The sequence below is a fragment of the Streptomyces pseudovenezuelae genome, assembly GCF_029892565.1.
Classification (GTDB): Bacteria; Actinomycetota; Actinomycetes; order Streptomycetales; family Streptomycetaceae; genus Streptomyces; species Streptomyces pseudovenezuelae_A.
This window is the reverse complement of the sequence record NZ_JARXVH010000036.1, coordinates 1-44,981: the sequence shown is the minus strand read 5'-3', so window position 1 is coordinate 44,981 and position 44,981 is coordinate 1. Positions and strand designations below refer to the sequence as shown.

At 68.5% G+C, this 44,981-nt stretch carries 33 protein-coding genes and 4 pseudogenes; 27 read left to right on the top strand and 10 right to left on the bottom strand.

What is annotated here, in order from left to right; all coding sequences use genetic code 11:
* Positions 1-137 precede the first annotated feature (137 nt).
* The gene (locus tag M2283_RS49310) at positions 138-1,166 is read right to left on the bottom strand and encodes a LacI family DNA-binding transcriptional regulator (RefSeq protein WP_280883177.1); all 1,029 of its coding nucleotides are present in this window, start codon (positions 1,164-1,166) and stop codon (positions 138-140) included.
* 259 nt (positions 1,167-1,425) lie between these two features.
* Here M2283_RS49310 and M2283_RS49305 point away from each other — a divergent pair, with 259 nt between their 5' ends.
* The 4 genes from M2283_RS49305 (at position 1,426) to M2283_RS49290 (ending at position 5,661) form a co-directional block, all read left to right on the top strand.
* Positions 1,426-2,805 (top strand): ABC transporter substrate-binding protein, encoded by a 1,380-nt coding sequence (locus M2283_RS49305; RefSeq protein WP_280883176.1) that lies wholly within the window; start codon positions 1,426-1,428, stop codon positions 2,803-2,805.
* Entirely contained in the window at positions 2,802-3,788 is a 987-nt protein-coding gene (locus M2283_RS49300; protein ID WP_280883175.1) for a carbohydrate ABC transporter permease, read from the top strand. The genes M2283_RS49305 and M2283_RS49300 overlap by 4 nt, the downstream gene beginning before the upstream one ends.
* On the top strand, positions 3,788-4,612 hold the full coding sequence (locus M2283_RS49295; protein ID WP_280883174.1) for a carbohydrate ABC transporter permease: 825 nt from the start codon (positions 3,788-3,790) through the stop codon (positions 4,610-4,612). The genes M2283_RS49300 and M2283_RS49295 overlap by 1 nt, the downstream gene beginning before the upstream one ends.
* Before the next feature lie 71 nt (positions 4,613-4,683).
* Positions 4,684-5,661, top strand: a complete 978-nt coding sequence (locus M2283_RS49290; RefSeq protein ID WP_280883173.1) for a glycosyl hydrolase family 32 — start codon at positions 4,684-4,686, stop codon at positions 5,659-5,661.
* Positions 5,662-5,722: 61 nt separating this feature from the next.
* On the opposite strand, the pseudogene M2283_RS49285 reads toward M2283_RS49290, so the two are convergent.
* Positions 5,723-5,881, bottom strand: a pseudogene (locus M2283_RS49285) (zinc ribbon domain-containing protein); the annotation flags it as partial.
* Between the two features lie 164 nt (positions 5,882-6,045).
* On the opposite strand from M2283_RS49285, the gene M2283_RS49280 reads away from it, so the two are divergent.
* Positions 6,046-7,239, top strand: a complete 1,194-nt coding sequence (locus M2283_RS49280) for an RNA-guided endonuclease InsQ/TnpB family protein (RefSeq protein WP_280883172.1) — start codon at positions 6,046-6,048, stop codon at positions 7,237-7,239.
* 109 nt (positions 7,240-7,348) lie between these two features.
* Here the strand turns inward: M2283_RS49280 and M2283_RS49275 are convergent, their stop codons facing one another.
* From M2283_RS49275 to M2283_RS49255, 5 genes are all read right to left on the bottom strand, one after another.
* On the bottom strand, positions 7,349-8,011 hold the full coding sequence (locus M2283_RS49275) for a response regulator transcription factor (RefSeq protein WP_280883171.1): 663 nt from the start codon (positions 8,009-8,011) through the stop codon (positions 7,349-7,351).
* Positions 8,012-8,037: 26 nt separating this feature from the next.
* Entirely contained in the window at positions 8,038-9,204 is a 1,167-nt protein-coding gene (locus M2283_RS49270; protein WP_280883170.1) for a sensor histidine kinase, read from the bottom strand.
* On the bottom strand, positions 9,201-10,037 hold the full coding sequence (locus M2283_RS49265; RefSeq protein ID WP_280883169.1) for a CPBP family intramembrane glutamic endopeptidase: 837 nt from the start codon (positions 10,035-10,037) through the stop codon (positions 9,201-9,203). The genes M2283_RS49270 and M2283_RS49265 overlap by 4 nt, the downstream gene beginning before the upstream one ends.
* 435 nt (positions 10,038-10,472) lie before the next feature.
* Positions 10,473-10,811: a hypothetical protein gene (locus M2283_RS49260; protein WP_280883168.1), complete on the bottom strand. Its 339-nt coding sequence runs from the start codon at positions 10,809-10,811 to the stop codon at positions 10,473-10,475.
* Positions 10,808-11,623: a phytanoyl-CoA dioxygenase family protein gene (locus tag M2283_RS49255; RefSeq protein WP_280883167.1), complete on the bottom strand. Its 816-nt coding sequence runs from the start codon at positions 11,621-11,623 to the stop codon at positions 10,808-10,810. Before M2283_RS49255 ends, M2283_RS49260 begins: the two co-directional genes overlap by 4 nt.
* A 145-nt stretch (positions 11,624-11,768) precedes the next feature.
* Here M2283_RS49255 and M2283_RS49250 point away from each other — a divergent pair, with 145 nt between their 5' ends.
* Together M2283_RS49250 and M2283_RS49245 are read left to right on the top strand one after the other, a co-directional pair.
* Complete coding sequence (locus tag M2283_RS49250; protein ID WP_280883179.1) at positions 11,769-12,623, top strand: helix-turn-helix transcriptional regulator; 855 nt, start codon at positions 11,769-11,771, stop codon at positions 12,621-12,623.
* A complete protein-coding gene (locus M2283_RS49245; RefSeq protein WP_280883166.1) occupies positions 12,598-13,254 on the top strand; it encodes a TerD family protein in 657 nt (218 codons plus the stop codon). The genes M2283_RS49250 and M2283_RS49245 overlap by 26 nt, the downstream gene beginning before the upstream one ends.
* Positions 13,255-13,289: 35 nt before the next feature.
* Here the strand turns inward: M2283_RS49245 and M2283_RS49240 are convergent, their stop codons facing one another.
* Positions 13,290-13,622, bottom strand: coding sequence for a TfoX/Sxy family protein (locus M2283_RS49240; RefSeq protein WP_280883165.1), 333 nt, complete (start codon positions 13,620-13,622; stop codon positions 13,290-13,292).
* Between the two features lie 161 nt (positions 13,623-13,783).
* On the opposite strand from M2283_RS49240, the pseudogene M2283_RS49235 reads away from it, so the two are divergent.
* From M2283_RS49235 to M2283_RS49180, 12 genes and pseudogenes are all read left to right on the top strand, one after another.
* A pseudogene (locus M2283_RS49235) lies at positions 13,784-14,417 on the top strand (RNA-guided endonuclease InsQ/TnpB family protein); the annotation flags it as partial.
* A gap of 1,274 nt (positions 14,418-15,691) precedes the next feature.
* On the top strand, positions 15,692-17,287 hold the full coding sequence (locus M2283_RS49230) for an arabinofuranosidase catalytic domain-containing protein (RefSeq protein ID WP_280883164.1): 1,596 nt from the start codon (positions 15,692-15,694) through the stop codon (positions 17,285-17,287).
* 167 nt (positions 17,288-17,454) lie between these two features.
* Positions 17,455-19,920: an RICIN domain-containing protein gene (locus M2283_RS49225; RefSeq protein WP_280883162.1), complete on the top strand. Its 2,466-nt coding sequence runs from the start codon at positions 17,455-17,457 to the stop codon at positions 19,918-19,920.
* 56 nt (positions 19,921-19,976) lie between these two features.
* Positions 19,977-21,116 (top strand): SGNH/GDSL hydrolase family protein, encoded by a 1,140-nt coding sequence (locus M2283_RS49220; protein ID WP_280883161.1) that lies wholly within the window; start codon positions 19,977-19,979, stop codon positions 21,114-21,116.
* A 78-nt stretch (positions 21,117-21,194) separates the two neighbouring features.
* A pseudogene (locus M2283_RS49215) lies at positions 21,195-22,667 on the top strand (endo-1,4-beta-xylanase); the annotation flags it as partial.
* Between the two features lie 456 nt (positions 22,668-23,123).
* The gene (locus tag M2283_RS49210) at positions 23,124-24,566 is read left to right on the top strand and encodes a lectin (protein WP_280883178.1); all 1,443 of its coding nucleotides are present in this window, start codon (positions 23,124-23,126) and stop codon (positions 24,564-24,566) included.
* A 94-nt stretch (positions 24,567-24,660) separates the two neighbouring features.
* Positions 24,661-26,334 carry a glycoside hydrolase family 27 protein gene (locus M2283_RS49205; RefSeq protein ID WP_280883160.1) on the top strand — a complete coding sequence of 558 codons (1,674 nt, stop codon included), beginning with the start codon at positions 24,661-24,663 and terminating at the stop codon, positions 26,332-26,334.
* 136 nt (positions 26,335-26,470) lie between these two features.
* Positions 26,471-28,000 (top strand): arabinofuranosidase catalytic domain-containing protein, encoded by a 1,530-nt coding sequence (locus M2283_RS49200; RefSeq protein WP_280883159.1) that lies wholly within the window; start codon positions 26,471-26,473, stop codon positions 27,998-28,000.
* Positions 28,001-28,108: 108 nt separating this feature from the next.
* A complete protein-coding gene (locus M2283_RS49195) occupies positions 28,109-29,938 on the top strand; it encodes an RICIN domain-containing protein (protein WP_280883158.1) in 1,830 nt (609 codons plus the stop codon).
* A 47-nt stretch (positions 29,939-29,985) separates the two neighbouring features.
* The gene (locus tag M2283_RS49190; RefSeq protein ID WP_280883157.1) at positions 29,986-32,394 is read left to right on the top strand and encodes a ricin-type beta-trefoil lectin domain protein; all 2,409 of its coding nucleotides are present in this window, start codon (positions 29,986-29,988) and stop codon (positions 32,392-32,394) included.
* A 66-nt stretch (positions 32,395-32,460) separates the two neighbouring features.
* Positions 32,461-34,443, top strand: coding sequence for an alpha-L-fucosidase (locus M2283_RS49185; RefSeq protein ID WP_280883156.1), 1,983 nt, complete (start codon positions 32,461-32,463; stop codon positions 34,441-34,443).
* Positions 34,444-34,498: 55 nt separating this feature from the next.
* Complete coding sequence (locus M2283_RS49180) at positions 34,499-35,833, top strand: RICIN domain-containing protein (protein WP_280883155.1); 1,335 nt, start codon at positions 34,499-34,501, stop codon at positions 35,831-35,833.
* 264 nt (positions 35,834-36,097) lie between these two features.
* On the opposite strand, the gene M2283_RS49175 is transcribed toward M2283_RS49180, so the two are convergent.
* Positions 36,098-36,487, bottom strand: coding sequence for a hypothetical protein (locus M2283_RS49175; RefSeq protein ID WP_280883154.1), 390 nt, complete (start codon positions 36,485-36,487; stop codon positions 36,098-36,100).
* A 70-nt stretch (positions 36,488-36,557) separates the two neighbouring features.
* Between M2283_RS49175 and M2283_RS52265 the strand changes: the two are divergent.
* Positions 36,558-36,687: pseudogene (locus M2283_RS52265) on the top strand (IS982 family transposase); the annotation flags it as partial.
* A gap of 63 nt (positions 36,688-36,750) precedes the next feature.
* Here M2283_RS52265 and M2283_RS49170 read toward each other — a convergent pair.
* Entirely contained in the window at positions 36,751-37,482 is a 732-nt protein-coding gene (locus M2283_RS49170; RefSeq protein WP_280883153.1) for a TetR/AcrR family transcriptional regulator, read from the bottom strand.
* Between the two features lie 99 nt (positions 37,483-37,581).
* On the opposite strand from M2283_RS49170, the gene M2283_RS49165 reads away from it, so the two are divergent.
* From M2283_RS49165 to M2283_RS49130, 7 genes are all read left to right on the top strand, one after another.
* Positions 37,582-38,235: a CatB-related O-acetyltransferase gene (locus tag M2283_RS49165; protein ID WP_280883152.1), complete on the top strand. Its 654-nt coding sequence runs from the start codon at positions 37,582-37,584 to the stop codon at positions 38,233-38,235.
* Positions 38,236-38,808: 573 nt separating this feature from the next.
* Positions 38,809-39,240 (top strand): hypothetical protein, encoded by a 432-nt coding sequence (locus M2283_RS49155; RefSeq protein WP_280883151.1) that lies wholly within the window; start codon positions 38,809-38,811, stop codon positions 39,238-39,240.
* A 702-nt stretch (positions 39,241-39,942) separates the two neighbouring features.
* A complete protein-coding gene (locus M2283_RS49150) occupies positions 39,943-41,298 on the top strand; it encodes a YcaO-like family protein (RefSeq protein ID WP_280883150.1) in 1,356 nt (451 codons plus the stop codon).
* 62 nt (positions 41,299-41,360) lie between these two features.
* Positions 41,361-42,059, top strand: a complete 699-nt coding sequence (locus M2283_RS49145) for a hypothetical protein (protein ID WP_280883149.1) — start codon at positions 41,361-41,363, stop codon at positions 42,057-42,059.
* Positions 42,056-43,819, top strand: coding sequence for a hypothetical protein (locus tag M2283_RS49140; RefSeq protein ID WP_280883148.1), 1,764 nt, complete (start codon positions 42,056-42,058; stop codon positions 43,817-43,819). Before M2283_RS49145 ends, M2283_RS49140 begins: the two co-directional genes overlap by 4 nt.
* Positions 43,819-44,694 carry a nitroreductase family protein gene (locus tag M2283_RS49135; RefSeq protein ID WP_280883147.1) on the top strand — a complete coding sequence of 292 codons (876 nt, stop codon included), beginning with the start codon at positions 43,819-43,821 and terminating at the stop codon, positions 44,692-44,694. The genes M2283_RS49140 and M2283_RS49135 overlap by 1 nt, the downstream gene beginning before the upstream one ends.
* Positions 44,687-44,809: a hypothetical protein gene (locus tag M2283_RS49130; protein WP_280883146.1), complete on the top strand. Its 123-nt coding sequence runs from the start codon at positions 44,687-44,689 to the stop codon at positions 44,807-44,809. The genes M2283_RS49135 and M2283_RS49130 overlap by 8 nt, the downstream gene beginning before the upstream one ends.
* The last annotated feature ends 172 nt before the right edge of the window (positions 44,810-44,981 follow it).

Here is a 44,981-nt window from a genome sequence, read left to right as displayed (position 1 = left end):
CCACGTCACCCGATCAGTGGCCGATCTGAAGAAGCTCAGTGGCCATTCTGAACAAGCTCACTACACGGCGCTACCACCGATTACGGGACAGAGCCAGTGAGCGTACAGACCCCTGCAGGTGCCTCCCGCCGTCCGGGTCAGTCGGCGGGAGGATGTATCGAGCCTCGCTCGATGATCGGCATGGGGATCAGGTGCTGGTCGGGGCGCCGGTTGTGGTCGAGGAGGAGCTCGATGGAGGCGCGGCCCATGGCCTCGTGGGGGAGTGCGACGGTTGTCAGGCCGGGTCTGAGGTAGGAGGCGAGTTCGTCGTTGTCGAAGGACACGACCGACACGTCGTGGGGGACGGAGAGGCCGCGGTCGGCCAGTGCCTGGTACGCGCCGAAGGCGAGGCGGTCGTTCATGCAGAGCAGGGCGCGGATGTCGCGGCGCTCTTTCAGGAGGGAGAGGGTCACGTCGTAGCCGTGCTGGGGTTCCCAGTCCCAGCATGATTCCTCGGCGGCGAACCGCAGTCCGCGCTCGGCCATCTCGGTGCGGATCCCGGCGATGCGTTGCCCGACGGTTGCCGAGCGGAAGAGGTTCTTCTCAACCTCTTTGTTGTGACCGATGAGGGCGATGCCGTTGCGGTGGCCGGCATCAGCCAGGAGCCGGACCGCGGCCCTGCCGCCGCTGAGCTCGTCGGGAAGAACTGACACAGGGTGTTTCTTGTTGCTGGCATTGAGCATGACCACGTTGGTCGCCGGCGGGATGTCGGGGACGAAGAGCTCCCGGGCTCGCATCACACCGAAGATGATGCCGTCGACTTGGCGGTCGAGGACGGCTTCGATCGCTTCGGACTCGCGTGCCGGCTCGCCGCCGGTCTCCAGCACGAGCAGGACGTGCCCGGCCTTGCGGGCGGCGTCCAGTGCCCCTTGGATCAGGCCGCTGGCGAAGCGGGTGGTGGCCACCACGTCGGAAATGAATCCGATGGTGAGGGTCTTGCGGGTCCGCAGACCGCGGGCAGCCACGTTCGGCCGGTAGCCCAGTTCTGCGGCGGCGTCGTTGACCCGGGCATGCGCTTCTGCTGACAGACGAGTGTCGGTCCTGCCGTTCAGAATCATCGAAGCGGCCGCCGTGGACAGCCCTGCGCGCCGGGCGACATCGGCGAGTGTGACGCGCTTGTTCGGCATGGCCTCTCTCCTCCGGTGGCCGGCGCGGCCATGGTTCTCAAGCCAATCACGCCGCCCAACCCGTTGAGAACAATTCCTTGACAGCTCCCACCCTCAGGCTGACTATGGCCTTGCTAAAAGGGTTTAGCAAGCGGTTTGGCTCGTTTCGGGGAGGGACACCCCAGCGCGCCGGGTGACCGCCGAGGCGCGGAAGATGCCGGTCCGCGCCATGCCAGATCCCCCTGCCATGGACCCGCGCACGGACAACGGAGTCTTGTAAATGTCGAACAAGCAGGAGCGTTCCCGTCATGGACGCAGTACCCCGTCGCGCACGGCGTGGGCGGCCCTCATGGCCACCCTCACCTCCGTTGCGCTCGCCCTGGCCGGGTGTGCGCCGGGGTCACCCGCCGCGGCCCCGACCGGATCCGGCGACGTGAGCCTGAAGCTCACCTCTGACAAGATCACGATCAAGATCCAGGACGAGACGGGGTTTCCCGTCTCTGACGACCTGGCCAAGGAGTTCACCAAGCAGCACCCGAACGTCACCTTCAAGGTCGTTCGTGACAGCTTCGCGAACCTCACCGCGAACGCACCGCGTCTGATGGCCAGTTCCAACGCTCCGGACCTGATCCGTCTGCCCACGCTGGGGGACACGGTCAAGGACGGACTCCTGACGAACCTCGATCCGTACTACAAAGGTTTCGGGTGGGACAAATTCTCAGCCGGGCAGCTGGCCGCGTCCCGGATGAGCAGTAAGGGCGTGCGGGGCGAGGGATCCCTCTATCAGCTGGGTCTGGGCTACAGCGTCACCGGTATCTACGTGAACCAGAAGTACGCCAAGCGCCTGGGACTGTCCGGGGTGCCTGCCACGATCGCCGAGCTGGAACAGTGGCTGGCCAAGGCCAAGGCTGCGAAGATCCTTCCGGTGCAGATCGGCATGCAGGACGGTGTGGGCACGTTCGCGCTGCAGGCGCTGATCAACCAGTACGGGAACAAGAGTGACCTGGTCGACTGGATGTTCAACAAGTCGGGCGCCACGTTCGACACGGCTGCCAGCCTGAAGGGCGCCACGGTGTTCAAGAAGTGGGCGGATGCCGGATACTTCCCCGCCGACGTCAACGCGATCAATTACACGACGATGGTCTCCAACTTCCAGGCGGGCAAGGGCCTGCTGATGTTCGACGGGAACTGGGACGCCGCAGGAACCGACAAGGCCATGGGCCAGGGCGCGGCGACCTTCGTTCCGGTGCCGCCCGCCGCAGCCGGCGGCAAGTATGTCGCCATGGGCGCCGCGAATTCGTTCTCCATCCCGGCCAAGGCGAAGCACGCCGACGCGGCGGCCTTCTTCCTGAATTGGATCCACACCAACGCCAAGGCCCGGCAGATCGTCGTGGATGTGACCGGTGCGTCGCCCGGCGGCGACCCCGCCCAGCAACTGCCGACAGCCAAGGCGGGTTCGTTGATCGACCAGGCGCTCAAGGTCTCCGCCGAGGTGGGTGCCGACAACGGGTTCGTGGACTTCATGGCCAACACCACATCGGGCATCTACGCCGGCGCGTTCCAGCCCTACGAGCAGCGTCTGCTGACCCGCCGCATGGAGCCCAAGGCATTCACCGGCGCCATCCAGCAGTACTACGAGAAGGAACTGGCCGGCTCATGAGCAGCGATGTCCGCAGGCACGGTGCCTCGGAGCCGACCGCAGCCGCAGCGCAGCGCCCCCGCCAGGGCGCTCGTACCGCGGGCCTGCGTCACCGGCTTGGTCGGCCCACCCGCAAGGTGGCCCGGGGTACGGCACTGGGCTGGATCTTCGTGCTGCCGGCTCTGGCCTTCTTCTCCACGTTCGTCATCTATCCGCTGATCACCGCAGTTCAGTACTCGTTCTACAACTGGAACGGCATCGGCGCCTCCACCTGGGTCGGCTTCGCCAACTACACCCGGGTGTTCACCGACCGGGAGCTGCTGATCTCAATCATCAACGCGCTGATCCTCATCGTGTTCTTCACGGTCATCCCGGTCAGCAGCGGTCTGGTCCTGGCCACCTTGATCCGTTCGATGAGGCCTGGCGCGTTCGCCACCACCGCGCGGACGATCCTGTTCCTTCCGCAGATCATCCCGCTGGTGGCCGCCGGTATCGCCTGGTCATGGATGTACGCGCAGACCGGCACCATCAACACCATCCTGGACTCCGTGGGCCTGGGGTCCCTGTCGCGGTCATGGCTGGCAGGCTTCGGCACGGCTCTTCCTGCCGTCGGCCTGATCGGTTCGTGGGTGCTGACAGGTCTGTGCACGATCCTGCTGCTTACCGGCATCGGGAAGATCGACGCATCTCTGTACGAGGCGGTGCGGCTGGACGGCGCCGGCTGGATGCGGGAATTCGTGACCGTCACCCTTCCTGGACTGCGGCAGGAGATCGCCGTACTGGTCACCATCACGGTCATCGCGGCGCTGAGCAGCTTCGACATCATCTACACCACCACCAAGGGCGGCCCGGGGACGAGCACGCTGGTTCCCGGCATTTCGATCTTCCGGCTCGCCTTCACGCAGAGCGAGGTCGGTCTGGCATCCGCCTTCGGTATCGTCCTCCTCGCGCTCGTCCTCGCAGTGGTGTTGCCCATCCAGCTGCTGGCAAAGGAAAAGTCCTGATGATCGTCAACAAGGCCGAGGTGGTCATCGGGCGTGTCGTCCTGGTCGTCGTCCTCGTTCTCACCGTGCTGCCGCTGGTCGGCATGCTCTCCGGCGCGCTGCAGCCCGCGGACCGGATTCCCAACGGGATCTCCTGGCCGAGCGATCCGCAGTGGGGCAACTTCGCCGAAGCCTTCAGAACGGCACACGTCTGGCAGTTGCTCGGCTCCAGCACCCTCATCGTCCTGGGCGTCGTCCCGCTCAGTCTCCTGATGGCGACCCTGGCCGGCTACGCGCTGGGAAACCTGCGCATCCGCGGCGGCAGAGTCGTGTTCCTCGTGTTCGTACTCGGTCTGACCATCCCGTTCGAGGCGATCATCATCCCGATCTACTACCAGATCACCGACATGGGGCTGCTCAACACCCGCTGGGCGATCATCCTCCCGCTGATCGGCCTCTACATGCCGTTCAGCGTCGTGTGGATGCGCGCGCACTTCGTCGGAGTGCCCGGCGAACTGTCCGAGGCGGCACGCATCGACGGGGCGAGCATCTTCCAGGAGATCCGCCGTATCCAGCTGCCCCTGGCGGCCCCCGCACTGTCCTCCCTGGCGATCCTGCTCTTCCTGTGGACCTGGAACCAGTTCCTGCTCCCGCTGGTCCTGGTCGACGATCCGGACCAGCGCACCATGGCCGGGGCCCTCGGCGCCTTCCAGGGGCAATACCTCAACCAGCTCCCCCTGATGTTCGCCGGCGCGCTGATCATCATGCTGCCCACGATCATCATCTTCGTCATCTTCCAGCGTCAGTTCATCAAGGCGCTGCTCCAAGGTGCCGTCAAGGGCTGACATCCCGCACCCCCGCCACCCCCTCACCCGGCTGCCTCTGCCACAAGACGGCCGACGCACAAGGACGCCCTATGACATTTCACCTTGACCATGCCTGGGTGTGGGACTTCTGGTTCGCCGACGACGGCGACACCTTCCACATGTACTACCTCCACGCCCCCAAGAGCCTCGGCGACCCCGAGCTGCGGCACCGCAACGCCCGTATCGGCCACGCGACCTCGACGAATCTGACCGACTGGCAGGACCACGGACCGGTACTGGGCCCCGGCGCGGCGGGCGGCTTCGACGAGACCGCTGTCTGGACCGGCAGCGTGCTCCGCGGGCCCGACGGACTCTGGCGGATGTTCTACACCGGCGCCCGCTTCGCCGACCCCGGCCACAACACCCAGGCGATCGGAGTGGCCACCTCCACGGATCTGCACACCTGGACCAAACAGCTTGGGCCCATCACCGAGGCGGACGACCGCTGGTACGAGAAGCTGGGCACTTCCAGCTGGCCCGAAGAGGCCTGGCGCGACCCGTGGGTCTTTCCCGACCCGGACGGGCAGGGCTGGCACATGCTCGTCACGGCCCGGGCCAACCACGGCGCTGTCGACGACCGCGGCGTCATCGCCCACGCCACCTCACCGGATCTGCGTGCCTGGACGGTTCAGCCTCCGCTCAGCTCCGTGGGCGCGGGTTTCTCCCACCTCGAAGTCCCCCAGCTGGCCACCATCCAGGGAGAGGGGACACTGCTCATCTCCTGTGACACGCAACGGCTGTCCGCAGCCAGACGCCAGGCGGGACAGAGCGGCGGGATCTGGAGCATTCCGGCACCCTTCGCGCTGGGCCCCTACCCAACGGAAGACGCCCGTCTCGTCGTCGCCGAATCCCTCTACAGCGGACGCGTCATCCAGGACCGGACCGGCCGAACGGTGATGCTCGCCTTCGACAACACGGACGTCGCCGGCGCGTTCCTGGGCGCTGTCTGTGACCCCTTCCCGGTGGGCCGCTCTCCTGCACACCCCGGCATCGTCCCTCTCAGCCCGAGCGAAGGAACGCCCCGTTGACTTCTTCCCCACCCGCCTGGAGGCGGGAGGATTCCAGCGATCGCCCGCTGGGTTTCCTGCTGTTGCGTGGCGCGTTGGCGTCGCGGTCATGGACGACACCGCAGTTGTCGCACATCCACTCACGGACCGTGCCGCTGTTCCCGCGCAGCTTGCCGCTGGGGAAGAAGCGGTCGATCAGGACGAGTTCGCGCCCGTACCTGGCGCACTTGTACTCCAGCATCATCGAGGCTCTCCTTTGTGGATACCCCCGGCTTCAGCCGGGGGAGGAAACGAAGCTCCTGCGAAGCAGGGCAGGGAAAGCCGGTTCGCCGCCCGGGCGGACCGGCGTGCGTCGTCCACCGGCCGAAACCTGTCGATCACACGGGAGCTGATAGAACGTGAGGTATGGCGCGGCAGGTCAAGCGGGCGTTCAAGTACCGCTTTTACCCCACAGGCGAGCAGGCGGCGGAGCTGTCGCGCACGTTCGGCTGCGTGCGCCTGGTCTACAACAAGGCGCTGGAAGAACGCACACGGGCCTGGTACACAGAGCAGCGCCGTCTGTCCTACGTGCAGTCCTCCGCCGCACTCACGCAGTGGAAGAAGACCGGGGAGCTCGCCTTCCTGACGGAGGTGTCCTCGGTCCCGCTGCAGCAGGCGCTGCGCCATCTGCAGACGGCGTTCGGGAACTTCTTCGCCCAGCGGGCGAAGTATCCGCGTTTCAAGTCCCGCAAGAAATCCCGTGCGTCGGCCGAGTACACCCGCTCGGCCTTTACGTGGCGTGAGGGACGGCTGACGCTGGCCAGGATGGCCGGTGCGCTGGACATCCGCTGGTCGCGTCCACTGCCCCAGGGCCAGGAGCCGACCACGGCGACCGTCTCCCGCGACGCGGCGGGACGTTGGTTTGTGTCCCTGCTGTGCCAGGACACCATCGCCCCGGCCGCCGTCACCACGGCGGCCGTCGGCCTGGACGCCGGGATCACCTCCCTGGTGACGCTGTCCACCGGTGAGAAGGTCGCCAACCCCCGGCACGAGCGGCGTGACCGCGCCAGGCTGGCCGGGGCGCAGCGTGAACTGTCGCGGAAGGCGAAGGGCTCGGCGAACCGGGAGAAGGCCCGCGAGCGGGTTGCCCGCGTGCATGCGCGGATCGCCGACCGGCGCCGCGACCACCTGCACAAACTGTCGACTCGGCTCGTCCGTGAGAACCAAACGGTCGTGATCGAGGACCTCACCGTCCGCAACCTGCTGAAGAATCACACGTTGGCGCGGGCGATCTCGGACGCGTCCTGGACGCAACTGCGGTCGATGCTGGAGTACAAGTGCGCCTGGTATGGGCGTGAACTCGTCGTGATCGACCGCTTCTTCCCCAGCAGCAAGCTGTGCGGGAACTGCGGCACTATCGCGGCGAAGCTGGCGCTGAATGTCCGCGCGTGGACGTGCGACACCTGCGGCGCCGTACACGACCGCGACATCAACGCGGCCCGCACCATCAAGGCGGCCGGGCTGGCCGTCTCGGCCTGTGGAGCCGGTGTAAGACCTCAAGGGAGCACTCCTGGCGGGCAGCCGGCGTTGAAGCAGGAACCCCTACAGCGCGAGCCGTAGGAACCCCCCTCCTCCAGGAGGGGGAGGAAGTCAAGTGCAGTTCCGAACAGGACGCGCGCGTCGGAGATGGTCTTGCCCACCCTCCCTAGGTGGGTCCGCCGGGTACGGGTCAGGTGACCAGGCCGTGGCGGTAGGCGTAGACGACCGCCTGGACACGGTCGCGGAGGCCGAGTTTGGCGAGGATGCGCGACACGAATGTCTTGACGGTCTCCTGGCTTATCACGAGGGCCCCGGCGATCTCGCTGTTGGACAGGCCGTCCGCGATGAGGCGGAGGACTTCCAGTTCGCGGGGGGTCAGTGGGATGTCGTGCGGGGTGCCTTCGACGGGGCGGATCCGGGCGGCGTACCTGCCGACGAGTTGGCGCGTCACCTCGGGGGCCAGAAGCGCCGCGCCCGTGGCCACGGTTCGGATGCCGTGCAGGAGTTGGGCCGGTGGAGCGTCCTTGAGGAGGAAGCCGCTGGCCCCCGCGCGCAGCGCCTCGTAGACGTACTCGTCCAGGTTGAAGGTCGTGACCACGAGTACCTTGACGGGCTGTGCGACCCCGGCGCCGGCCAGGAGCCGGGTCGCCTCGATGCCGTCGAGCACTGGCATGCGTATGTCCATCACCACGACGTCAGGGTGCAGTCGGCCTGCGAGGTCGACCGCGGTCTGTCCGTCACCGCACTCGGCTGCCACCTCGAGGTCGGGTTGGGCGTCGATGATGGTCACCAGTCCGGTGCGGACCAGTATCTGGTCGTCGCAGACCAGGACCCGGATCGGCGGTGTCCGCACGGTTCGGATGGAGTTCGCCTCGGATGTCACGACGGGCTGCCCGAGGGGATGCGCGCCTGGACGACGAAGCCTCCGTCCGGCTGTGCCTGTGCGCTGAAGTCGCCGCCGAGGACGTCGACCCGTTCGCGCAGGCTGACCAGGCCCCGCCCGCTGCCCCCGGGGAACACCGTCCGTGGGCCGGAACCCGCTGTGCTGACCGCCACGGTGATCTCCATCGTCCCGTGCTGCACCTGGACCGAAGTTCGGCTTCCGCGGGCGTACTTGAGAGCGTTGGTCAAAGCCTCCTGAACGACCCGGTAGGCGACGAGGTCGGCGCTGCCGGTCGACTCGGACGGCGTGCCCTGCTCGGTGAACTCCACCGGTTGCCCAGCCCGGCGGGTCTGCTCGACGAGCGTGAGCAGTCTGCCGACGGGTGGTGTCCTGGCGTCGTGGCCGGCCTCCGTTTTGTGGTCCGGGTTGAGCAGGTCGAGCAGGTGCCGCAGGTCCGTGATGGCCCGTCGGCCGGTGTCGCTGACGGCCGTCAGGGACTGGTCGAGGCGGTCGGGCGAGGAGGTCAGGTAGCGGGCCGCCTCGGCCTGCACGACCATCGCCGTCACATGGTGGGTCACCACGTCGTGCAACTCGCGGGCGATACGGGTCCGTTCGGCGGCGCGGGTGACCTCGGGGAGACGCTGGCCGCTCTCCGCCTCCGCGATGCGGGCGGAGCGCAGCCACGCCCCGGCGCCCCAGGCGAGGGTCAGTACCAGGTAGAACGTCACGAACTCGCTCGGCGGCTCGCCCGAGCCGAGGCGGGAGAGTGCGACCGCCAGCAAAACGTAGGCCGCCGTGAACAGCAGTGCGGTTGCGCGCCGCCTGCGCCGCAGATGCAGTCCCGTGCTCACCAGTGCGACCAGCAACGCGGTACCGGCGACCAGGTGGTAGCCGCGCAGTTGGTCGGTGGCGAAGCCGAGTGACACCAGGGCGAGACAGCAGGCCGGCCACCGTCGGCGCATGGCGAGCGGGAGGCATTCCAGGACCAGGACCGCTACGCCCCACGCGTCGAAGGCGCGCTCGGGCACGCCCCCGAGCCGCGTGCCGTGCCGTTGCCACACCGGCAGAAGTGCTACGGCGAGGAGAAGCAGAGCGAGCGGGAGGTCCCGGGCCGTGACGTCGAACCGTCGCCAGCCGTCCTGGAGTCGCCGAAGAGCGATCACCGGGAAACTGTAGCGGTCGCGTCCGCCCGGGCGCGCTGCCCGCGGCGGGGTAGCAGATGGCCGCGGCGACGCGCCAGCCACATGAACGCGATCATCGCCAGGAGCCCGAACAGCACCGCGTACACGCTTCCTTCCGGGCCGAAGTCGCCACCCGTGATCAGCTTCGGGCCGGACAATGTGGCGTCCAGCAGTCCCTGCTTGGTGTCGTTGCCCGAGACCCCGGTGCTGAAGATGCCGGACTCGGCGAAGTTCCAGCCGAAGTGCAGGCCGATCGGCACCCACAGGTTGCGGGTGGCCGCGTACGCGGCGGCGAGCATGCCGCCCGCCTCGATCGCGATGGCGAGGGCGCCCCAGAGGCTGGCGTGCGGGTTGGTCAGGTGCGACAGGCCGAACAGCGCACCGGTGAGGGTCAGTGCGAGCCACGTGCCGAGACGCTCTTCGACGATCCGGAACAGGACACCGCGGAACAGCAGTTCCTCTGTCACGGCGGCAGCGGCCATGAAACCGATCAGCCCCACTGCGCTCGACACCGAGCCCAGACCGTCGACCTTGTAGTCCCCGAGCAAGGCGAGGTTCACCACGACGGCACCGAACAACGCCACCCCGATCAGGACGCCTCGTCCTGTCGCGTTCGCGGCCTCTTCCCGGGCCACCTCCGTGGCTTCGCGGCGTTCGGTCCGCCGCACCACCCACCGGTAGACGAGCACCGCGAGCACGGCTGTCACCGCTCCGAGCAGCAGCGTGAGCACCGCGTTCCCCTCCACCGCGGCAACCGTCAGACTGCCGATGAAAGCGACCGCCGCGACCGCCGCCAGCTGCCAAACCAATCTCATGGACATCCCCTTCGCCAGATCCGCGGCAAGAGCGCCGCGACTGCTCCGAACGCTAGGGATTCGGTGACCCGAGATCGTCACCGCACAGTGGACACCTGCGCGTAGCTCGCTCGGGGGACAGGCCCGCGAGTATCGGCGAGGTGAGGTGAGGTGAGCGGAGAATCCCGTCCACCGGGTGGTCCGCCCGCACCGGGCACAGCGGGCCAAGGTGTCGCCGGGGGAGACGGTCGCGCACGAGAAGGGCGGCGCCCGCCTTCCTCGGCGGTGCGTCGGCGCAGGCGGACCACCGGGGCAGGTCGCCGTGCAACGATCAGCGACGCGGGAGTGCGTGTGCGGGATCAAGGCCGGCTGGGACGAGCTCGATCGGATCAGCGCCGAATTCGCTGCTGGGGGCGGAGAGTTGGCGCGGCCGCACATCGCGATGCCTGGGTGGGCCTACGGTCGCTCCGCCGTCATGTCGACGATCTGTTCGAAGAAGAACTCGTGCTTGAGGAAGGAGACGTCGTACTCGTGGCCCGGATACGGCGGGATCAGCTGGGCTGCCTGTATCAGCCGCCAGCCGTCCCGCAGCGCCGCCACTCCCGACTCGTAGGGCGGTTCGTCGCTGTCGCCCGTGGTGGGTGAGGTGCGGCCGGTGCCGTCGTACAGCGACCAGCCGACGACGTGGGAGTCCAGCGCGGAGTTGGCCAGGTACAGCACCAGCACCTGCTGCCGCGCCACTGGCGTGAATTCCGCCGGTGAGGACTCGGCGGGGGACATGGGTTCGCTCGTCATACCGCGGCCTCCTGCGGGCGGTTGGAGACCCTGGTCACCCAGTAGTCGATGTCGAAGGAGTCGTCGCCGGTCAGTGCCCGCCACAGCAGCACGCGGTTGTACCGTTCCAGGCGTCCGGTGGCCGGTTCGTACCAGGGGAACATCACGTCCAGTTCGCGGGTCACCTGCGGGTCGTTCAGGTCGGAGGTGTCCCACAAGCGCTGCTGGCGGACCGTCGGGTTGAAGCGGATCTTGAACATGTAGCGAACCGTGTCGCTGTCGTTGCGTCGGCCCGCGTGCCAGAGACCGTGGTGCAGAAACACCACCGTGCCGGCCGGGCAGACCAGTCGGCTCTGGCCGCGCAGGTTCTGGTAGCGGCCGGTGTCGGACTCGTTGATGCGGCGCAGATGGCTTCCCGGCACGCTGAGGGTGCCGCCCATCTCCAGCGTCACCGCCTGGGGGTAGTACATCAACTGCACGTCGAACGCGTCCGGCCGGACGTCGATCACGGCGTCCCCGTGCAGCGGCTGCGCGTCCCCGCCGTGGGGATCACGGACGTGGACGAAGTGGTGGTCCACCGTCGGCTGTTGACCCACCAGGCTGCGCAGTGCCCCCGCCACCCGCGGAAGTTCCAGCAGTCTGCGGACGAACGAGTCCGCCGCGTACGCCTCGGACACCGGCGTCCCGTACGGCACCGGCGATACCCCGTCCGCCAGCACCGCCAGGCCCTCGGCGTTCATCTCTGCCGGGACCACCGCGTCCAGGCGCAGCGACCCGTGCGCCACGAAGCGCGCCATCTGGACCGAGCTGAGCAATTCGTGCCTCTTCTCCATGACCGCAACGCTAGGCACCGTCCGCCGCTCGCCGCGTTGGTCATGTTCACCCTCTACTGGTCGATTTTCACCACCTGAACCAGCAAGTGGCGGGAGACGCCGAACCCGGTGCGCACCTACAGGTGTCGTGATAGAACACGTGCTCATGCACACGGTCCTCGTCCATCTCGACGAGCCTCCCGCTCTGGCCGCCGTCGGTATCGGCGTGCACGGCCCCGCCGGTCAGGTGGACGAGTTCCTGCTGCCGGACCTGTGGCAGCTCCATCTGTACGGCTATGAGGCCGACCTGACGGTGAACGGCACCCCGCACCAGATCCGCCCCAGCAGGGTCAGCCTCGTTCCGCCCGGTACGGAGGTCCGCTATCGCTACCGGGGCCGCTCCGAGCACCTCTATGTCCACCTGCGCCTGAGCTCGGCCGGTACGCCCAGACGCGTCCCGGTGATCCAGGACGCGGGGCCGGAACTGGCGCTGCTCACAACTCAGTTGCGGCAGGCCCTTGCCGTCTGGCCGAACATGGCGGCGCGGGCGGCGGCCGAGGTGTGGGCTGCGCTGTGGCGGGTCGCCCAGCTCGCCCCGCCGACCACGCGGGACACGCAGGGCGCCCATCCCGCCGTCGCGGCGGCGATGGCACTGATCGAGACCCGGTTGGCCGAGCCGCTGACCGTGCCCGAGATCGCGAAGGCGGCGGGCATCTCGCACAACCACCTGACCAGGCTGTTCCGCGCCGCCACCGGGGAGACGGTCGTCGGCTACATCCGGGCCCGGCGGATGGAGCGGGCGCGCCACTTCCTGCGAGCCACCACGCTGACCATCCCCGCCGTCGCCGCCTCCGTCGGAATTCCCGACCTGCAGGCGTTCAACAAGGCCTGCCGCCGCGAACTCGGAGCCGCACCTCGCACTATCCGAGCCGCCCAGATCACCACGGACGACGCCCGGCCGGCGGCATCGCAGGGGTTGCGTCAGGAAAGCATCAATGGGCTGGTCAAAGGCCATACTTGAGGAGTGGGGACCAGGCCTGGTCCCGAGAGGTTCCGGGTGGGGGAGGCGGCATCAGGTGAGCAGTGTCGGCGAGGGGCTGGGGAAGGTCGAGGTACGCCTCAAATGGGACCCGAGTCCGTTTGGAGAACCACCCCGGCACCTTGACATCGTCGCCGCGACCTACGCCGCGGACGATCTCCACGGGCGGCCGGCGTACGTCGTCCACTACGACAGCCGCTCTCCCGACGGCACGATCAACATGACCCGGCACAGTCAGACCGGCCTGGGCTTCGGGTACGTCGAGGTGATGGTGCTGGAGTTCGACCGGCTGTCGCCCGCCTACGGCCGGGTTGTGGTGGGTGTCGTCATTCACCAGGAAGGCGGACACCGGACCTTCGGCGAGATCTCCAACGCCGGAGTGCTGGTCGTCCGGCACTACACGGAGCTGCTGGCGGACGACTTCGCCGGGGTCGGCGATTCCACCGCGACCACCGTGGCCGAGTTCGTCAGGGACGGCTCGGGCCAGTGGGAGATGCACGAGATGGTCCAGGGATCCGACAGCGACCCGGCGCCCTTCATGCTGGAGATGGGCAGCGTGCCCTGGCCCCGCACGCACCACGCTTCCGAGGAGCGCCCGGCAGAGACTGCGTGAGCGCCGCCCCGCTGGGAGACCGCGCCTTCGCCCCGCTACTTGCGCGGCAGGCTCGCCGCGAATGCGTACCCTTCGTCGATCCACTCACCGAGCGCCTCGTCCTCCGCGACGGCGGAGCCCGCGACCACCACCCAGCCGCGCATCGGGCGGCCCGTCATGTCGAAGATCCGCGCGCCTGGGCGGGCCAGTGCCGCGTCCGCGGCCTGTAGTCCCACCCGGACCATGAGGTCGTCACCGGTCACTCCGACGGCCATGTTGCCGCCGTGCAGAAAGGCGATGCCGCCGAACATGAGTTTCTCCGTGAGGTCCGGGTCGGAGCCCAGATGCTGCCGGATCCGCTCGGCCAGTCCTTCGTCGTACGCCATCATCGAGGCTCTCCTTTGTGGATACCCCCGGCTTCAGCCGGGGGAGGAAACGAAGCTCCTGCGAAGCAGGGCAGGGAAAGCCGGTTCGCCGTCAGGGCGCACCGGCGTGCGTCGTCCACCGGCCGACACTCGCCACTCACACGGGAACTGATAGAACGTGAGGTATGGCGCGGCAGGTCAAGGGGGCGTTCAAGTACCGCTTTTACCCCACAGGCGAGCAGGCGGCAGAGCGGCTGCGTCCGCCTGGTCTACAACAAGGCGCTGGAAGAGCGCACACGGGCCTGGTACACAGAGCAGCGCCGCATCTCCTACGTGCAGTCCTCCACCGCACTCACGCAGTGGAAGAAGACCGAGGAGCTCGCCTTCCTTACCGAGGTGTCCTCGGTCCCGCTCCAGCAGGCGCTGCGCCATCTGCAGACGGCGTTCGGGAACTTCTTCGCCCAGCGCGCGAAGTACCCGCGCTTCAAGTCCCGCAAGAAATCCCGTGCGTCGGCCGAGTACACGCGCAGTGCCTTTACGTGGCGTGAGGGACGGCTGACGTTGGCGAAGATGGCCGGCCCCCTGGACATCCGCTGGTCGCGTCCGCTGCCCGAGGGCAGCGAGCCGACCACGGTGACGGTGTCCCGTGACAGTGCGGGACGCTGGTTCGTGTCGCTGCTGTGCGACGACGGCATTACCCCGGCTCCGGCCACGAAGAACGCGGTCGGCATCGACGCCGGGATCACCTCCCTGGTGACGTTGTCCACCGGGGAAAGGTCACCAACCCCCGGCACGAGCGGCGCGACCGCGGGGCGCTACCTCGCCGAGGCCGGGTTGCCGGAGGTCGCGGCGGTGGACGTCGGTGGGAGGCAACAGCACGTCTTGGGCCGGGACTGGCGATGGCAGACAGTGGAACAGTGGGTGCAACACCGGGCTCGCGCAGCGGTCGCGCCCTTGGCGACATGGCCCGCAACCGCCTCCGAGAGTGGCCCGGGCGACCAGTTGCCGCGCGCCGCGTTCGAGGAAGGCATGGTCGAGGCGCTGCGTACCTGGCACACCTCCCGGGAATTCGCGGCCAGCGCCCTGCTGCACTCCCATCTCGTGCCGCCGGGCTCACCCGACCCGGTCGCGGACCTGCGCGGCGCCATCATCACCGCCCTCGACGCGCTGCAGATCAACTCCGCGGGTGTCAAGGCGCACGAGGCTCTCACCGCCACCTACCGGCGTCACCTCGCCCTGGCCAAGGAACGCCTCATCGACCACCTGCTGCGACAACCAGCCACGACATCCACACCGACCCCACCACACTTGTTGTCGGAGGAGCGAGATCTGCGGTTCCGACGTCCAGGCTGAGGAAGACGCCTGCGCCGGTAGTGCCGCGTTGTAGCGGTCCTCCCGATCGGTTTCGTGGGGTGCCGGCCAAGGCGCGGGCCCTGGTAGCCCGTGACAAGTGTGCGGCTGACTCCGCGGCCTTTGCCTGGAAGGCGGGACTTCGCTGGTTCGGCGACGAGTCGGCGGTACCGGCGGCGTACGTCGCGGGTGGTACGGAGTACCGGAGGGAGCGGTCGAATCGGTTCGACGCAAGCGCTTCGACGGAGGCTGGAATCGGCTGTGTGCGGGTCAATGACGTGCCGTGAGGTGAATACGTCGCCGGCGCGCGGGTCGAGGCCCGGCAGCTTCGGCCTATGCCCCCTGAACGGGCTGTCCCGTGGCGCGTGCTGTCGGCTGTGTACCTGCTCAACGGCGTGATCGTGGGCCATACGGATGTCTGACCCCGGCCGCCTGGCGCACGTGCCTCCCTCGGCGCCCGTGATACAGACGGTCGCGCCGCGGATGGGCCTGCCGCTCCACCGCAATCTTTCGAGCACGCAGAGAGCTTGCGAATCACAGGAATCAGCAGTCGAATCGATTCCGCAACAACGTTCGCAGCAGGAGGCTCCGTGCCCTTGGCGGTTCCGAGGAACCGGGAGCACCGTCTCCCTCCGCGACGTCTCTGCAATCCCACTGCACCACGGCACGTTTGGTCGCTTTCGCATCCGTCAGCGCCATCGACACAGCCCGACCGGGCTGCGCCGGCACGGTAGGGAGATCAGATGGGAATCACACGTACAGGACACCGACCGCTGTTCGGACGCGGTGGCGTCCAGCGGTTGTTCGCAGCGGTACGGCACCATGGCAGGCCGGACGACCTGCCGCTTCCGGCAGACGTGCTTTCGGCGACCCGCTCGGCCCGCTCTCGTTGGAAGACGGCCGCTCGGGCAGGGGCCGCGGTCGCGCTCGTCGCCGGAACTCTGGCCGGCGCCACGGCCACGGCCGGTCCGGCCCGGGCCGCCACGTCCGGGCCGTGCGACATCTACGCGGCGGGCGGTACGGCCTGTGTGGCGGCGCACAGCACGACGCGGGCGCTGTACGCCTCGTACAACGGGCCGCTCTATCAGGTCCGGCGCGCCTCGGACAACACCACCCGGGACGTCGGCGTCCTGAGCGCGGGCGGATATGCCGACGCGGCCGCCCAGGACTCGTTCTGCTCGGGGACGACCTGCCTGATCACGATCATCTACGACCAGTCGGGCCGCGCCAACAACCTCACCCAGGCGCCCGGCGGTGGTGCCGCGGGCGGCCCCGACAACCTCGCGAACGCGACCGCCGCGCCGACCACAGTGGGCGGTCACAGGGCTTACGGCGTCTTCGTGGCGCCCGGCACGGGCTACCGCAACAACCACACCAACGGCATCGCCACCGGGGACAACCCCGAGGGCATGTACGCGATCTTCGACGGCACGCACTACAACGGCGGCTGCTGCTTCGACTACGGCAACGCCGAGACGGACAGCAACGACGACGGCAACGGCACCATGGAGGCCATCTACTTCGGCAACATCAAGGTCTGGGGCTACGGTTCGGGAAACGGTCCGTGGATCATGGCAGACCTGGAGAACGGCCTGTTCTCGGGGGTCAACCAGCACTACAACGCGGGCGATCCCACCATCAACCACCGGTACACGACCGCCATCATCAAGGGCGGCCCGAACCACTGGGCGATCCGCGGCGGCAACGCCCAGTCCGGTGCCTTGTCCACTTTCTACGACGGGCCGCGTCCCAACGTCGCGGGCTACAACCCGATGCGCAAGCAGGGCGCCATCATCCTGGGCATCGGCGGCGACAACAGCAAGGGAGCACAGGGCACCTTCTACGAAGGCGTGATGACTTCCGGCTACCCCTCGGACGCCACCGAGAACGCGGTCCAGGCCAACATCACCGCGGCCGGCTACGGCAATTCCTCCGGGGGATCAGGCACGGGTGCGCTGCATGCGGTGGGCGCGGGCAAGTGTCTGGACGTGCCCAACTCGTCCACCACATCGGGCACACAGCTGCAGATCTGGGACTGCAGCGGCGGCGCCAACCAGACCTGGACCCGCACGTCCTCGGGCACCCTGACCGTCTACAGCGGCAGCAGCCAGATGTGCCTGGACGCGTACAACAACCAGACGTCCGCGGGCACCAAGGTGGTGACGTGGCCGTGCAACGGCGGTGCCAACCAGCAGTGGCAGGTGAACTCCGACGGCACCGTCACGGGCGTCCAGTCCGGGCTCTGCCTCGACGTCACCGGCGCTTCCACGGCCAACGGCGCCCTGGCGGAACTCTGGCAGTGCAACGGCGGATCCAACCAGCAATGGAGCCTCAGTTGACCTGAACGGTTCCCGTCCGCGGCCGGCGCACCGCCGGCCGCTCACCGCTCGCCTCCCAACGCGGACGTCGGCTTCCCCCGACGGGCGCGTCCTGCGGGCGACTCGGACGGCGAGGAAACGCCGTAAGCCCCGGTTCCACAGGACTCAAGCGCTACCGGAGGATGACCATGTCCAGAGCCAGAGCCATGTGCGGAGCCAGAGCGTTGCGCGGCCTGTGGACCGCCCCGGTTGCTCTGCTCGCTCTGCTGGTCGGCAGTCCGGCCACCGCCGGGGTCGCGTACGCGGGAATGGCGGAACGCCAAGCGGCGGTCGCCGACCTGTATGTGGCGCCGAGTGCGGCTCCCGGCGGTGACGGCACCGCCGGGCGGCCGTTCGCCGCCATCGACCAGGCGCAGCAGCCCGCGCGCCGGCTCTCGGCCGACTCGGACGTCGTCGTCCACCTGGCCGGTGGCACCTACCGGGTGTCCAGGCCTTTGGCCTTCGGCTCCGGCGACGGTGGCCAGAACGGGCACACCATCACCTACCAGGCCGTGTCCGGGCAGCAGCCGGTGGTGTCCGGCGCCCAGCAGGTTACGGGTTGGCAGGTGCATGATCAGGCGAAGAGTATCTGGTCGGTCCATGTCGGCACCGGCGTGAACACACGCCAGTTGTACGTGAACGGCGAGCAGGCGCCGAGGGCGGCGATCCAAGTCCCCCGCTCCGGCTTCGCCTTCACCCAGAACGGCCTGACCGCCACGGACTCCTCCCTCGACTACCTGGCCGGCCTCTCGGACCAGAACCACATGGAAGTCGAGAGCATCAACTCCTTCACCGACCGCTATGCACCGGTCCAGTCGATCAGCGGCAGGACGATCACCATGCGCCAGCCCGCGTGGAACAACAACTCCTGGGGCTACGACACCATCAACGCACCGTTCGCCGGCGGAACGATGTACCTGGAGAACAACTACGCGTTCCTGCAGCAGGCCGGACAGTGGTATCTCGACTCCTCCACCGGCGACCTGTACTACAGGGCCCAGCCGGGGCAGAACCCGAACAGCCTCGATGTCGAACTGCCCCGGTTGCAGAGCCTGCTGGGAATCAGCGGCAGCTACGACACACCCGTGACCGGTCTGAGCTTCACCGGCATCCGGTTCACGGGAACCTCCTGGCTCGGCCCGAGCGGACCCGACGGCTACGCGGACCAGCAGAGCGGGGCGCACATCACCGGTGCCTACACGATGCCCGCCAACTGGCTGAGCACCTGCAAGTCGGGGTGCACGCAGTTCGAGGCCACCCGTAACCACTGGGCGCAGATGCCTGCGGCCGTCCAGGTCTCCGCCGCCACCGGCATCACCTTCTCCGGCGACACGTTCTCCGAACTCGGACAGGCCGCAATGGGCGTGGGCAACGACGGTGTCGCCACGGCCTCCGGCACCGGACTCGGCGCGAGCGGCGTCACCATCACCGGCAACACCTTCACCGACATCGCCGGCAGCGGCATCCAGGTCGGCGGGATCCAGCCGGACGCCCACCACCCGAGCAACGCGCGGATGACCAACCAGAACATCACGATCAGCAACAACAGGGTCAGCGGAGTGGGAACCGACTACAAGGAGACCGCCGCCATCCTGTCCACCTACGTCACCAACGCGACGATCACCCACAACCAATGCGATCACCTGCCCTACGACGGGATCGACATCGGCTGGGGCTGGGGCGTCAACGACCCGGGCGGCAGCCAGGACTATGTCAACCGGGGCACGTACACCTATCAGCCCGTCTACAGCACTCCGACGACGCTGAAGAACAACACCGTCTCGCACAACCTGATCTACGACACCAAGAACGCGATGTTCGACGGCGGCAGCATCTACAACCTGTCCGCGAGCCCCGGCACGGTGATCTCCGACAACTACATGTACGACAACAACCGCACCACCGCGCTGTACCTCGACGAGGGCTCCCGTTATCTGACGCTGTCGCACAACGTGGTGCAGGACGCCGGCAACTGGGCGCTCACCAATGCCAACGGGAACAACCACACCGACGACAGCACGTTCTCCAGCAACTGGTACAACGGCGGCAACACATACGTGGCCACCGGTCCTCCGCACAACAACGTCCTGACGAACAACGTCCAGGCCAGTGGCACCGACTGGCCGCAGGGCGCCCGCCAGGTCATCCAGCAGGCAGGAGTCCAGCCCTCGGGCAACGGCGGCTTCCCCAGCGGTTACCACCAGTTGGTGATCGGCAGCGACAGCCTGTGCCTGGACGTGTACGGCAACTCCGGCAGCGCGGGCGCCGCGATCGACCAGTGGACCTGCAGCGGTCAGAGCAACCAGCAGTTCCAGTTCGTGCCGGCCTCGGGCGGCTACGGCCAGTTGCAGGCGCAGAACTCCGGGCTGGTCGTGGCGGTGTCCGGCGGTTCCACGAGCGCCGGTACGCCCGACATCGTGCAGCAGGCCCCGAGCACGGCGCTCGGCAGTCTGTGGCTGCCGGTACAGCAGTCCGACGGCTCGTACTCCTTCCAGAACCAGAACAGTGGCCTGTGCCTGGACGTCTACGGCGGCGGCAGCAACCCCGGCCAGCAGCTCGACCAATGGCCCTGCAAGAACACCGTCGGAAGCAACCAGGACTTCACCCCCCGCTGACCGGCTCGCGTGCTCGTTCACCCCCACCCACTGTCCCGCACCAGTGAGGAACGCCAATGCAGAAGTACTCGGCACTCCTGGCCGCCGCGCTGACGGCCGCTCTCGCCGCATCACCCGCATTACCCGCCGCGGCCACCACCGGCACCGCGCCGCCGCCCTCCGCCGGACGGGCCGCCGCCGCGCCCGCCGCTCTCCGGCTGATGCCGTTGGGCGACTCGATCACCTGGGGCGTCGGCAGCCCGTCCGGGAACAGCTATCGGGGATTTCTGGGGAACCAGTTGTCGGCCGAGGGACACGCCCTGGACTTCGTCGGCTCCGGCCGCAACGGCACCATGTCCGACCCGGACAACGAAGGCCACTCCGGCTGGCGGATCGACCAGATAGCCGGCATCGCCGACGCCGTACTGGCCCGTTACCGCCCGAACGTGATCACCCTGGAGATCGGCACCAACGACCTCAACGGCAACTACCAGATCCCCACCGCCCCCGACCGGCTGCGTGCGCTCATCGACCAGATCACCCGCGACGTACCCGATGCGACCGTCCTCGTCGGCACCGTGATCGTCTCCACCAGCGGCACCGAGGAGGCCAACCGGCCCGCGTTCAACGCCCAGCTACCCGGAATCGTCCAGGCCGAGCAGGCCGCGGGCAAGCATGTGCGCCTGGTGGACATGAGCGCGCTGACCAGCGCGGACCTGTCCGACTCCCTGCACCCCAACGACAACGGCTTCCGCAAGATGGCGGACGCCTTCAACGCGGGCGTGCAGGCCGCCGACGCGGCAGGCTGGATCAAGCCGCCGGCTTCGGCGGGCGGTGAGGTGCGCTCCGGAATCGCGGGGAAGTGCCTGGACGTGAGCGGCGGCAACAGCTCCAACGGGACCGCCGCGGACATCGCGGCCTGCAACGGTTCCGCCGCGCAGCAGTGGTCCGCACGCTCCGACGGCACCCTGCGCGCGCTCGGCAAGTGCCTCGACGCGACCGGCCGCGGTACCGCCAACGGCACCAGGATCGAGGTCTGGGACTGCAACGGCGGAACCAACCAGCAATGGCAGGCGTACAACGGCGGATACCGCAACCCGGTCTCCGGACGCTGCCTCGACGACCCCGGCGCGTCCACCACCGACGGTACGCAACTAGTCCTGTGGGACTGCAACGGCGGCGCCAACCAGCAGTGGACCGCTCTGCCGGTCTCCTGAACCCCGTGACCCCACTCCACCGCGGCACCGCCTCGTGACCGGTGTCCGCCTCCCCACACAAAAGGAGAATGATTCCTCATGTCCTGGCTCAATGGAGAGCCCCAACTCCGCAAGGCCCTGGCCGCGGCCACCGGTCTGATAGCCGGCACGGTACTGTCCCTGGCCGGGCCGGCGAGCCTCGCCGCACACGCGGCCTCCGGCACGCTGGGCGCGGCCGCGGCCGACAGTGGCCGCTATTTCGGCACGGCCGTGGCCAGCGGAAAGCTCGGCAACTCGACGTATTCCACGATTCTCGACCGGGAATTCAACATGATCACCCCGGAGAACGAGATGAAGTGGGACACCACCGAATCGTCCCGCGGCAACTTCAACTTCGGCCCGGCCGACCAGATCGTCAGCCACGCCACCGCGCACGGGCAGCGGATGCGCGGCCACACCCTGGTGTGGCACTCGCAGTTGCCCGGTTGGGTCAGCTCCATCGGCGACGCGAACACGCTGCGCAGCGTGATGAACAACCACATCACCACCGAGATGAACCACTTCAAGGGCAAGATCTACGCCTGGGACGTGGTCAACGAGGCGTTCGCCGACGGCGGCAGCGGCCAGCACCGCAGCTCGGTCTTCCAGAACGTGCTCGGCAACGGCTTCATCGAGGAGGCGTTCCGCACCGCCCGGGCCACCGACCCCTCGGCCAAGCTCTGCTACAACGACTACAACATCGAGAACTGGAACGACGCCAAGACCCAGGGCGTCTACAACATGGTCAAGGACTTCAAGGCGCGCGGTGTGCCCATCGACTGCGTCGGTCTCCAGAGCCACTTCGGCTCCGGCGGCCCGCCCGCCAGTTTCCAGACCACCCTGTCCAACTTCGCCGCCCTCGGCGTCGACGTCCAGACCACCGAACTCGACATCGCCCAGGCCTCGTCGACGGCCTACGCGAACACGGTCCGGGCGTGCATGAACGTCGCCCGCTGCACCGGCATCACGGTGTGGGGGATCAGGGACAGCGACTCGTGGCGGACCGGCGAGAACCCGCTGCTGTTCGACAACAACGGCAACAAGAAGCCGGCCTACGACGCCTCCCTGTCCGCACTCGGCGGCGGTACGGGCAACCCGGGCGGCGGCATCGTCTCGGGCCAGGTGTACTCGCTGAGCGATGTCGCCGCGGGGCGGGTGCTGGACGTGCCGGGCGGACAGACGGCGAACGGCACTACCGTGCAGATCTGGGACGCCAACGGCACTGCCGCGAATCAGCAGTGGCGGGCGAGTCAGAACAGCGACGGCTCCTACACGCTGACGAACATCGCCAGTGGGCGGGTGCTGGACGAGCCAGGCGGTCAGACGGGCAACGGCACACGGCTGACCATCTGGGACGCCAACGGCGGTGCCAACCAGCACTGGCGGGCGAGTCAGAACAGCGACGGTTCGTACATCCTGATCAACGTCGCCTCCGGCCGGGCGCTGGAGATCCCCAGCGGGCAGACCGGCAACGGGGCCCCGGTACAGATCTGGGACTCCAACGGCGGCGCCAACCAGCACTGGAACTTCAGGTGAGGTGATCCGGCGCGCAGCGCGCGCTCCTGTCCCCGGCTCGCTTCGGGGTGACCGGAACAAGCACCCGCGTCCGGCACGGCGGTCGTCGCCGGACGCGGTTCCGGCATGCCCTCGCGGCGGGCTGAGCTGCGGCAATACATGGGATGGATCGGATTCGGATTGGGCTAGCCGTGTGTATTGACTCCGTGTGGGACCTATGGAATCACTATGGAACATGGGATGTCTGAGTGGTCTCTGTGGGTGCTTCCGAGTGCCCTCGCCCCACGAAGCGCCCGGATCCCGCGGCCATGCCGGTGGTGGCGGCGGTCCTCGAACGGTTCCGTTCGGCCAGGCACAGCACTCTCTTCACCTTCCCCCACATACTCAGGGAACAGAATGCAGCCTTCATCCGTTTCGCCCCGCAGTCCCGCGGCTCATAGACCCCGCCTGCCGGCGGCCGCCGCCGCGTGCGTGATGGCGCTGCTGGCCATGATGCTGGCGACCGCGCCGACGTGGTCGGCACCGGCATCGGCGGCGGCGGTGGCTCCCCTGGTGAGCTCGGCGTCGGGGCGGTGCCTGGACGTCAAGGGCAACGTCGACACGCCGGGAACGGCGCTGGACATCCAGGACTGCAACGGCCAGGCGAATCAAGCGTTCGAGTTCACGTCGGCGGGCGAGTTGAGGACGATGAGCGGCGCCCGCTGCGTGGACGCGTACGACAACCGGACCGCGCCGGGAACCCCGGTGATCATCTGGTCCTGCAACGGGCAGTCGAACCAGGCGTGGCGGCAGAACGCCGACGGGTCCGTCACCGGTGTCCAGTCCGGCCTGTGCCTTGACGTCAACGGAGCGGGCACGGCCAACGGCACCGCCGTCATCCTGTGGACCTGCAACGGCCAGAGCAACCAGAAGTGGAGCACGCCGACACCGCCACCTCCGCCGCCGACCGGCGGGTCGGGCCCGTGCGACCTCTACTCCACGGGCGGTACGCCGTGCGTGGCCGCGCACAGCACCGTACGGGCGCTCTACGGTTCGTACAGCGGCAACCTCTACCAGGTCAGGCGCGCCTCGGACAACGCGACCAGGAACATCGGCGTACTGGCGCCCGGTGGTTTCGCCGACGCGGCGGCGCAGGACTCGTACTGCGCGGGTACCTCCTGCGTGATCACGGTCGTCTACGACCAGTCCGGACACGGCAACGACCTGTGGTACCAGGGCTCGGCGCAGGTCCCGGGGTCGAGTCAGAGCAGCCCCGCGAAGGCGACCTCCGAGTCGCTGACCGCGGGGGGCACCAAGGCGTACTCGCTCTACATCAACCCCGGGAACAGCTACTGGCGGGACGGCCACCTGACGGGCGTGCCGACCGGTGCGGCGCCCGAAGGGGCGTACATGGTGACCAGCGGCACCCACGTCAACAACGGCTGCTGCTTCGACTACGGCAACAGCGAGACGACGAGGAAGGCCGATGCCGCCGGGGCGATGGACGCGATCAACTTCGGTACCGAGTGCTGGTTCGGCGGCTGCTCGGGAAGCGGGCCCTGGGTGCAGGCCGATCTCGAATGGGGCCTGTACTCCGGGGGGAGCCAGTCCTGGAACACCAACCAGCGGGCTTTTCCCAGCAAGTTCGTCACCGCGATGCTGAAGAACAACGGGACGTCGAGGTTCGCTCTCAAGGGCGGCAACGCGCAGTCCGGGGGCCTGACCACGCTGTGGGACGGCGGGCTTCCCGGCGGATACAGCCCCATGAAGAAGCAGGGAGCCATCGTCCTGGGAAGCGGCGGTGACTGCTGCAAGCCCGGCGGCGGCGCCAACCTGAGCGCCGGCACCTTCTACGAGGGAGCCATCGTCGCCGGCTACCCCTCCGACGCGACCGACAACGCGGTGCAGGCCAACGTCACCGCGGCCGGATACCGCTGAGCCTTCTCTGAAACGCGGGAGGCGGCGGTCCTCCGGTACGTCCGGAGGGCCGCCGCGAGACCTGCCACGGAACCTGCCCAGGAGATTCGTTAACATGCTCATTTCCATTGCCAGACGTCTCTTGTCCCTGCGCCCGCGTCCGTCCCTGCGTAGGACGCCGACGCTCGTCGTCTCGGCCTTGTTGTTCTGCGCGGGAGTCCCTCTCGCCTCCCTCGGTACGGCGCAGCCCGCCGCCGCGCAACCCGCTGTCGCGCGGCCCGCCGCCGCGCTGGACAACGGGCTCGCGCGGACTCCGCAGATGGGCTTCAACGACTGGAACGCGTACGGCTGCAACGTCTCCGAGTCCCTGATCAAGTCCACCGCGCAGGCGATGCACACCAACGGCATGCAGGCGGCGGGCTATTCGTACGTCAACATCGACGACTGCTGGATGACGCACAACCGCGATTCCGGCGGCCACCTGGTGCCGGACCCGGCCAAGTTCCCCGACGGCATCAAGGGCACCGCGGACTACGTGCACTCGCTGGGGCTGAAGCTGGGGATCTACGAGGACGCGGGCACCGCGACCTGCGCCGGATATCCGGGCAGCCTGGGCCACGAGACCACGGACGCGCAGTCGTTCGCGTCGTGGGGTGTGGACTATCTGAAGTACGACAACTGCAACAACAACGGGGTGCCGGCACAGAGCCGCTACACCGCGATGCGGGACGCCCTGGCGGCCACCAGCCGGCCGATCCTGTACAGCCTGTGCAACTGGGGCCAGGACAACGTGTGGACCTGGGGCGCGGGCGTGGGCAACAGTTGGCGCACCACCGGGGACATCAGCGCGAACTTCTCCAGCATGCTGTCGATCTTCCACAGCAACGTGGGACTGGCCTCCTACGCCGGCCCCGGCCACTGGAACGACCCCGACATGCTGGAGGTCGGCAACGGCTCGATGACGGCCACCGAGAGCCGCAGCGAGTTCAGTCTGTGGGCGGAGATGGCCGCGCCGCTGATCGCGGGCACCAACATCCCCTCGGCCAGTGCGGACACCCTGTCCACGCTGACCAACTCCCGGGTGATCGCGGTCGACCAGGACTCCCTGGGCAGACAGGGGACCATGGTGTCGTCCTCGGGCGGCCTGGACGTGCTGGCCAAGCCACTGGCCAACGGGGATGTGTCGGTGGCGCTGTTCAACGAGACGGGCTCGACGGCGACCATCACCACCACCGCGGCCGCGATCGGCAAGACCGGGGCGTCCAGTTACACCCTCACCGACCTGTGGTCGGGGGCCTCTTCCACCACCTCGGGCACGATCAGCGCCTCGGTGGCGGCGCACGGCACGGTGATGTACCGGGTCGCGGGCGGCACCAGCGGCGGCGGCACCAGTGTGACCGGCGCGCTGCACGCGGTCGGTGCGGGCAAGTGCCTGGACGTACCCAACTCGACGAAGACCGCGGGCACCCAGGTGCAGATCTGGAGCTGCAACGGCGGGACCAACCAGACCTGGACGCACTCCACGTCCCAGCAGCTCACCGTCTACTCGGACACCGGCCAGATGTGCCTGGACGCCTACAACAACCAGACCACCCCCGGGACGAAGGTGGAGATCTGGTCGTGCAACGGCCAGACCAACCAGCAGTGGACGCTGAACTCCAACGGCACGATCACCGGCGTCCAGTCCGGTCTGTGCCTGGACGTCGCCGGAGCGGCCACCGCGAACGGCAGCCTCGCCGAGCTGCGGACCTGCAACGGCGCGAGCAGCCAGCGGTGGACGCTGGGATGAGTCCCGCAGGCACCTCCATCGAGCACCGGCAGGGCCGTGCGGGCCTGCCCGCCCGCCGCGGGCGGTCAGGTGCCTCCGCATCGATCACCGGCAGCTTCGGCGCCACCGTGTGCGCACAGCCACAGAGGAGGTCTCCATGCTCGAACCAGTTGGCGTTCGCCGACGTAGTCGATGGAAAGCCGTGCTCTTCCTTGCCCTGGCGATGGCCGTGGTCGCGTTCGGTGCACCGGCCTTCGCCACACGTTCACCGGCCGATACGACCACCGTCGTCCAGCCGGCGGCCCACCGCCTGGCGGACGCCTCGCTGCCGTGCGACCTCTACGCCGCGGGCGGTACGCCGTGTGTGACGGCGCACGCCACCACCCGGGCGCTCTTCGCGTCGTACAACGGGCCGCTTTACCAGATTCAGCGGTCCTCCGATCACAGCTACCGCGACATCGGGGTGCTCAGCGCTGGCGGGTACGCGGACGCCGCGTCCCAGGTGTCGTTCTGCGCGGGTACGTCGTGCACGATCACGAAGATCTACGACCAGACGACCAAGCACAACGACATGCCGATCTCCTGGGGCGGCTACTGGAAGGGGCCCGGACCCAACGGCTCCGACGTCGGAGCGGACGCCATGGCCCTGCCGGTGACCGCGGCCGGCCACCAGGTCTTCGGGGTCAAGGTCACCCCGGGCGTCGGCTACCGGCTCGACCACGCGAGCGGCGTGCCCACCGGAGCCCAGCCCGAAGGCATCTACATGGTGACGTCGTCGAACTACACGAGCCAGTGGTGCTGCTTCGACTACGGCAGCGGTGAGAACTCGCACACCGACACCGGCAACGCCACCATGAACGCCATCTACTGGGGCACCGCCTGCTGGTTCGGCGGCTGCACCGGCAGCGGCCCCTGGGTCGAGGCCGACCTGGAGAACGGCATGTTCCACACCAACACCGGCTCCAACAAGGACCCGAACAACTCCGGCGTGCACTACCCGTTCGTCAGCGCGTGGCTGAAGAACAACGGCACCAGCAACTTCACCCTCAAGTACGGCAACGGCGCGAGCGGCGGCCTGACCACCACCTTCTCCGGGCCATTGCCGAACGGCTACTCACCGATGAAGGTCGACAGTTCGGTCCTGCTCGGCACCGGGGGCGACAACAGTCCCAATGGTGTGGGTGAGTTCTTCGAAGGCGCGATGACGGCGGGCTATCCCTCCGACGCCACCGAGAACGCCGTGCAGGCCGCCATCACCGCGGCCGGCTACGGGGCGGGAGGCGGTGGCGGCACGTCGACCGCGCTGCACGCGGTGGGTGCGGGCAAGTGCCTGGAGGTGCCGGGCGCGTCCACGACGCCGGGTACGCAGACGCAGATCCGGGACTGCTCCGGCGCGGCGAACCAGACCTGGTCCCAGACCAGTTCCCACCAGCTCACCGTGTACTCCGGCAGCAGCCAACTGTGCCTGGACGCCAACAACAAGGGCACCAGCCCCGGCACCAAGGTCATCACCTGGTCCTGCAACGGCCAGACCAACCAGCAGTGGAACGTCAACGCCAACGGCACCGTCACCAGCGCCCAGTCCGGCCTGTGCCTGGACGTGACCGGCGCGGCCACCGCCAACGGCACCGCCGTAGAGCTGTGGACCTGCAACGGCGGATCCAACCAGCAGTGGTCGCTGAGCTGACTCCGTAAGGCACCCGCATCACCCCGCGCCGGGGCGGCATTTGACCACCGCCCGGCCTGTCACCGCACCGCACCGCACTGCCCACACGCCGAACCACAGGAGGACCGAATGAGGACGAGAGCGAGGCCCGGCCGTCTGGTACTGGCAGTTGGCGTCGTCCTGGCGTTCGTGCTGCAACTGCTGTCGACGGGCGAGAGCGGGGCCGCCTCGGGCGAGACGCTGAGCGTGAACCTGGCGTCCACCCGGGGCCCGTCGACCGGTGTGGGGGAGGGGTTTCTCTACGGTTTCACACAAGACGGCAGCCAGCCGGCGGACCAGTTCATCAAGCCGCTGGGGATCAACGCGTTCCGCGGCGGCGGCTGGTTCTCCGGCGGCTGGATCAAGGACAACTACCAGTACGGCTCGGCCACTCGGGCCGACCTCGACTCGATCATCGCGCAGGCGAAACGGCTCACCCAGCCGCCCTACCACGCGCAGTACCAGGTGCTGGTCAGCGACATCTACGGCGCCAACGGCGGCCAGCCGTCGAACACGACGTACCCCTGCGACAACGGCAACTGCGCCAACTGGGTCAGCTTCATCGACTCCACGGTGGGCGCGCTCCAGGCATCGGGGCTGAAGTTCGCCTACGACATCTGGAACGAGCCGGACATCTCCGCGTTCTGGACCCGGGGAGTGAACAGCGCCCAGTACTTCCAGATGTGGGACACCGCCTACCGGGAGATCAGGCGCCTCGCCCCCTCGGCGCAGATCGTGGGGCCGTCACTCGCGTTCACCCCGCAGAGCAACCCGGGTGAATGGCGGACCTGGCTCGCGCACGTGAAGGCGGCCGGGACGGTGCCGGACATGATCACCAACCACGACGAGGGCGATGTCGACGACCCCGTCACCGTCTCGCAGTCCCTCAACAGTGCCCTGAACACGGCGGGCATCGGTGCGTTGCCGCTGTCCGCGAACGAGTACCAGCCCGCCGACCGGCAGACCGCCGGGGTGACGGCCTGGTATCTCGCGCGGTTCGCGCAGTCCGGGTACACCAACGCGATGCGTGGCAACTGGGTGTGCTGCGTCACCCCGAACCTGACCGGAGTCCTCACCCAGAGCGGGGGCAGTTGGCAGCCGACCGGCAACTGGTGGGCGCTTCGGGACTACGCCGACATGACCGGCACCCTCGTGGACACCTCCGGCCAGGTCGGCTCGACCGCGATCTCGGCCTCCGAGGACCCCACCAACAAGCGCGCGGTGGCGATCATCGGCAACGCGAACGGGAACAGCGGCACCGCGTCCGTGACCTTCAACGGGCTGGCGTCCGTGCCCTGGCTGGCGAACGCCGGCAGCGTGAACGTCACCGTGCACCGCATCCCGGACCAGGCGCCGCTGACCGCCCCCCAGGTCGTGTACGACCAGAACGTCAGCACCTCGGGCGGCTCGATCACCGTGCCGTTCACGTTCCAGGCCTCGCACGACGCGTTCGCCGTCTACCTGACACCCGCCTCGGCCGGCGGCGGCTTCCCGAGCGGCTACCACCAACTCGCGGTCGCCCAGAACAACTTGTGCCTGGACGTGTACGGCAACTCCGCTGGCGCGGGCGCCGTGATCGACCAGTGGACCTGCAACGGGCAGAGCAACCAGCAGTTCCAGTTCGTGCCGGCCTCGGGCGGCTACGGCGAACTGCGGGCCCAGAACTCGGGCCTGGACGTGGCGGTGGCCGGCAGCTCCACGGCGGCGGGCACCCCGGACATCGTCCAGCAGGCGCCCAACGTGGCGGCAGCCGGCCTCTGGCTGCCCGTGCGGCAGTCCGACGGCTCCTATGCGTTCCAGAACAAGAACAGCGCCCTGTGCCTGGACGTCTACGGCGGCGGCAGCAACCTGGGCCAGCAACTGGACCAGTGGCCGTGCAAGAACGCGCCCGGCACCAACCAGGACTTCGTCCTGCGCTGACCACAGCTCCGCCCCGGGACACCCCTCGACCTGCGAAAGGAACCACCGTGTCAGCACTCAGTCGGCTGTTGCGGCGCCTGCGCGTCCCCACAGCCCTGCTCACGGGCCTCGTTCTGGCCGCCGGCGGCATCGTGGGCACGACCGCCGCTCCGGCACAGGCCGCCACCTCGATCACGATCAACGGCGCGTCGGGCGGCCGTACCTTCGACGGCGTCGGCGCGATCAGCGGCGGGGGCGGCAACAGCAGACTCCTGATCGACTATCCCGAGCCCCAACGAGGCCAGGTCCTGGACTACCTGTTCAAGCCCGGCTACGGCGCCGCCCTGCAGGTCCTCAAAGCCGAGATCGGCGGTGACACCAACTCCACCTCGGGCGCCGAGCCGAGCCACCAGCACACCCGCTCCGACCTCAACTGCGACCGGGGCTACGAGTGGTGGCTGATGGAGCAGGCCAAGGCGCGCAACCCGGACATCAAACTGTACGGGCTCGCCTGGGGCGCGCCCGGCTGGATCGGCGGCGGCAACTTCTGGTCCACTGACATGGTCAACTACCTGGTCTCGTGGCTCGGTTGTGCCAAACAGCACGGGTTGAGCATCGACTACCTCGGCGGGTGGAACGAGCGCGGCTACAACGTCTCCTGGTACGAGCAACTGCGCAGCGCGCTCAACTCCAACGGCTACGGCAGCGTCAAGATCGTCGCAGCCGACTCGGACTGGGGGGTCGCCAACGACATCAACTCCAACGCGGCGTTCCGCGCGTCGGTGGACATCATCGGTACCCACTACCCGTGCGGTTACCGGTCCGCCCAGACCAATTGCACGGTGCCGTCGTCCGCCACCTCGACCGGCAAACAACTGTGGGCGAGCGAGAACGGCTCGGACGACTACAACGCGGGAGCGCCGGCCGTGGCCCGCGGCATCAACCGCGGATACATCGACGGCCGGATGACCGCGTATCTCAACTGGCCTGTGGTCGCCTCGGTCACGCCGAACATTCCGTACCCCACCATGGGTCTCGCCCTGGCCCCGCAGCCGTGGTCCGGCTACTACGCCATCGGCAAGAACGCCTGGGTGATGGCGCAGACGAGTCAGTTCACCGCCCCGGGCTGGCACTACCTCGACGACTCCAGCGGTTATATCGGCGGCAACCGGAACAACGGCAGCTACGTGTCGCTGAAGTCCACGAACAACTCCGACTACTCCACGGTCGTCGAGACGATGGACGCCGGCAGCGCCCAGACGCTGAACTTCAACGTCAGCGGAGGGCTGTCGTCCACCAAGACCGTCCACGTCTGGTCGACCGACGTCAGGTCCAACAACACGTCCGACTACTTCGTGCGCGCTTCGGACATCACCCCGTCCGGCGGCGCATTCAGCCTGACCGTGCAGCCCGGCCGCGTGTACACCGTGACCACCACGACCGGACAGGGCAAGGGCACCGCCGCCGGTCCCGGCCGGGGCTCGCTGAGCCTGCCGTACAGCGACTCCTTCGACAGCTATGCCAGCGGCACCGAGGCCAAGTACCTGATGGACTGGCAGGGCGCCTTCGAGGCGGTCGGCTGTGGCGGCGGCCGCGGCGGCAAGTGCGTACGCCAGATGAGCCCGCAGAAACCGATCACCTGGGACGCGCTGTCCGATCCGCACGCCCTGCTCGGTGAGGTGGGCTGGAGCAACTACACCGTCTCCTCCGACGTGCTGCTCGAACAGCCGGGCTACGCCGAGCTGATCGGCCGCGCGGGCGCACAGGACTACAGCAGCACCGGCGGCCTGAACGCCTACCACCTGCGGGTGAGCGACACCGGAGCCTGGTCGATCCTGAACTCCAACACCATCGGCAACGTCTCCACCCTGGCCCGCGGCACGACCTCGGCGCTGGGCACCAACCGGTGGCACACCCTGGGCCTCACCTTCTCCGGCAACAGCATCAGCGCTGTCGTCGACGGTTCCACGGTCGGTTCCGTGAACGACAACACCTGGGCAGGCGGCCAGATCGGCTACGCGACCAGCCAGACCGAGACGGCGCAGTTCGACAACCTGTCCATCACGCCCGGCAGCGGCGGATCCGGCGGCACGACCGGCGCGATCACCGGAACCGCCTCCGGCCGGTGCGTGGACGTGCCGAACCAGTCGCAGACCTCCGGCACCCAGGTGCAGTTGTGGGACTGCAACGGCGGCAGCAACCAGCAGTGGACGAAGACCTCGGCCGATGAACTGCGTGTCTACGGCGGCTCCTGCCTGGACGCCGCGGGCCAGGGCACCAGCCCCGGTACCAAGGTGGACATCTATACCTGCGGCGGCGGCAGCAACCAGAAGTGGACGATCAACGCCGACGGCACGATCACCGGTGTCCAGTCCGGCCTGTGCCTGGACGCCACCGGCGCGGGAACGGCCAACGGCACCCTGCTGGAGCTGTGGACCTGCAACGGCGGCAGCAACCAGCAGTGGACGCGCAGTTGATCCGGTGACCGGCTGACGAGCACCGACGGCATCGCCCCCGTCCCTCCACCCCCCGAGAGGCCACACATGTCTTCCTCCTCCCATCCGGTCAGCCGGCGGCAACTGCTGGCGGCGGCCGGCGCGGCCACGGCCTACGGCCTGCTGCGGTTCGCCCCCGAGGCCGCCGCGACCGACGGCCCCGGAAGCTACACCGCGAGCTGGTCCTCCGTGGACCAGCACCCGCCGGCCCCGGCCTGGTTCCAGGACGCCAAGTTCGGCATCTACTACCACTGGGGCGTCTTCAGCGTTCCCGCGTTCGGGAACGAGTGGTACCCGCGCAACATGTACATCGGCGGCTCGGCCGAGAACAACCACCACAAGGCCACCTACGGCGACCCCTCGGCATGGCCGTACAACAACTTCATCGACGGCGCCCGCGACAAGGCCGGCAACTTCGTCCAGTTCGCCCCCAAGCTCGCCTCCCAGGGCGGCAGTTGGGACCCGGACGCCTGGGCGCGGCTGTTCAAGGCCGCGGGCGCGAGGTTCGCCGGCCCGGTCGCCGAACACCACGACGGCTTCTCCATGTGGAACAGCCGCTCCAACGCGTGGAACTCCGTCCAGCACGGCCCCAGACTCGACCTCGTGGGGCTGCACGCGCAGGCCATCCGCGCACAGGGCCTGAAGTTCATGGCCTCGCTGCACCACGCCTACCACTTCAACGGCTTCTACGACCATGTGCCGAACCAGTCGGACCCGGCGCTGCGCCTCCTCTACGGGCAGCAGGGCTCGGCCGCGGAGAACAAGCTCTGGTACGACAAGCTGATCGAGGTCATCGACGGCTACCAGCCGGACCTGGTCTGGCAGGACTTCGACCTGGGCCTGGTGCAGGAGTCCTATCGCCTCCAGTTCCTGGCGCACTACTACAACCAGGCCGTGTCCTGGAACAAGGACGTGGTCGCGACCTACAAGGACGGCCTCAACAACAAGGGCGAGGTCTACGACTTCGAGCGCGGCGGCCCGGGAGAGCTGCTCACCCCCTACTGGCTGACCGACGACAGCATCTCGTCCTCCAGTTGGTGCTACACGGTGGGCATCGGCTACTACTCGACGCAGGCGCTGCTCCACTCGCTGATCGACCGGGTCAGCAAGGGCGGCAACATGCTGCTGAACATCGCCCCGATGGCCGACGGGACCATCCCCTCGGGGCAGCAGTCGATCCTGCTCGCCATGGGTGACTGGCTCGGCCGCTTCGGGGAAGCGGTCTACGCCACCCGCTCCTGGAGCAGTTATGGCGAGGGCCCCACCAAGATGGGCGGCGGCTCGTTCAGCGGACCGGTGGCCGGCAAACCGCAGGACGTCCGTTTCACCCGCAGCCGGGACAACAAGGTCCTCTATGCCACCGCGCTGGGCTGGCAGGGCGGCACCATGACCATCACGACGCTGAACTCGAACCAGATCAACCTCAGCAGCCTGACCGGCGCCAAACTGCTGAACAACACCGCCGGCACCTATATCGACCTGCCCGCACCGGTCCAGGACGCCTCCGGCCTGCACCTGGCCATGCCCTCGTCCAACCCGCCGTTCAGCGCCCTGGCGTACACGGTCAAGCTCACCTTCTCCGGTGAGATCCCCGTCCTGGGCGCACCGGGGGGCTCCACGACCTGGGTGAAGATCGCCAACGTGACCAGCGGACTTGTGCTCGACAGCGGAGGCAACGTCGCCTCCGGCTCCAGCCTCAAACAGTGGAACTACGACGCGAGCGCCAATCTGCAGTGGCAGCTGATCGACCTGGGCAACGGCTACCACCGCGTCATGAACCGCGCCAACGGCATGGCCGCCGACAGCTGGGGCAACTCCGCCAACGGTGCTCCCGCCCGGCAGGAGACCTGGAACGGCGGCAACAACCAGCAGTGGTCGCTCAACAGCCTCGGCGGTGGCCGTTACCAGATCATCAACCGTGGCACCGGCACCGCCCTCGACGGCAGTGGCAGCACTGCCGTGGGCTCGACCACGGTGCTGTGGGCGCCGAACTCCAGCACCAACAACGAGTGGACCATCACCGGCGTCTGAACCCCCAGGCGACCGACGCTCCCTGTCCATTCCTCGACCACGGAAGCAGGTCTGCATGAAACGCAAACCGCTCTTGCTAGTCATCACGGCTGCGCTCCTTCTCGTCCTGTCGGCTGCGGGCACCTCGTTCAGCAGCGGCCTCGGCGCGTCCGCGTCGGCCACCACTGTCGGCGCCGTCGGGGCGACCGTCGGCTGTGGAAAGGCCCCGACGCTGACGAGTGGTACACACACGATCCAGAGCGGCGGCCAGGCGCGCAGCTACATACTGCGGGTCCCTGCCGGCTACGACAGCACCCACCCCTACCGGCTGGTCTTCGGTTTCCACTGGCGGGGTGGCACGGCGGGCGACGTCGACTCGGGTGGAACGGACGGATACAACTGGTCCTACTACGGCCTCCGGCGCCTGGCGGACAACGCGAACAACAGCACGATCTTCGTCGCGCCCCAGGGCATCGGCAACGGCTGGGCCAACTCGGGCGGCCAGGACGTGGCCTTCGTCGACGCCATGGTCAGCCAGATCGAAGCAGGTCTGTGCGTCGACACCACCCAGTTGTTCTCTGCCGGCTTCAGCTACGGCGGTGCGATGTCGTACGCCCTCGCCTGTTCGCGGGCGACGGTCTTCCGCGCGGTCGCGGTCTACTCCGGCGCGAACCTCAGCGGGTGCAACGGCGGCAACCAGCCCATCGCCTACATGGGTCTGCACGGCCTCAGGGACAACGTGCTGCCCATCTCGTCGGGACGGGAGCTGCGCGACACGTTCGTCCGGACGAACGGCTGTACTCAGCAGAACCCGCCCGAGCCGGCCAACGGAAGCCTGACCCACATCATCACCACCTACTCGGGATGCAGGTCCGGGTACCCCGTGGTCTGGGCCGCTTTCGACGGAGCGGGCCACGACCCCGGTCCCATAGACGGCTCCACCGGTGACGGCTGGCGCACGTGGACGTCGGCAGCGGTGTGGCAGTTCTTCACCCAGTTCGGCTCGGACCAGCCGCCGCCCTCCGGCAACCAGGAGATCGTCGGTCAGCAGTCGGGGCGCTGTCTCGACATCAACAACTCCGCGACGGCCAACGGCACGCAGGCACAACTGTGGGACTGCAACGGCGGCGCCAACCAGCGGTGGACCTATTCCACCGGGAAACAGCTGGTTGTCTACGGCAACAAGTGCCTGGGCGTCGGCCAGTCAGCGGGCGCCGGCACCCCGGCGGCGATCTGGGACTGCAGCGGGCAGGCGGACCAGCAATGGAACATCAATCCCGACGGCACGATCACGGCAGCACAGTCGGGGCTCTGCCTGGACGCCAACGGCCAGGGGACTGCGAACGGGACGAAAGTCCAGCTGTGGAGTTGCACGGGCGGACCGAACCAGCACTGGCACCAGGAGAACTGACACACGGGCCCGGGCCCTGACGGCGGCCAGCGACGCGCACAATACGGCGATCGTGGGGAAGACACGAGGGCGACGGCTTCCACCGGTGCCGGCTGCGGCGGTGGCCCCGGCAGGGAAGGACGCGGGGTGTGTATGTGCGGGTCTCCTAAATGATCAATTCCAAGGGATGCCTGCGGAGGGTGTGGGGTGGGCGGCGGCCGAAGCCACCGCGAGACGGTCGGGCGGCGGCCTGCGGGCCCTGATTGTCGAGGTGGTAGCGGGCGGTCAGGCGTCAGGGTCGACTTCGGGGTGCGTGAACCGCACGGGCTTGCCCAGCGACCGGGCGTAGGCGATTTCGGCTCGGGTGCTGTCTCCGATGTAATCGCCGACTACGAGCACCTCATCAGCGAGCCGGATCTTCGCCCGGTGCAGATCGCCGAGTCGAACCTTCAGCGCCTCGGCCTCGACAGGACCGGAGAAAAGTTCGTGCGGTGACTTCATGTCACCGCCCGGTTTGACGACAATCCTTCCGGCTTTGGTCTCCCGCAGATCGGCCTCGGTCATCTCGGTCATGAAGCGGGTGGAGCCGCAGATCACGACGATACGCGGGAGGCTCAACAGCTTCTTCGCGTCGGCGAGCTTCTCCGCGGGGGTGAGCAGTTGCGGGTATGACACTGGTTCCTCCTGGTGGTGTGCTCCAAGGGGTGCCTGCGGAGACGAGACCGAGGATGTCCAAGATCGTTTTGTGACGAACGATGTGGACACCCTCGCGACAGCACTCTATTGCGACGACCGACGACATCCTGAAGGAGCATCCCGACCTGGCACCGTGGCGCCCGCCGGTCGGCATTACGCCCCGCCTGAACGAAGCCGAACCCAAGCGAAGCCCTCAGCGGCTGACTCCCGAGCGGTGCTCAAGATCTCCGTAGCGGATCGGATCACGTCATGTCGCCGTAGGCCTCATCGCCGGAGAGTCGATCAGAACCGGCGGGATCAATCGTCGACGCGACGGCGTCATCGCAGGACGCCTCGCCGACCCGATCTGGAAACTGCCCTTCCCGACTGACGGAGAAGGCGCCCGCGGCAGCCGCCAGGATTGCCGTCTCCGCGGCTCGTTGCGGGATATGCGGGTCCGGATCGGCACGCAGGAGCACTAGCTGGTGGTAGACCGGCGCCGTGGCGGCGATCAGCAGGCTCCGTGCGTCCGTGTGCCGTGCGGGGAGTTCACCACGCTCGATGGCGCGCTCGACGAGGATCTCGCACTGGGCGTACCGATCCGCCCAAAGCTGCGTCTGGGCCCGCGCGGCCTGTTCGAAGTGGAACGAGGCGGCCATCAAGGCGACGGCGAACGACGGCTGTACGACCAGAGACTCCTGGATCTCCTGGTTGAGGGCCGTCAGATCGCCGCGCAGCGAGCCGGTGTCCGGCGGCTGCCAGTCGATCTCGCCGGCGGCGTCGATGACGTCGACGAGCAGGCCACCGACATCGCGCCAACGCCGGTAGACCGTGGCGCGGTGCACTCCGGCCCGCGTCGCGACACCCTCCATCGTGAGTCCTTCGTGACCGCCTTCAGCGAGTTCGGCGCGCACTGCATCGAGAACCTGGGCGCGGATGCGGGCGGTGCGACCGCCCGGACGGCGGTCCGATGTCGTGTCAAGCGGGTCTGTCATCGGCAATCAGTATCCGGTTGATCAAGACGGCAGGGCTGTGCCAGCATCTTAACGCGACATTTGTCGCTCTAGGTCCACTGGAGAGGAACCGCCTCCGCGATGCCGCCCGTTCCCGCCGATCCCACCGTGCTCCACCCGATGCCCGAGCACCCGCGCGTGGTTCTGCTCAAGCCGTTGGTGCAATCGCCGCTGATCGAAGTCGGCAACTTCTCCTACTACGACGATCCGGACGACCCGACCGCGTTCGAGACCCGCAACGTTCTGTACCACTACGGTCCCGAGCGGCTCGTCGTCGGCAAGTACTGCGCGCTGGGGACGGGCACCCGGTTCATCATGAACGGCGCCAACCACCGTATGGACGGTCCTTCCACCTTCCCTTTCCCCACCATGGGGGGCTCGTGGGCGGAGCACTTCGACCTGATCACCGACCTCCCCGGCCGGGGCGACACGGTCGTCGGCAACGACGTGTGGTTCGGCCACGGCGCCACGGTCATGCCCGGTGTGCGCATCGGTCACGGTGCGATCATCGCCGCCGGCGCGGTGGTCTCCGGCGATGTCCCTGACTACGGCGTCGTCGGCGGCAATCCCGCCCGGCTCATCCGCACCCGCTACGACGCTGCTGACATCGCTCGGCTTCTCGCCGTGGCGTGGTGGGACTGGCCCGTGCGGCACATCACCAGGCACGTACGGACGATCATGTCGGGGGCCGTCTCTGACCTGGAGGAGGCCGCGGCGCAGATCGACCAGCCCTGACGCCGCGTCCGCGGCGACCGGACACGAAAGGAGCGGTTGGTCGGCCGGTGTGGCCAATTCGACGAGGGTGAGGACCTGAACCCGGTCGGCCATGGTCATGTGAGGCAGCACGGCTCCGAGTTGGCACAAGGACTGCCGCACGACCACGCCCTGTTCTGCGAGACCGGTGCCACCGGAGAGCTCGGCGCAGCCCACAGCTGACCCACTCGGTGCCGTTCTTCGACGCCGGTCCGCCTGCACGCCGATCCCGGCTCCCCGTACACAAGTCGGGCGTTCGCCGACGCCTGTCGCCGGGCGGGCGTGATCCAGAGCATGTGCGCCGTCGGCAGCTCGGCGGACAACGCGCTCGCCGAGCCCTTCAATGGCAGCTGCAAGCTCCAGGGCGCAAGCTGTTCCGCTGGCTGTACTGCTACGACACCCGACGCTGCCACTCCAGCCTCGGGCAACGCAGTCGCATAGCCCGTGTCCAAGATTCCAGGGCAAGGCCCAAGGCCGGGTGGTTAGCGTTTTCGCAGGTCACGCACGTGGGGCTGGGGACCATAGTGTTGCGGCCTAGAGGCCGGGGCCAAGCTTGTGGATGAGGCCGCTGGCGGCCCACCGATTCCGTTGTCTGTACATGGTTTCCAGGGTGACGTCGCCGAAGTGAACGGCGATTTCACGGGGCTGCCAGAGGCGCGGCGGGTCTTCCCGGAGCAGGGCCAGGATGCGCTGTCGGCGCCCAGCGTCAGGCGCTGCCGGCGCTCGTCGAGTTGCGGCAGCAACAGCCCCAACGCATCCATCAGCTCTGCCTTCGTCCCCTCCGGCACCCCGCATCCTGCGACCCATCAGCCCACGAAAACTGACGAATTATTGATCGGCAAGGCCCTGGTCGGCGCTGTGCCCCGGTTTCGTTTTGGAAACACGAAACCGCACAATTTTTCGGCCGCATCCCTGATGGCCGGGAAAGCGATCTCCCGTTCAGTCACAGGAATGGAGAAGGAATTGACCAAAACTTGGAACTCTTAGCTGTGGTGGGCTTAGCGCCCTCCTGTGGTGACTATGCGCATAACTCTTCGTTACCGTCCGTGACTCTGGCCCTGAAAGTGCAGCAGCCCCGCTCTTCGGCTTGGGGTGAGCATTGCCCGTTTGTACGCGACGCACGGGACGAACGGGTCGAGTTGAGACCGTGGTGTACACCGAGCGCGGTCTCGGATATGGCCGGCTTTCCGTGCGGGCGGCTGCTGTTCCCGCATCGACAGGCTCGGCGAGGCGCGTCGACCGGTCGCCGAACCGGGCGGACGACACGCTGATCGCCACCTGTGGTCCGGTCGGGGAACCGCCCCGAAGGCTCCGCATAACCACAACCGCCGACGGCATCCCGGGCATGTCCAAATCGGAGTCGGGCTCTCGATAGGAAACACGGATATCGCCGGTGCTTCGTGGCTGTGTCATCGTTTTGTGACGCGCCGTAATGGAACCGCGCGGCGTGTTTTGGCATCCGCGCTAAGTGCCCGACAAAATACGGGACTTGACACCCTCAAGAGCGAATGCTCTTCTAGTGCCCGTCGTCGGCCTGTTGTTGCGTGACTCGGGTTGCCGGACCCTAGAAGGAATCTATTCCGGAGCACGTAAATTCTGTGAGTATGCTGCGGTCGCGGAAATTCGGTGATAACCGATCGAGGGCGTATGCATTCGCCGAATGAATTCATTGAGGAAGGGAGGGGGACAGTGCCGAACGACGTGCTGGAGAACCTCGGCAGACTGATCTCCCCCTACGGTGTGGCCGGCGAGGTCCGGGAGCTGACGTACGCCCCGGGGGAGCCCACTGTGCCGGCGTACGGGACGCTGGCGGGCCAGGTTCTGGGCCTGCTCGACGCGGACCCCCTCAACAGGGCGGGTGCGGCGGCGCGTACCCGGGGCTCCAAGGTCGGCGCGTCGGAGGACTTCACCGCGGCGGGAACCGCGGGCACTCCCGAACGGGCGCGGCTGCTCGCCCTCGCGGAAATGCTGGAACGCTACTGCGCCACCATGGCCCAGGACCCTGACGTCGTGATCCGGGCCAGCGCAGAGGAACTCGGCGACGCAGCACTCGATCTGTCGTCGTTACCCCGATTGTCAGCCGAAGAGTTCGCCCGCCCTGGCCAACCGCTGCTGCCGCCGGACCCCACCGCCCCGATCCGGTGGGTGCGCGGCTGGTCCCTGACCCGGCGATGTCCCGTGTACGTTCCCGCGGTGGTGGCCTGGATGGGCTGTCCTCCGCAGCGGCCCGCGGAACGTATCTGGCATCCGATCAGCACGGGCTTCGCCGTCCACGGGGACCTGCGCACCGCGGTGACGCACGCACTGTGCGAATGCGTCGAACGCGACATGATCAGCACCGTGTGGCTGCGCCGTCTGCCGCTGCCGCAGCTGGACATCAGCCGCATGTCCGAACTCGGTGAGCCGGCCCGGGAGATGCTGGCGCGCTACCGCCGGTCCGTTCTGGCCGATCCCGTCGTCTTCGACGCCACCTCCGACCTCGGTATCCCCACGATCTACCTGGTGGGCCGCGCACCGCACAGTTCCCGTGCGGCCACGATGGTGGCGTGTGCCACCGGCGCCGACCCCCAGCAGGTACTCGCCAAGGTCCTGCGTGAGGTGATCGCCTACCGGATCGCGCTCCACGTCGACCACGAGGTTCCCTCCGACGTGGACGACTTCCGGGATGTACTGGACGGTGCCCACTGGATGGGCCGGCCCGAGCGCGCGGACGCCTTCGACTTCCTCCTGTCCAGTACGCGGCGCACGCGCCTGTCCGACATGCCGGTGCTCGCCCGCGGCGACGCCGCCCGTGATCCGGACCTGGTGGTCGAGCAACTCCGCCGCCGGGGCATGGAAGCGGTGGCGGTGGACGTCACCACCGACGAGGCACGGGATGTCGGCTTCCACGCGGTCCGCGTCTTCGTCCCCCAACTCGTCCCTCTCTCCTTCCACCAGGACGGCCGTTACCTCGGCCATCCCCGGCTCCTCGATGCCCCTGAACGGCTGGGTTATCCCGAGCGCGTCGGTACGGACATCAACCCGATGCCGCAACCCTTCGCGTGATGACCGCTATCCCCGTTCCCAGTCAGCGAGCGCGCCAGCGCCCAGCCCCGGAGGTCCGCATCGTGGATGTGCCACCCCTTCACCTGATAGCCCTCGATGAGTGGGGCGAGGCCGTGGCGTCACGTATGGGCGGCGACAGGATCGTCTCGGGCTCCTCCTCGGCGGCCCGGGCGGGCACCGCGGCAACCGGCAGCGGGACCGGCACCGCACCGGAGACCCCCGCCACGTGGCCCCGGGCGCGATGTCACGTCGTGGCCTGCGCCCGTGAGGACGTCTCTTTCTTCCGTGACGTGGACAAGTTCGCCTTCGAGTGGTCGCTCACCTGGGCGCCCCTGGTCCTGACGCCCCGCGGAGTCCGGCTGGGGCCCGTCGTGATACCGGGCAGTTCCGCCTGCTACCACTGCTTCCTGCGTCGGCGGCTCCAGCACGACTGGGAGGTCGGCGACACCCCGGCCTGGTGGCACAGCGTCGCCGTCGACCCATCGAACACGGTGCCTGGATGGCTTCCTTCGGACCTCATGATGGCCCGCGGCCTGACCGAGGCGCTGGTCGCCATGGGCCCCGACGCCTTCGCCGGAACCGTCGCGGCCTACGACGGAGTGTCCGGGGACGTGCGCCGTGACCCGGTGATCGGGGTGCACGCCTGCCCACGCTGCCGACGCCGCCCGGACCGCGGCGCCGACACCTGGGCCGGCCTGGCCCAGCAGTTCCCCGCGGCGCCCCGGACGGCTCGCCTCGCCGGTTCGGAGGCGGCCCGGTGAAGAGCCCGACCATGTCCGTGGGCGCCCGTACGGCCGCCCACCACCTGCACCATGACCCGCTGCCAGCCACGCCGCGCCTGCCCCGGCTGCGCCACGGCATCCGATTCGTGAACCTGCCGGACGGCATCCAGTTCGACGGGGGGCCCGAACGCGAGGTTCTGCGGGGCCCGGCGACCCGGACCCTGCTGCCGCGCCTGCTTCCGCTGCTGGACGGGGCCCACGACGTGGCCGGGCTTGCCGAGGCGGTCGGCCGAGAGGTCGCACTGATCGAACGGGTGCTGGCTCTCCTCCATCTCCGCGGACTGCTGGAGGAGGGCGGTTCCGCCCCCGTCGGCACGCCCTCGGCGCAGGCGCTGGCCAGGCTCGGCGCCACCACCTGGGTGGACTCTCACGCCGGGCGGACCATGGACCGGCTGGCGACGGCCCGGGTGGTCCTGCACGGCCCCGCACCACAGCTGTCCGGACTGGCCGAAGCCCTGCGCGAAGCCGGTATGGGAACCGTGGTGACGGGACGTCAGGAACCTTGCCCGGCCGACCTGGCGGTGGTCCTGCTCGGGCCCCACGACCTCGCCGGGGACCAGGCGGAGCGGTTGTCCGAGGCGTACGCGCGCGACTCGGTGGCAGTGCTGCCCTGGTTCGTCGCGGGACCGGTCTCGGTGATCGGCCCGCTGCTGACACCCGAACTCGACCTGTGCCTGAGCTGTCTGCGCCTGGAACTGGGCAGCGCGGCCAACACCACGCCCCCCGGCGCCGCCGAGCCCTGGACAGGGATCCACGGCGCCCTGGCCTGCCGTGAGGTCCTGGCCCTGCTCGCCCGTGTGCCACCAGCTCACTCCCCGGACAGCGCCACCCGCTACGACCTTGAGGCATGGACAACCGAACGGGCCATGCCCACCGCCGACCCGTCCTGTTCCACCTGCTATCCGCGGTCGGCCGCGGACGCACCCTCGGCCCCGGCAGCGGCGGACGCGCCCTCGGCCGCGGTAACCGACCGGCCCCCCGTTGCCGACCCGGCAACCGTCGCGGCCCGGTACCACCAGGCGATCAGCAAGCCGGCACTGCACTGGATCACTCCCAAGGCCCGTCTGCAGTCCCTGGATCCCCGCTTCCGGGACTGGGCCAAGGAGCGCCGCCAGTGGCCCAGCGCCGCCCTGGTTCCGCTGCCGGCCCTGCCCACTCCCGGCACCCCGTGGGGCCCCGAGCCCGACGCCGATGCCTCGGCTGGCCCGGGGGCACCGGCGCTGGCCGACCTCGCGCTGCTGCTCGGCATGACCGCGGGCCCCCGCGGCCCCCGGGAGAACCTCGAATTCTGGGCCCCCAGCGGCGGCAACTTCGGCTCACCGTGCCTGTACCTGGCCGCATGGGGCATAGCCGGACTCGCCGATGGCGCCTACGGCTACGACGCACTGGCCCACTCCCTCGCCCGGCTCGCGGACCTGCCCGCCGTGGACTTCCTGACCGGCCCGCACACCTCGGGTGCCGTCCTGGCGATGACCGGTGACGTACCGAGGATCCAGCGCAAGTACGGCCCCTTGGCACTGCACCTCGCCTGCCTGGACGCAGGCGTGGCGCTCACCCAGATCGAGACCGTCGCAGATCTGCTCGGACACCGGGTCACGCTGCACGACGACCTTCCGGCGCCGGACCTCGCAGCCCTCACCGACGCCTTCCTGATCGACACCGGCCGTGAACCCGTGACGGCGGTCCTGTCCCTGACTCGGACCAGCGGCACCGGATCCGTACACCCCGAGGAGTCGTGATGGCAGACACCTTCCCGCTCCCGGCGACCGCGCAGCACCTGCTCGAAGACCTGCTCCGTGCCTACCAGGCCGGGCCTGCGGGCGAAGCCGGCCCTGTCCCGCGCCGTCTGCGCCCAGGCCTACCCGCCGACACCGCGGACTCGTACCCGCTGCCGCCCCCGGCACCCCCGCTCCGGTCCCCGCGGGCCGTGCTGGACGACCGCCGGACGGTACGGGACTTCGCCCCCACGCCCCTGCCGGGTACCGTCCTGGCCGCGGCGCTGACCGCGGCCCGGGAACACGATGCCCGCACGGCACCCGGCGAGACCCAGGCCGGCAACGGCCTGACGCCGGTCGTGGTCGTACGCCGCGCCACCGGTTTCGCCCCCGGGGTCTACGGCGTGGACCCGGCGGCCCTCAATGGGGCAGACCCCGCCCCCGACTCCCTCAACTCCCTTTACCGGTACGGGTCGCTCACACCCCAGGGATGGAACTGCCTCTTTTCCGGCCCGCAGTTCGGCAGCGCGCCCGTCCTGGTCCTGATGGTCGGCAGCATCGGAGCGGCCTGGCACCGGCACGGTGCCCCCGGGCACCCGCGACTGCTGCGCAGGGCCGGATCCGCGGCGTACGCCGGCTGGTTGGCCGCGGCCCGGCGCGGGTACGGCGCGGCGATTCTGGGCGACACGCTGCCCAGCCCCGAACTCTCCGCGACTGCCCGGCTGGACCCGTTGAGCCGCCGGCCCCTGGTCGCCCTGGCCCTCGGCACCGCCACCGCGCGATCCGGCCACCGCTTCCGTCCGGCACTGACTGACGGATCACAGACCTGCGCCGCGCTACCGGCGGCGCAGCCCCCAAGACCTCTCAAGGAGGTGAACGACAATGAACGAAATGGCTAGCGACAGCACCTTCGAGACGGACGAGTTCCTGTACGCGGAGGTCCGCGAGGACAACACGATGTCCTACAGCAAGGGCAGCTCCAGCTGCGGCACCACGCCGCCGGTGGGCACCTGAGCAACACCTGTAATTGCCGGCAGAAGATGATCCCTCCTGCCGGCAGCGGGGGGGGGGGGCGGGGGGGCCCCCCCGCCCCCCCCCCCCCCCCCCGGGCGGCCGCCCCCCCACAAAGGGGTTTTTGAGACGGGGGGGCGGGCCCCGCGACCACCAAAACCCGCCGACCCCGGGC

Excerpts from the sequence above, each read along its gene's own strand:
- M2283_RS49310 (WP_280883177.1), bottom strand. The coding sequence starts at position 1,166 with ATGCCGAACAAGCGCGTCACACTCGCCGATGTCGCCCGGCGCGCAGGG.
- M2283_RS49305 (WP_280883176.1), top strand. The coding sequence starts at position 1,426 with ATGTCGAACAAGCAGGAGCGTTCCCGTCATGGACGCAGTACCCCGTCG.
- M2283_RS49300 (WP_280883175.1), top strand. The coding sequence starts at position 2,802 with ATGAGCAGCGATGTCCGCAGGCACGGTGCCTCGGAGCCGACCGCAGCC.
- M2283_RS49295 (WP_280883174.1), top strand. The coding sequence starts at position 3,788 with ATGATCGTCAACAAGGCCGAGGTGGTCATCGGGCGTGTCGTCCTGGTC.
- M2283_RS49290 (WP_280883173.1), top strand. The coding sequence starts at position 4,684 with ATGACATTTCACCTTGACCATGCCTGGGTGTGGGACTTCTGGTTCGCC.
- M2283_RS49280 (WP_280883172.1), top strand. The coding sequence starts at position 6,046 with ATGGCGCGGCAGGTCAAGCGGGCGTTCAAGTACCGCTTTTACCCCACA.
- M2283_RS49265 (WP_280883169.1), bottom strand. The coding sequence starts at position 10,037 with ATGAGATTGGTTTGGCAGCTGGCGGCGGTCGCGGCGGTCGCTTTCATC.
- M2283_RS49260 (WP_280883168.1), bottom strand. The coding sequence starts at position 10,811 with ATGACGAGCGAACCCATGTCCCCCGCCGAGTCCTCACCGGCGGAATTC.
- M2283_RS49255 (WP_280883167.1), bottom strand. The coding sequence starts at position 11,623 with ATGGAGAAGAGGCACGAATTGCTCAGCTCGGTCCAGATGGCGCGCTTC.
- M2283_RS49250 (WP_280883179.1), top strand. The coding sequence starts at position 11,769 with ATGCACACGGTCCTCGTCCATCTCGACGAGCCTCCCGCTCTGGCCGCC.
- M2283_RS49245 (WP_280883166.1), top strand. The coding sequence starts at position 12,598 with ATGGGCTGGTCAAAGGCCATACTTGAGGAGTGGGGACCAGGCCTGGTC.
- M2283_RS49240 (WP_280883165.1), bottom strand. The coding sequence starts at position 13,622 with ATGATGGCGTACGACGAAGGACTGGCCGAGCGGATCCGGCAGCATCTG.
- M2283_RS49230 (WP_280883164.1), top strand. The coding sequence starts at position 15,692 with ATGGGAATCACACGTACAGGACACCGACCGCTGTTCGGACGCGGTGGC.
- M2283_RS49225 (WP_280883162.1), top strand. The coding sequence starts at position 17,455 with ATGTCCAGAGCCAGAGCCATGTGCGGAGCCAGAGCGTTGCGCGGCCTG.
- M2283_RS49220 (WP_280883161.1), top strand. The coding sequence starts at position 19,977 with ATGCAGAAGTACTCGGCACTCCTGGCCGCCGCGCTGACGGCCGCTCTC.
- M2283_RS49210 (WP_280883178.1), top strand. The coding sequence starts at position 23,124 with ATGGCGCTGCTGGCCATGATGCTGGCGACCGCGCCGACGTGGTCGGCA.
- M2283_RS49205 (WP_280883160.1), top strand. The coding sequence starts at position 24,661 with ATGCTCATTTCCATTGCCAGACGTCTCTTGTCCCTGCGCCCGCGTCCG.
- M2283_RS49200 (WP_280883159.1), top strand. The coding sequence starts at position 26,471 with ATGCTCGAACCAGTTGGCGTTCGCCGACGTAGTCGATGGAAAGCCGTG.
- M2283_RS49195 (WP_280883158.1), top strand. The coding sequence starts at position 28,109 with ATGAGGACGAGAGCGAGGCCCGGCCGTCTGGTACTGGCAGTTGGCGTC.
- M2283_RS49185 (WP_280883156.1), top strand. The coding sequence starts at position 32,461 with ATGTCTTCCTCCTCCCATCCGGTCAGCCGGCGGCAACTGCTGGCGGCG.
- M2283_RS49180 (WP_280883155.1), top strand. The coding sequence starts at position 34,499 with ATGAAACGCAAACCGCTCTTGCTAGTCATCACGGCTGCGCTCCTTCTC.
- M2283_RS49170 (WP_280883153.1), bottom strand. The coding sequence starts at position 37,482 with ATGACAGACCCGCTTGACACGACATCGGACCGCCGTCCGGGCGGTCGC.
- M2283_RS49165 (WP_280883152.1), top strand. The coding sequence starts at position 37,582 with ATGCCGCCCGTTCCCGCCGATCCCACCGTGCTCCACCCGATGCCCGAG.
- M2283_RS49135 (WP_280883147.1), top strand. The coding sequence starts at position 43,819 with ATGGCAGACACCTTCCCGCTCCCGGCGACCGCGCAGCACCTGCTCGAA.
- M2283_RS49130 (WP_280883146.1), top strand. The coding sequence starts at position 44,687 with ATGGCTAGCGACAGCACCTTCGAGACGGACGAGTTCCTGTACGCGGAG.